Genomic DNA, 57447 nt, shown 5'->3' with positions numbered 1-57447 from the left:
GCCGTGGCACCTCCCGGAGGAGCGGCCTCGGCTGGGATACCGTCTCTGCTCGGGAGGGGTTGCGAACCTCGGGCAGAGGGGGTGGACGCGGTGGCCGGTCCGAAGGCACGCACGAGCCGCGCCGCAGCCCTGCATCGCCGAGCTGCGGCCGTCGCGACCGCCGCCACCGGGATCCTGGACGAGACCCGACCGGCCCCGGCCGACCAGCGCCGCCAGTACGAGGTGGCCGACCGCTTACGTGCCGTCGCGGCACGGCTGGCCCCGGGTTGGTCGGGCGCGACACTGGACTCGCTCACCGTTGATTCTCCGGCGGGTGACGGGCCGCCGCCGTTCGTCCGGGTCGGCACGGCGGCGCCGTTGGACGACGCCCGCTTCCCCGCATTGGTGCCACTCGTCGGCACCGGCCATCTGAGTGTGGACGCTGACGCCCGGGAGCCGCGGGTGGCGGGGTTGCTCCGGGCCGTACTGCTGCGGTTGCTGGGTGCGGCGCCGGCGGGTGCCCTGCTGATTCGCGCGGTGGATGCCACGGGCGCTGCTCTGACCCCGTTCGGTGCGCTCGCTGATGCTGGCCTGCTGCCGCCGCCAGCGGTGGACGTGGCGGGTCTGCGCGCGGTGCTGACCGAGGCGGAGCAGTGGGTCACGCCGGGGGCGAGCGGGCGGCGCCGCCATGACCGCACGCTGTTGCTGGTGGTCGCCGCACTGCCGGAGTCGACCGGCCCGACCGATCTGGCGCGGATCGAGGCGCTGGCCGAGCAGGGGCCGGCCGCAGGGCTGCACCTGGTGGTGGCCGGCTGGCCTCCAGCCGGCCCGTACGCGGCCCGGGCACCACTGCCACACACCACGCCGCTCGCGCTGCGCAACGCGTACGCGCTGCTCGGCGATCCGCCGGGTGCGTCCTTCGCTGGTCCGGGCGCCGATCCGCCGGGCGGTTTGAACTCACCGGTCTTCGTCGAGTCGGACCCGCCGGCCGAGCTGGTCGATGCGGTCTGTCGGCGTCTCGCCGAGCAGGTGGAGGCGGGCTCCCGGTTGGCGTTGGCGGCTCTGCTACCGCAGACGGGTGAGCGGCTGTGGGAGTCGGATTCCGCGGACGGGCTGACCACCACGGTCGGTGATGCCGGGGGCCGGTCGGTGCCGCTGGGTTTCAACGAGCTGACCCCGCACTGGTTGGTCAGTGGCCGGTCCGCGGCGGGCCGTGCGGCGTTCCTGACCACCGCGCTGCTCGGCCTTGCCGCCCGTTATAGCCCTGACGAGCTGGCGCTCTACCTGGTGGATCTCGGGGACGGCGAGTCGTTTGTGGAGTTCCTGCAGACCGAACGCGACCGGTCGTGGATTCCGCAGGTGCGGGCGGCCGCGATGGCCGCCGACCGGGAGTACGTCCGGGACCTGCTTGAGGAGTTGACGGCAGAGGTGCAGCGCCGGACGGAGGCTGGAGCGCGGGCCGGCGGGCAACGCTTCGCGGAGCTGCGCCAGCACCAGCCGCTGCCTCGGATCGTCTGTGTATTGGACAATGTGCCCGTTCTCTTCGCCGAGCGGGACCGGTTGGCCGCTGAGGTGGCCGCCCAGTTGGACGCGCTGGCCCGGGCCGGTCGGGCGTTCGGCGTACACCTGGTGTTGGCTGGCGCGGGCGAGCTGGGGCTGAGTGCCCGCGCGGACGCCGGGCATCGGGATTCGGTGCTCGGGCAGTTCCCGGTGCGGGTGGCGCTGCCGGGCGGCAGCCCGGTGCTGGAGCCGACGAACGACTCGGCCGCGGGCCTGCCGGTGGGCAGCGCGGTGGTGAACACCGCTGGCGGGCTCGGCGGCCCCCGGGGTGCGACCCGAGGTCACGAACGGCTGATCCGTCACCCCGACCCGCAGGACCACCCGGAGGCGGTGGAGGGGCTTCGACACGAGCTGTGGGCGGCCCGGCCGGCCGGGTCGGCGCCGCCGGTGGTCTTCGCCGGGTACGCCCGGCCGCTCCTGGGCAACGATCCGCGATACCGGACGGCATTGGCCGGGCAGGCGCACGGGCCGGCTGCCCTGCTGGGCCGGGCGGTGGACGTGCCCCGCTCGACGGTGGCCGTGCCGCTGGGCCCGGCGGCCGGGCGCAACCTCGCGGTGCTGGGGTCGGGTGCCGCGGCAGGCGGGCTGCTGGCGACGGCGGCCCGGAGTACCGCGGGCCACCATTCCCCGGGCACCGCCCGGTTCCTGGTGGCCGCACCGGACCCGGGTTCCCGACCGCTGGCGGAGGCGTTGACGGTCGAGTTGGCGGCTCGGCACTCGGCCGTGATGGTGGACCTGCCGACGCTGCTCGCGGACACGGCCGATGAGCTGCCCACGTATCTGGTGGTCTTCGGGCTCGACCGGCCGGGCCCTCGGGAGCTGCCGGTGGACCGGCTGCGTGCACTACTGCGGGACGGGCCGCCGGCAGGGAGACACCTGCTGGGCTGGTGGCGCGCGGTGCCGCCGTTCGCCGCGCTGCTGGAGCCGGACGGCGAGGTGGGCAAGCTGGCCGCTGTGGCCGTGCTGGACGTGCCGGCCGCGCAGCTCGCAGCGGTCTTCGGCCGGTCGGTGGAGTGGCGGGCACGCCCCGACCGGGCGGTGCTCTGGGACGGTCCGGACGAGCGGGGCACGGTCCTGGTGCCGTTCGCCGATGAGGCCGGGTGATCCGGTGGTGCGCGCGGGGGGTGTCGAGATGGGTCCGAACGCGACGGTGACCGGGCCGGGGCGGCAGCGGACCGCTGCGGCGGGCGGGGAGGCCGCATCAGCGGCGGTGGAACCCAGCACGGTCTGGGCGGAATACCTCGCCGCGGCCCGTCAGCTGGACGGGGTACGCCGCAGTGCGGCTGCCGCCGCAGGTGAGCAGGCCCGGTCGGCGGAGGCCGCCCGGGAGGAGCTGACGGTGGTCCGTACCGGGCTGGCGAGCCAGCAGGAACGGCTGCGGGAGCTGGGCGTACCGGCGATCTCGCTGGTGCCGTCGCCGCCGGAGCTGACCGAGGCGGCCCGGTCGATGGGGGGCGGCCCGGCGGCCGTGCTGGCGGCGCTGCGGGCCGCGCGGGGTCGGGCGGAGGCGGCGGACGCGGCCCTGGCCGCGCGCCGCCGGTTCCAGCCGGGGTCCTGGCCCGCGCGGGCGCGCAATCTCCTGGTGTACGCGCCGTTGGCGCTTCTGGTGCCGCTGATCCAGGTCGTGGTGTACGCGGCGGCCGGGGCAGGCCCGGCCAGTGTGGTGGCGCTGATCTGCGGGCTGCCGATGCCGGCGGTCGCGTTCGTCGCCGGCTGGGTGGGCATCGGGCGGTTGTTCCGCGTCGGCCCCGACGAGCGGCTGGACCGTACGGTGCGCTTCGGCGCCCTGGTCTGCCTGGTACCGGCGGTGCTGGTGACCGCTGGCCTCCTGCTGGCCCTGCTCGCGGGCTGACCCGCCGCCGGTTGACCCGCCCCGGCTGTTCGGGAGGACGGGCGGGTCCAGGAACGGAACGGCCGGCCGTCTCCGGGAGGGAATCGGCCGGCCGTGGTGCGTCGGGGTGTCAGCGGGGAATGATCAGCGCCATCGCCTCGGCCCGTGACTTGGAGTCCGTTTGCAGGATCCCACGGACGGCCGACGTGATGGTCTGCGCACCGGATTTCTGGATGCCGCGCATCGCCATGCACATGTGCTCGCACTCCAGCACGACGACGACGCCGCGTGGGGCGAGTTTGGTCATCAGCAGGTCGGCGACCTGCGAGGTGAGCCGCTCCTGCACCTGGGGCCGGCGGGCGAAGACCTCGACCAGCCGGGCCAGCTTGGACAGACCGGTGATTCGCCCGTCCGGGCCGGGGATGTAGCCGATGTGTGCGCTGCCGCGGAACGGCAGCAGGTGGTGCTCACAGAGGCTCATCACGTCGATGTCCCGGACGATCACCAGCTCTTCGTGGTTGGCCTCGAAGGTGGTGCTGAGCACCTGAGCCGGGTCGACCCGCAGGCCGGCGAAGAGCTCGGCGTACGCGCGGGCGACCCGGGCCGGGGTCTGCTGGAGCCCGTCGCGGTCCGGGTCCTCGCCGACCGCGATGAGGATCTCCCGGACGGCCTTCTCGATCCGGCCCAGGTCGACCGCGTCCTCGACCGGGCGGCCGGTCAGTCTGCCGCTGATCAGCCGCGCGGCCACGAAGTCCAGCCCGTCGTCGCCGTCGGGCTCGGTCGCGGAGACGGCCAGCTCCCGGTGGGGGGAGCTGGCCGTCGGGTCGTTGCTCAGTGCGTGCCGTCCGAGTTGTTGGACGGTGCCCCGCCGCCGACCGACGCCTGCGCGCCGTCTGCCTGGGCCTGCACCTTGAGCTTGTCCTTCTCCGCAGGGGTGAGCACGGGCGGCTCGGTGGAGGGCTGGCGCTTGCCGAAGCCGTTGTACGGCACCAGCGGCGGGCGCTTGACCACCCGGGAGCAGATCCGCGCCATGTCGGCCGTGGAGAGGGTTTCCTTCTCCATCAGCTCGAGCACGATGTTGTCCAGGACGTCCCGGTATTCCACCAGGATCTCCCAGGCCTCGTCGTGCGCCAGCTCGACCAGTGCCCGCATCTCGCCGTCGATCTCGGCGGCCACCGAGTCCGAGTAGTCCCGCTCGTGGCCCATGTTGCGGCCGAGGAACGGCTCGTCCCCGCTGGTACCGTACTTGATCGCGCCGAGCTTCGAGCTCATGCCGTACTGGGTGATCATCGCGCGGGCCAGTTGGGTGGCCTTCTCGATGTCGTTTCCAGCACCGGTGGTGGGCTCGTGGAAGACCAGCTCCTCGGCGGCCCGACCGCCCAGCGCGTACGCCAGGGTGTCGATCATCTCGGCGCGGGTCTGGGTGTACTTGTCTTCGGTCGGGAGCACCAGGGTGTGGCCCAGCGAGCGACCACGGGACAGGATCGTCACCTTGTGCACCGGCGCGGCGTGTGGCAGCGCCCAGGCGACCAACGCGTGGCCACCCTCGTGGTACGCGGTGATCTTCTTTTCCTGGTCGCTCATCACGCGGGTCCGTCGCTGCGGACCGGCGATCACCCGGTCGATCGACTCTTCGAGCGAGTCGTTGCTGATCGCCCGCTGGTCCTTGCGGGCGGTGAGCAGGGCCGACTCGTTGATCACGTTGGCCAGGTCCGCGCCGCTGAAGCCCGGGGTACGCCGGGCCACGGCGTCGAGGTCGACGTCGGGGGTGAACGGCTTGCCCTTGGCGTGCACCCGCAGGATGGCCTTGCGACCCTCCATGTCGGGGGCGTCCACCGGGATCTGCCGGTCGAACCGGCCCGGGCGCAGCAGCGCCGGGTCGAGGATGTCCGGCCGGTTGGTGGCCGCGATCAGGATGACCCCGCCCTTGGTGTCGAAGCCGTCCATCTCGACGAGCAGCTGGTTGAGCGTCTGCTCGCGCTCGTCGTGGCCGCCGCCCATGCCGGCGCCACGGTGCCGGCCGACGGCGTCGATCTCGTCGACGAAGACGATCGCCGGGGCGTTCGTCTTGGCCTGCTCGAACAGGTCGCGGACCCGGCTGGCGCCGACACCGACGAACATCTCGACGAAGTCGGAGCCGGAGATGGAGTAGAAGGGCACCCCGGCCTCGCCGGCGACCGCGCGGGCCAGCAGCGTCTTACCGGTGCCGGGCGGGCCGAACAGCAGCACGCCCTTCGGGATCTTGGCGCCCAGGGCCTGGTACTTCGCAGGGTTCTGCAGGAAGTCCTTGATCTCGTACAGCTCTTCGACGGCCTCCTCGGCACCCGCGACGTCCGCGAAGGTCGTCTTCGGAGTGTCCTTGGTGATCATCTTCGCCTTGGACTTGCCGAAGTTGAGCACCCGGGAGCCGCCACCCTGCATCTGCGACATGAAGAACAGCAGCAGGAGGACGAGCAGCGCGATCGGCAGCAGGTTGACCAGCAGGCTCACCCAGATGCTGTCCGACGAGACCTTGGCGTCAGCCGGGCCGGTGACCCGGTTGGCCGCCTTGGCGTCCAGCACCTCGTTCCAGACCTGGTCGCCGGCCTGGTACGGGAACTGAGCCTCGATCTTGTCGGTCTCGGTCTTACCGAACTTTGTCTTCTGGGCCAGGTCGAGCTGGAGCGTCTGCTCCTTGTCCTGGAAGACGACCTTATTGATCTTGGCGGTGTGGAGCTGATCGAGCGCAACGGAAGTGTCCACGCGGTGGTAGCTGGGACCAGCGGTGAACAGCTGACTGAGCACAACGGCGCCGAGGATGACCAGGATGATCCAGACCACCGGTCGGCGGAAGAAACGCGTACGTTCCATACTGTTGTCGAGCGCCGGGGCGCCCGCATCCTCCTGATCGACATCCTGACCGTCTGATGGTGTCGCCGCGTGTGCGGCGGCCGGAGCCGCCGTGCGGGCCGGCCTCGACCCCGAGGCACGCAAACTGCCGCGCCGCGGTCATTCGACGGTACACCGTGTACGCGAGGAGTGAGCTTGCGAGCCCCGCACTCGGCGCATCGTCGACATCGACGGCACGCACCGTGGGCAGGCCCACCAGCCCCGCAACGACGTACGGCGGGTCCGGGCAGAAACCGGCGTGGCGGGGAGTCCGGCCCGGCCACCCGAACGCCCGGTCACGCGGTCGAGGAGGGTCGGGCGCGGAGGAACCTCCGGGCCACCTGGGTCCACGGTAACCGCAACAGCTGAGAGCGCGCTGAACGTCGGCTTGATGGATGCCGATGCGAGTCGGTCTCACACCGTCACCGGCCAGCGTCAGGTCCGGGCGTAGACCTCGGGCTTGAGCACCCCGACGTACGGCAGCTCCCGGTAGCGCTCACCGAAGTCCAGGCCGTACCCGACGACGAACTCGGTGGGGATGTCGAAGCCGACGTACTTCACCCCGACCGGCACCTTGACCGCGTCCGGCTTGCGGAACAGCGCGACCACCTCGACGCTCGCCGCCGAACGCGACTCCAGGTAGCGCAGCAACCAGGAGAGAGTGAGCCCGGAGTCGACGATGTCCTCGACGACCACCACGTGCCGACCGGCGATGTCCCGGTCCAGGTCCTTGAGGATGCGGACCACCCCGGAGGAGGTGGTGCCCTGGCCGTAGGAGGAGATGGCCATGAAGTCGAGCTCCGCCGGCGGGCCGTTGCGGCCCAACGCCCGGGCGAAGTCCGCCATGAACATCACCGCGCCCTTGAGTACGCACACCAGCAGCAGTCCGTCGCCCACGTGGGCGTAGTCGGCGGAGACCTGCTTGGCCAGTTCCGCCGTCTTCTCGCGGATCTGCGCCTCTGAGATGATCACGTGGTCGATGTCGGCGTCGTACCAGGAGCCGTCAGCCATGACTCCTAGCCTGCCGTACGTCTGCTTGCCTCCGTCGGCGGGGCCGCACCTTTTGGCGCGGTCCCACCAGGGATTTTCTCCGCAAATTACGCGAACCACATCAGTTGGTGCGTGACCGCCAGCGGCGGCCGCCGTCGCTGGGCTTCCAGTCGGCCGAATCGTGGCTGTCCACGGTGAGGCCGGCCGCCGAGGCGGCGACGAGTAGGACGAGGAACAGGAGGAAGAGCAGGAACTCCATGGCGGCGCTCGCTTTCGCATGGTTGCTGTCGGTTTCGCCGCCGGTGCGCACCGGACTGAACCCAGTCTGCGACCACTCGCGCCGACCGGACAGTGGCAGGAATGCCATTGACCATCGATTTACAGCCACCTGCTGGGTTACCCTCGTCACATGCTGCGGTCCATCGCCGTCCTCGCCCTCGACCAGGTCGCCCCCTTCGAGCTCGGCGTGCTCGCCGAGGTGTTCGGTACCGACCGGACAGCCGACGGTTTCCCCGGCTACGACTTCCAGGTGTGCAGCCCCGACGGCGCTCCCGTGCGTACCTCGTCCGGCTTCCACCTCACCCCGCACGCCGACCTCGGCCCGCTGGAGGACGCCGACCTGGTGGCCGTACCGGCCCACAGCCAGGGCACCACCGTTCCCGTCCCGGTGCTCGACGCGCTGCGCCGGGCCGACGCGCGCGGAGCCCACCTGTTCAGCGTCTGCTCCGGCGCCTTCCTGCTCGGCGAGGCCGGGCTGCTCGACGACCGGGAATGCACCACCCACTGGCGGTACGTGGACGAGCTGCAAAGCCGGCACCCGCGCGCCCGGGTGCGCTGCAACTCGCTCTACGTCCAGGACGGTCGGCTGCTCACCAGCGCAGGCACGGCGGCCGGCATCGACGCCTGCCTGCACCTGATCCGCCAGGAGCACGGCTCGACCACCGCGACCCGGCTGGCCCGGCGGATGGTGGTCCCGCCGCACCGCGACGGCGGCCAGTCACAGTACGTCGAGGCGCCCATCCCGAAGGCACCCGAGGCGCCCACCCTGGAGCCGGTGCTGGAGTGGCTGATGGGTCACCTTGATCGAACGATCACCGTGGAGGAGTTGGCCGCCCGCGCCGACATGGCGCCACGTACGTTCGCCCGCCGGTTCCGCGCCGAGACGGGCACCACCCCGCACGACTGGCTCACCAACCAGCGGGTGCTGCTCGCCCGACGGTTGCTCGAGGAGACCCCGTTGAGCGTGGAAGCCGTCGCCGACCAGGCCGGCTTCAGCGACGCGGCGGCGCTGCGCCACCACTTCAGCCGCCGCGTCGGCGCCACCCCGCACAGTTACCGGACCACCTTCCGGGACCGCGCGCACAGCGGCTGAGACCAACCTGACCGATGCACCCCCGGAGGGATCTGTCAGGTGGGGTCCACCGGGGCCAGGCGGTCGGCGCGGCGGAGCACCCGGACACCGCCGGGCAGGTCGGCCGGACCCTGACCGTGCCACTCGGTGACCAGGGCGTCGAGAGCATTGACGTGCCGGTACGACAGCGCACCCGCCACGGCACCCAGGTCACGCGCCCAGCGGTGCAGCACCCGGCCGCGCACTGCGGGAACCAGGCCGACCAGCGCCGACACGGAGAGCCCTCCGTCGGAGCACCGGGCCGCCGCCAGCGCCGTCTCCGCCAACTCGTCGAGGGCGGCGTTGTCGGCCGCTACCAGCCGAGCGGTACGCGCGAGGTTGTCCACCACGCCCGGCCCGAGAGCCCGCACCAGCGCCGGCAGCACGTCGGCCCGTACCCGGGACCGGGCATACGAGGGGTCGGTGTTGTGCGGGTCCTGCCAGGGGCTCAGCCCGAGCACCGCGCACGCGGCGAGCGTCTGCTCCCGACCGATCTCCAACAGCGGACGCAGCAGCGGCACGCCGTCCAACTCCCGCCGGAGGGGCATTCCGGCCAACCCGCGTGGGCCGGCGCCCCGGGCGAGGGCGAGCAGCACCGTCTCCGCCTGGTCGTCGCGGGTGTGCCCGGTGAGCACCGCGACCGCGTTCTGCTGCCGGGCCACCTCGGTCAACGCCTGGTAGCGGGCCTCCCGGGCGGCCGCCTCCGGCCCGCCTGGACGCCCCGCCACCTCAACCAGGGCCACGGTCGCCGATGCGAACCCAACTTCCCGCGCCCAGGCGGCCACTGCCTCGGCGCGCTCCGCGGAGCCCTCCTGCAAGCCGTGGTCGACGGTGACGAGGCCCGCGGGTCTGCCCAGCCGAGGCGCCACGAACACGGTGGCCGCCGCAAGGGCGAGCGAGTCGGCACCCCCGGAGCACGCGACCAGCACCGGCCCGCCGGACGGCAGCCCGGTCAGGACGCGGCGGACCGCCACCCGGATCGCGGCCACCGGCGGGGCGAGCGCGGCCACCGGCGGGTTGTCAGCCAGCGGCCGGGATGGTGCCGGCCGGGCCGTGCACCCGCGCCACCCAGGCATCCGGGTCGCCCAACTCGGACAGCCGGGGCAGGGTGAGCGGCGAGTTGAAGATCGAGTTGAACCCGTCCATGCCGACCCGCTCCACCACGCCGTGCACGAACTTGCGCCCCTCGGCGTACTGGCGCATCTTGACGTCCACCCCGAGCAGCCGGCGGATCGCCTTCTCCAGCGGGTTGCCCGCCTCCCGGCGTCGGTTGAACGACGCGCGGATCCGCTCCACGCTCGGGATCACCTGCGGGCCGACGCCGTCCATGACGAACTCGGCGTGCCCCTCCAGCAGGGTCATCAACGCGGTGAGCCGGTCCAGAACGGCCCGCTGCGCCGGGGTCTGCACGATGTCCAGCACGCTGGTGCGGCTCTCCTGGTCACGGACCGCCTCGGACAGGGTGGCCACCCCGCGCCGCAGCCGCTCGACCAGATGCTCGCTCCCGCTGGACGAGGCGTCGACGAACGCCTGCACCTCGCTGAGGAAGTAGGCCCGCATCCACGGCACCGCGGTGAACTGGGTCCGGTGGGTGACCTCGTGCAGGCACACCCAGAGCCGGAAGTCCCGTGGGTCGGCGCCGAGCTTGCGCTCCACCTCGACGATGTTCGGTGCGACCAGCAGCAGTTGGCCCGGCTCAGCCGAGAAGACCTCGTACTGGCCGAGGACCCGGCCGGAAAGGTAGGCCAGCACGGTCCCGGCCTGCACCCCGGTCAGCCGAGACCCGATCGCCTCGGTCAACGCGCCCGGCTGCTTGTCGCCGGAGAGCCGGCTCACCAGCGGGGTGATCACCTCGCGGAGCCCGGCGATGTTGGTCGCGGCCCAGTCACGGCGATCGACCACCCGGACCGGTGGATGCGACACCTGCGCCCGCAGGCCCGTGTAGTCGGCCACGTGCCCGGCCGCCTCGTCGGTCAGCCGGCGCAGGTCGCCGACCACGTCAGTGGCCTCGGCGTACGACACCCGGGGGCCCGACTTGCTCAACGCCCCCGCGGTCGCGGCGGCCAGATCCCAGTCCACGAACTGCGCCATGGACCCACCGTACCCGCGCCGCGACACCCCGGCCCGGGCTCGCGCCCCCGATCGACGCCGATGGCAGCTCCGGTGGCGGCCGGAGACTCCGCCCGGCGACGGTCAGCGGCAGCCGCAGCCGGCCAACGCGGCGGTGATCCGGTCCAGCGCGGGTTGGGCTGTTTCCTTCCCGCCGGGCACCTTGTCAGTGAGCACCGCGAAGGTGAGCAGCCGGCCGTCGGCTGTGGTGACCAGGCCCGCGATGGAGTGCACGGCGGTCAGCGTGCCGGTCTTGGCCCGGACGGTGCCGGCCCCGGCGGCGGTGCCGGGGGCGTCGCGGTAGCGCTCGTTCAAAGTCCCGGACCAGCCGCCCACCGGCAGGCCACCGAAGACGCCCGCCAACTCCGGGTGGTCCGGGCTGGCCGCCAGCCGGACGAGGTCGGTCAGCAACGACGGGCTGATCCGGTTACGGCGGGACAGGCCGCTGCCGTCGGAGAGGGTGATCTCGTCGGCGGGCAGGCCCAGCTCGGCCACCTCCGCGTCCATCGCGGCGGCGCCCCCGTCGAATGAGGCCGGCTGGTTGCGGGCCAACGCGACCTGCCGGGCGAGCGCCTCGGCCACCAGGTTGTCGCTCTCGCTGATCATGATGTCGACCATCCGGATCAGCGGCGGAGACTGCACCACGCCCAACTCGGTGCCCGGTGCCGGGGTGCCACCGGCCGCGGCCTGGGCCGGAGCCGTGCCACGCTTCACGGCGTCGGCCGGCACGCCGAGCAGCCGGGCGAACGACTTGCCGGCGGCCAGGTCCGGCTCGGCGAACCGCGCGGCGGACCCGGGGTCGACGCCCGGGTCCCTGCGCGCGCCGTCGGTCATCAACGCGGTCACCGCGCCGCCAGACCCGCCGGTGGGGATGTCGGGGTCCCAGCCCGGGCCGAAGACCGGGCCGGAGTAGACCGTGCCGTCGACGATGACACTGGTCGGGGTGGCGCCGCCGAGCGCGGTGCGCACCTGGGCGGCCAGATCGTCGAGGCGCGCCGCTCCCGGGTAGTAGCCCTTCTTGTCGATCGCGAGGGTGGGGTCGCCGCCACCGACGATCACCACCTCGCCGGTCTTCGCACCGGCCACCGCCCGGGTGGGAATCCGGTAGCCGGGTCCCCGGGCTGCCAGCACCGTCACCGCGGTCGCCAACTTGGTCACCGAGGCGGGCACCGTGCCGTCGTCCGCCCCCTTCGCGAACAGCGTCTGGCCGGAGATCACGTCGGCCACCGAGACGTTCACCCGGTCACCCAGGGCAGCGGCAGCGACCAGCGGATCCAGCGCGGCACGAACCCCATCCGGGGTGGGCACCGGGGCGTTCGCGTCCGGGCCGGCCAGCACGTCCGACGGGTCGGGCTCCGGGGTCACAGCGGCGGCGCTCGGCGCGGACCCGGCGTCGTCGCCCAGCCACCCGGCGACCGGGCCCGGCCGGGTCACGACGACTCCGACGCCGGCGAGCACCAGCAGCAGCACGACGGCCAGCACCACCGGCAGCCGCCGCCGACGGCGCGGTGTGACGGGCGCGGGTGCCGGTGCGGCACCGGCGGGCGCGGGCAGCGCGGAGATCGGCGGACCCAGCGGTGGGACGCCGGCGGGGTCCGGGGCGGCCGGCGCGTGACCGGACGGTGGGCCGCCCGACACCGGACTGACCGGGACTGCGGCGCTGCCGCGCGGCGGGCCACCCGACGCCGGACTCACCGGAACCGCGGCGCTGCCGCGCGGCGGGCCACTCACCGGCCGATCACCGCCGACCACCGGGAAGCGCCCGGTGTTCGGGCTGGACGGGGCCGACCCGGCGAGCGGGCGCCATGGCAGCGGCGCAGGGCGCTCGGGCACCGTCTCCGGCGCCGGGGTCGCTGGCTCGGGAGCCTGTGGGAGGTGGGCCTCCGGCACCGGGACCCGCCCCGTGGCACCGCCGGAGCCGGATCGTCCGGTACCGTGCGCGGAGCCCCCGTCCGGGCGGTAGTGTGAATCTTCCCTCCCCACGACCCCCTCCTCCCCCAGCAAAAATCGGCTTGGGTGACACTACTTCGGTCCGAAGACTATGCGGCGGCCGGAGTCGGTGGGTGGGCATTCGCCTGTCCGGAGGGCCGCCAGTGGTTCCGTTAGCCAGCGTGGGCAGACGAGGGAGCGTGCAGATGGATTTCGACGTGACGGTTGAGATCCCCAAGGGTCACCGGAACAAGTACGAGGTGGACCACGCGACCGGCCGGATCCGGCTGGACCGCACCCTCTTCACGTCCACCCAGTACCCGGCCGACTACGGGTTCATTGAGGGCACCCTGGGCTTGGATGGCGATCCGCTGGACGCTCTCGTGCTGGTGCCCGAGCCGACCTTCCCGGGCTGCCTGATCCGCTGCCGCACCATCGGCATGTTCCGGATGACCGACGAGAAGGGCGGGGACGACAAGGTCCTCTGCGTGCCCTACGAGGACCCTCGCCAGGAGCACCTGCGCGACATCCACCACCTCGGCGAGTTCGACCGGCTGGAGATCCAGCACTTCTTCGAGGTGTACAAGGACCTGGAGCCCGGCAAGTCGGTGGAGGGCGCGACCTGGGTCGGCCGCACCGAGGCCGAGGCCGAGGTCCACGCCTCCTACCAGCGGGCCAGGGACGCCGAGGCGCGTGGCGAAGCCGCGCACTGACGACTGCTGACGTGCCGGGCCCGAGGGTCGCTCACCCGAGCAGCCCCCGGGCCCGGTCGTACAGGTCGAGCACCGCGCAGGCGATCGGCACCACGGCGACCACCAGGGCCGTGTCGGTGAGGTCCGCGACCCTCCCGAGGTACGGCGAGACCGGTCGGCGGGCGTACCCGGTGCCGCCGGCGACGGCCACCAGGGCCAGCGCCGCCCCGCCGAGGACCAGCGCCAACTGCCCGGCGTCGTCGGCCCGGTCGACCAGCACCGCGCCGAGCACCGCGTAGCCGGCCAGCCCGGCGAGCACCGTCGGCACCCGGTGCCGCAGCGCCACGAACAGCCGCGACCGCAGCAGCAGCACGGCCGACGTGACCGCCACGAGCACCCGACCGGCCGTTCCGCCGGCAACCCCGAGTACGACCGCCGCGGCCACCGCCAGCAGGGCGTGCCCGATCAACATCCCGGTGAGCATCTCCTCGGTGCGGGCCACTGCGGCGTGTACGCGGCTTCGGTCCGGCAGGTCCCGGGCTCGCTCCGGCTCTTCCGCAGGGGTCGAGGTCGGCAGGGTGATGGGCGGCAAGGGCAGCTTGCCCAGCCGGATGGCCAGCAGCGGGATCACGCCGACGGCGAAGACCAGTGCGCTGAGCAGCACCGCCGCTGTGCCGGCCGGGGTGAGCAGCAGCCCGCCGAGCGCGGCTCCGGCGCCGATCAGGCCGACCGTGACACCGGCTACGAAGACCCGCAGCCGGCTGGCCACCCCGAGCAGGCCGATCAGCGCCACCAGCAGCAGCGCCACCGAGCCGGCCAGCAGCTCGGCAGCGCCCACCCAGCGGGCCGGCCCGAACGGCCCGATCGGGTCGCCGGAGCCGACCGCGAGGGCACCGGCCGTGAACGCGTACGGCAGCGCGTAGCCGCCGAGGGTCGCCCCGGCGGTGCCGTCGCCGTTGGCACGGGAGGCCACCGTGCCGGCCACGGTGAGCAGCAGCGCGACCACGCCGGCCGCCAGCCAGCCAGCGCGGTGCGTCGGGCCACCGGCGAGCAGAGCGAGCAGCCCGACGGAGAGCGGCACGGCGGCACCGGCCAGGCCGACGGTCCGGGTGGCGGTGGGCGACCAGGCGCCGCCACGGCGGCGGGCACCGTCGGCGATCGCCTCGATCACGTCGTCGTACTCCAACTCGGGCCAGTGCGCGCGGGCCGGCACCAGGTGCAGCACCTCACCGTCGCGGACCCCCTGTGGCAGGAGCGCCTGGGCGGTCGCCAGCAGGGCACCGTCGGTACGGCGCAGAACCCAACCGCCATGCTGCTCGCCGTCGTCGGCCAGCCCCTCGCCTGCGTGCCGGAGCACGTCGGGCAGCAGCTCGGCCAGGGGCACCTGCTCCGGCAGGGCGACGTCCACCCGTCGGTGCGGCGCGCTGATGGTGACGCGGGCCAGCCCGGTAGTCATCGACTGGTCTCCATATCGAGGGGGATCGGAGGCTGCGCGGACGACAGGACTTTACCTACCATGAGCCAGGCTCGGGTTACCCAGCGCTGTCAGGAGGCCGAGTGTCCACCGTCGTCATCAAGCGTCCGCCGCGTCGACCAGCACCGGAGATCCCCGCCGGCGAACTGCCGGTCGAGGCGCCGCCGGAGATCCCCGTGGTGACCGGCGGGCGATGGCAGCAGATGTTCATGCTGCTGCCCATGCTCGGCGGCACGGTGGCGATGGCGATGATGTTCGGCCGGGGCGGCGGCGCCTACTCGTACGTGGTGGGCGGGATGTTCGGGCTCTCGTCGTTGGCGATGCTGGTGACCTCCTGGGGCAGCGCCTCCGGCACCCCGAAGAAGTCCGAGATGATGGCCGCCCGCAGGGAGTACCTGCGCCACCTGGCCACGCTGCGGCGGCGGGTCCGGCGGACCGCCGGACAGCAGCGGGACGGGCTCTACTACCGGCACCCGGACCCGGGCGGACTCTGGTCGACCGTGGACAGCCACCGGGTCTGGGAGCGGCGACCCGCCGATCCGGACTTCGCGGTGGTGCGAGTCGCTGTCGGGCCACAGACCCTGGCCACCCCGCTCGTTCCCCCGGTGACCCGGCCGCTGGAGGAGCTGGAGCCGATGACCGCCGGCGCGCTGCGCCGCTTTCTGGACGCGTACTCCGTGGTGCCGGACCTGCCGGTGGCGCTGTCGCTGCGCAGCTTCGCCCGGGTGCACGTGCGGCCCGCCGGCCGCCCCGGCGGCACTGGCCCGACCACCAGCCGGCCACCCACCGGCGACCCGGCGGCGCAGGCGCTCGTCCGGGCCGTGCTGACCCAACTGGCCGTCTTCCACGCCCCCGACGAGCTGCTCGTCGCGGTCTGCGCAGGGCCGGAACGCCGGACCTGCTGGGAGTGGGTGAAATGGCTCCCGCACGCCCACCATCCCGGCCGCACCGACGCGCTCGGCCCGGTACGGCTGGTCACCAGCTCCGCCGCCGAGCTGGAACGGCTGCTGGCCGACGTGCTGGCCAGCCGGTCCCGGTTCAGCCCGACCGGCCCGGCCACCGACGGTCCGCACGTGGTGGTGGTCCTCGACGGGGGTGACCTGACCGGCGCCAGTGACCTGACCGGTGACGGCGGCATCGACGCGGTCACCGTGCTGGATCTGGACACCCCGCCGCCTCGGCTGCTCGACCGGTACGCCCTGCTGCTGGAGTTGCACGGCCGGCGGCTGCACTCGTGGTCGTCCGATGGCCACGCCGAGGTGGGCAGCGCCGACCAGCTCGACCTCGTCGACGCCGAGGCGATCGCCCGACGGTTGGCGCCGCTACGGCTCGCTGGTACGGCACGCGGGCCGGACGCCCCGCTCCAGGCCGACCTGGGCCTTCCCGAGCTGCTCGGTCTCGGCGACCCGGAGAGCTTCACGGCCGAGCAGGGCTGGCTGCCGCGCTCGGCACGGGACCGGCTGCGGGTCCCCATCGGGGTGGGCGCGGACGGCGGTGCCATCGAGCTGGACCTCAAGGAGTCCGCCCAGGACGGGATGGGCCCGCACGGCCTGCTCATCGGGGCGACCGGTTCCGGCAAGTCCGAGTTGCTCCGCACACTGGTGCTGGGGCTGGCCGCCACGCACAGCTCCGAGCAGCTCAACTTCGTGCTGGTCGACTTCAAGGGCGGTGCCACCTTCGCCTCGTTCGACCGGCTGCCGCACACCGCTGCCGTGATCACCAACCTGGCCGACGCGTTGCCCCTGGTCGACCGGATGGTCGACGCGATCAACGGGGAGCTGGTCCGCCGCCAGGAGCTGCTGCGGCGCGCCGGCAACTTCGCCAGCGTGCGCGACTACGAGCGGGCCCGGGCGGCCGGCAGCCCACTGGCCCCGCTGCCGTCGCTGCTGCTGATCTGCGACGAATTCTCCGAACTGCTCTCCGCCAAGCCCGACTTCATCGACCTGTTCGTGCAGATCGGCCGGCTGGGCCGGTCACTCGGCGTGCACCTGCTGCTCGCCAGCCAGCGGCTGGAGGAGGGACGGCTCCGCGGGCTGGACACCCATCTCTCGTACCGGATCGGGTTGCGTACCTTCTCCGCGCTGGAGTCCCGCACCGTCCTCGGGGTGCCGGACGCGCACGAGCTGCCTCGCTCGCCGGGCCATGGCTACCTGCGCAGCGGCACCGATCCGCTGGCCCGGTTCAAGGCCGCGTACGTCTCGGGTGCCGTCCGCCGTCGGACCACGACGGCCGGCGTCACCGCCGAGGGGGGCGCACGGCTGCTCACCTTCACCACCCACGTCGTGCCGGTGCCCGAGCCGGTCACCCCGGTGGTGCCTGCCGTGGTTGAGGAGGAGGGCAGAGAGACGCTGCTCGACCTGCTGGTGGACCGGCTCGTCGGGCAGGGCCCGCCGGCGCATCAGGTCTGGCTCCCGCCGCTCGGTCAGCCGCCGGCCCTGGACGAACTGCTCGGCCCCGTCGAGGTGGACCCGAAGCGCGGGCTCACCGTGGGCAACCCGGAGCTGCACGGGGCACTCGGAGTGCCGCTGGCCGTTGTGGACAAACCGTTGGAGCAGCGCCGGGACCTGCTCTGGCTGGCGTTGGACGGGGCAGCCGGGCACGTCGCGGTGGTTGGTGCGCCGCAGAGCGGCAAATCCACCGCGCTGCGCACGCTGATCTGCGCGCTGGCGCTCACCCACACCCCGGCCGAGGTGCAGGTCTACTGCCTCGACTTCGGCGGCGGCGGGCTGGCCGCGCTGCGCGACCTCCCGCATGTGGGCGGGGTGACCGGTCGTGCCGACCCGACCGCCGTACGACGCACCGTCGGCGAGATGACCACCCTGCTGGCCGATCGGGAGCGCCGCTTCGCGGAGCTGGGCGTGGAGTCGATGGCCGCGTACCGACAGCGCCGGTCCGCAGCCGGTACGGCCAGCCAGCCGGGCGCCGATCCGTTCGGCGACGTGTTCCTGGTGATCGACGGTTGGAGCACCGTCCGCGGCGAGTACGACGACCTGGAGCCACTGGTCACCGATCTGGCCACCCGGGGCCTGTCGTACGGGCTGCACGTGGTCGCCACCGCGCTGCGCTGGCTGGATTTCCGCCCGGCGATCCGGGACCTGTTCGGCTCCCGGCTGGAGTTGCGCCTCGGCGACCCGTCCGACTCGCTGGTGGCCCGGCGTGCCGCCGCGAACGTGCCCGAGCGCTCCGGCCGAGGGGTGACCGCGGAGGGGCTGCACTTCCTCACCGCGCTGCCCCAGCTCGCCGTCGCCAGCGGGGACACCGCCGACCTGGTCAAGCGGGTCGCCGACGGGTGGGCGGGTGCTCCGGCGCCCCGGGTCCGGCTGCTCCCGCCGGTGCTGCCGTACGCCGATCTGGACCTCGCCGCGACGACCGGGCTGCGGCTGCCGATCGGGATCGCGGAGGCGGACCTGCGTCCGGTGCTGCTCGACTTCGCCACCGAGCCACATTTCGTGGTCTTCGGCGACTCGGAGTGCGGCAAATCGTCGTTCCTGCGCGCGCTGGCCACGTCGATCATCACCCGGTTCACTCCCGAGCAGGCCCGGGTGATCCTGGTCGACTACCGGCGCAGCCTGCTCGGTGCCATTGAGACGCCACACCTGATCGGGTACGGCACCGCTGCCGCGCACACTGCCGACCTGGTCGAGTCGGCCGTCGGTTACCTGGAGCGGCGGGCTCCCGGGCCGGAGGTCACCCCGCAGCAACTGCGTGACCGGTCCTGGTGGTCGGGGCCCGAGCTGTTCGTGCTCGTGGACGACTACGACCTGGTGGCGGCCGGGCCGGCCAACCCGTTGCGTGCGCTGGAGGAGCACCTGCCGCACGCCCGCGACGTCGGGCTGCACCTGGTGCTGGCCCGCCGATCCGGTGGAGCGGGCCGCGCCCAGTACGAGCCGATCGTGCAGCGGCTGCGGGAGCTGTCCACCGCCGGTCTGGTGATGGCGGGCAGCCCGGAGGAGGGCGCACTCGTCGGGCCGGTGCGGCCCGGGCCGCTGCCACCGGGACGCGGCCGGCTGGTCACCCGACGAGAGGGCGTACGCCTCGTTCAGCTCGCACAATTGCCGCCGCCATGACGTGACTCGCCGGTTCTTCCCGTGACGGGTGGGGAAACCGGTAATCTCCGATCGTCATGGTTCCGTCGGGATGAATGGCTGGGGATGTGACTGGGGTGCGGCACAGCGGTCCGTCAGCGGCCCGGCGGGCGACCGGCCGGGCGCTGCTCGGTGTGGCCGCGGCGCTCGCCGTCGTGGCGCCGACCGCGGCTACCGTGCCTGTCGCCGTGCCCACCAATGGGGGACAGCTCGCCGGCGCGCCGATGGCGTTCGCCCCCGGCGACACCGTCGCCCGCACGGATCAGGTTCGCGACGAGCAGTGGCAGCTCGACGAGTTGCAGGCCGAGACGGCCTGGCGCAGCTCGACGGGCCGAGGTGTGACCGTCGCGGTGGTCGACTCCGGAGTGGACGGCACCCATCCCGACCTGGTCGGCCAGGTGCTGCCCGGCCGGGACCTGGTCGGCCCGGACGGCGGTGCGGGCCCGGATCCGGTGGGGCACGGCACCACGGTCGCCGGCCTGATCGCCGGGCGCAAGGACGACAAGCGGGGCGTGGTCGGTCTGGCGCCGGACGCCCGGATCCTGCCGGTCCGGGTGCTCGACGAGGAGAACCGCTACGACGACGCGTTGATCGTCGCCCAGGGGGTCCGCTGGGCGGTCGACAACGGCGCCCGCGTGATCAACCTGTCGTTGGGCGGCAGCGGCGACAGCCCGGCCCTGGCCGCGGCCCTGGACTACGCGTTCGCCCGGGACGTGGTCGTGGTCGCCTGCACCGGCAACCTGGCCACCTCCAGCAGCACCAAGGTCTGGTATCCGGCCCGTGAGCCGGGTGTGATCGCGGTCGCCGGCCTCGAGCGCAGCAGCGACAACCTGTGGTCCGGGTCGATCACCGGCCGGGCGACGGTGCTCACCGCCCCCGCCAGCGGGCTGGTCGGCGCCAAGCCCCCCACCGGGTACTGGCGGGTGCAGGGCACCAGCTTCGCCGCACCACTGGTGGCGGCCACCGCCGCGCTGGTCCGGTCCCGCTATCCGCAGATGCCCGCGGGTGAGGTCGTCAACCGGTTGCTGGCCACCGCCCGCGACCTCGGCCCGACCGGGCGGGACGACCGCTTCGGGTACGGGGTGGTTGACCCGGTCGCCGCGCTGACCGCTCAGGTGCCGCCGGTGACCGTCAACCCGTTGGACGATCAGACGTCGCCGGGCGTGATTGGCTTCGGCCCGGCTCCCGGCTCGGCCGACGACGATGCGGTGTCCGGTGCCGGCAGCGACCCGCTCGGTCTTGCCGCACCCCGACAGCAGAGCCGGTGGACGGCGCGGGCGGCGGGCGGCCAGGACACGTCCGCACCGGAGCAGGTGTGGACCGTTGTCGCGCTCCTCGTCGTCCTGGTCGGCGGCGCCGCCTTCATGGTGCGCCGATTTCGCCAGCGGACCCGTTGACCGCAGCCCACCGGCAGGCCTGACGGGCCACCCGGCCGGGTAGAACCGACCCATGAGTACGCATCGGCCGCCCACTCTCGCCTCTGCCGGCCAGCCGTCCTGGCGGCACCGCCGCCTCGACCCGGACCATTCGCTGGGTCTGCGGCTGACCTTGGCCGCGACGGCGGCGTTCCTGGTGCTGGTGCCTTTCGCGCTGCTCGCGCTGCTGGTGCTCGGCGCCTGGGCACCGCTGCACCGGTTGGACGGGGCTGTCACCGACGCGCTGCACGGGTACGCCCTCGACCACCCGGCCTGGGTCACGGTGATGCGGATCTGGAGCGAGGTGTTCGCGCCGATGCCGCTGCGCGCCGTCGCCCTGCTCGTAGTGATCTGGCTGCTGCGCCGGGGAGCCCGTCGGCTGGCCCTGTGGGCGGCCACCACCATGGTCGTCGGTGGGTTGTTCGGTCCGCTGCTCAAGCTGCTCGTCGGCCGGGACCGGCCGGAGCTGCTGGACCCGGTGGCACGGGCCGCCGGCTACTCGTTCCCCTCCGGGCACGCGCTGAACGCCACCCTGGCCGCCGGGGTGCTGCTGCTGGTGTTCCTGCCGTACGTGGGGCGAGGAGCAGCGCGGGTCGCGCTCTGGGTCGCCGCGGTGCTCCTCACCGTGGTGACAGGGCTGAGCAGGGTGACGCTCGGCGTGCACTTCACCAGCGACGTGCTGGGCGGCTGGCTGCTCGGTGTGGCGGTGGTCGCGGCGACCACCGCGGCGTTCACCAGTTGGCGGGCGCACACCGGCCTCCGGTCGGTCCGTCCGGCCCGCGACGGTGTCGCTCCCGAAGTCGAGCGGCACCCGGGAGCGGCCTGAGGCGTGACGACGAGGTCGGCCGGGTACTGGGCGACGCATGTCCGACACGGTGCTCCAGATCGTCCGGCGGGTGCTGCTGCCGGTGTCCCTCCTGCTCGGCGTCATGGTGCTGCTCGGGGTGCTGGTCACCCGGGTGTTGGCCCGGACCTGGCCGTTCACCGTGGAGGACGCGGTGAACCGGGAGTTCGCCGCCGACCGCACCGGCGGCTGGAACGACGTCTCACTGGTGTTCAGCACGCTGGCCAGCACCCAGATGATCGTCGTTGTCACCGTGCTGGTGGCGCTGGCGCTGCGGCTCTGGCTGAAGCGCTGGCGGGAGCCGCTGTTCCTGTGCGCGGCCGTGACCGCCCAGGCGCTGGTGTTCCTGCTGACCACCCTGGCGATCGACCGACGGCGGCCGGCGGTGGAGCACATGGATGTCTCGCCACCCACGTCGAGCTTCCCGTCCGGGCACACCTCCGCGGCGGTGGCGCTCTACGTAGGCATCGCCGTGCTGATGGCGCTGCGGGTACGGAGCACCGGGGCGAAGGTCGCCTGGTGGACGCTGCTGCTGATGGTGCCGCTGGGGGTGGCGCTGACGCGGATGTATCGGGGAATGCACCACCCGAGCGACGTGGTGGCGTCCTTCCTCAACGGCGGCACCTGCGTCGCGATCATGGCCCGCGCGGTGCTGGACCGAGGGCTGCGGTGGGGGCGGGCGAAGCTGCCGACCGTTGGGCGACCTGCCGTGCCGGCCGGAAGCTGACCCTACGGGGCGCTCAGGTGCACTCGCCGGTGGCGACCTGCCGGTTACGTTCGGCACCGGTCAGCGCCACCGGACGGGCCTCGGCCGCGGTCACCGCGAAGCCGGTGTTCGGGTCATCGGCCGCCGCCGCGAAGATCACACCGAGCACCAGGCCGTTGGCGGAGAGCAGCGGGCCGCCGGAGTTGCCGCTGCGGACCAGCGCCCGGATCGTGTAGATCTCCCGGGTGACGTCACCGGAGGAGTAGATGTCCGGCCCCTTGATCCGGTCGACGTCGCGGATCCGCGCCGACTGCGCGTTGTAGGGGCCGTCGAGCGGGAAGCCGAGCACGATGGCGTCGGAGCCGCTGCCCGCGTTGCCGGCGGCGAACCGCAGGGACGGGCCGGGCAGACCGGGCACGAGCAGCACGGCCAGGTCCCGGTCCGGGTCGTAGACCACCACCTTGCCGTCGTACCGCTCGCCACCCAACTCCACGGCGACCGAGCGGGTGCCGGCGACGACGTGCGCGTTGGTCATCACCCGGTCGTCGGCGTACACGAAGCCGGAACCCTCGATGCGGCGGGAACAACTGGGCGCGGAGCCGAGCACCTTGACGACCGACCGCTGACCGTTGACCACCACCTGGGAGCCGGCCAGCGCCGGGTCGGGCGGGTCGACCTGTCGGGCCCGGGTGGGCGCGAGGTCACCGAAGACGTCCGGGAACCCGTTGGTGTCGACGGTGTCCTCAAGCGCGGTGGAGAGCCGGTGGGCCTGCTCCGGCAGGACCTGGTTGACCACCGTGATCAACGCGCTGTTGCGCACCGAGGCGGCGAGCCAGGGCACCGAGGACGAGCCGAGCGGCACAGCGACCAGCCAGGCGAGCAGGAGAACCGCGAACAGCGAGACGAACGCCCCACCGACGTCGTCGATCCGTTTACCCACGTCGCTGGTGATCGTCTTACGTAGGTGCGAGCCGAGCCAGCCGGCAAGCGCCTGCCCCACCACTGCCAGCCCGAAGATCGCCACCAGCGAGATCAGCACCCGGGTGCCGGCGTCCGCGAACTGCCGCGCGAGCAGCGGCCCGAGCTGGAGGCCCAGCAGCAGACCCAGGAAGAAGCCGGAGAGCGACGTGATGCCGATGACGAAGCCCTGGCGGTATCCGCTGATCGCGAACACGAGCATGAGCAGCAGCAGGACGAGATCCACGACGGACACGGGTCAAGCGTACGGGCAGTGCGCCCGCCAGATGACCATCGCTTGCCGAAGGTGACCGTGCGGTCAGCGCAGGGCGGTCTCGTCGGCCTCGTCGGTGCCGGCGGACGGCGCTGGGGTCGCCCCAGTGGGCGGTAGCTCCACCACCCGGTCACGCGGCCACGGCCGGGCCCAGCCGCCCATCTCCAGCAGGGTGGACAGCACGCCGGCGGTGAAGCCCCAGACCAGCATTCCGCGCGCCGAGAACGCCGGCCCGATCCAGCCGCTGGGGTGCCGGACCCGCATCCGGTTGGCGGGGTCGACCAGCTCGCTGACCGGCAGCCTGGCCACGTGTGCCACCTCGGCCGGCTCCCGGGAGTGCACGGGGTGCGGGTCGTGCCACCAGGCCAGCACAGGTGTGACCACGAAGTCGCTGACCGGGATCCACAGTTTCGGCAGCTCGGCCAGCACGGTCACGCTGGCCGGATCGAGGCCGACCTCCTCGTTGGCCTCGCGCAGGGCGGTGGCGCGGACGTCGGCGTCCTCCGGGTCGGCCGCGCCACCGGGGAAGGCCGGCTGGCCGGCGTGGTTGCGCAGGGTGGCGGCGCGTTGCAGGACCAGCACGTCGGGGCCGACACCGGGCTGCTCGCCGAGCAGCACCAGCACGGCGCTCTCCCGGCCACCCTCCGCCGGGGTGGTGAGCCGGGTGAAGTCCTCGGCGCGGGCGGTGCCCAGCCGGGTCAACAACGGCTCGATCCACTCGGGGGGTCGGTCGGTCACGCCGGCACCGCCAGGCCGAGGTGCTCGCGGACCAGCTCGGCGAGCCGGGCGTCGTCGAGGGCGCCGGTGGCGTCGATGTGCCGGATCCGACCGTTGGCGTCGACGAAGAGGGTCAGTGGGATGGCGTTGCGCTTCAGCTCGCGTTGCAGCGCCTCGCCCTGGTCGACCAGGATCGGAAACCGGACGCCGAAGTCCTCGCCGATGGACTGGGCGCCGCCGCGGCTGTCCCGGCTGTTGACGCCGACCACCTGGAGCTGACCGGTGGCCCGCTCGCTGAGCCGCTGGAAGGCGGGCAGTTCCTTGCGGCACGGCGGGCACCAGGAGGCCCAGATGTTGATCACGGCCGGACCAGCGACGGACCGCAGCGCGACCGGGGCGCCGCCGGTGAAGCAGGACAGGGTCAGCTCCGGCAGCGCCTCACTGCCAGGTGTCGTCGACGTGCCCGAGCCGGGTGTGGCGGGGGCCGCCGTGCCGGTGCCGGGCGACGCGGCGGGCGGCGTGCCCAGCGCGGCACAGTCCCGGAAGGGCGATGGACGCTCGGCGGCGGCCGGCTTCGGCGTGGGGTCGTCGTCGGCCGTGCCTCCGGTGCAGCCGGCGACGACCAGCAGCAGCGGCAGAACAAGGAGGGCGAGGCGGCGGTTCACGGCACCTCCGCGGCGACCGCCTGCGCGGGCACCAGCTCCGGGTCGACTCCGGCCGCCACCGCGAGGTCGCGCGCCCGGGGGCCCTTGAGCAGCTTGGCGGCGGCTGCCGGCTCGGTCGGCCCGGTGCCGTACGAGGGGCAGAGTTTCGCGAGCGTGCACGCACCGCAGGCCGGCTTGCGGGCGTGGCAGACCCGTCGCCCGTGGAAGATGATCCGGTGCGACAGCATGGTCCAGTCGCGCTTGTCGTACAGCGCGCCGACCGCGTGCTCGATCTTGACCGGGTCGGTCTCGGTGGTGAGCTGCCACCTGTGGACCAGCCGCTGGAAGTGCGTGTCGACGGTGATGCCGGGGACGTCGAAGGCGTTGCCCAGGATCACGTTGGCGGTCTTGCGGCCGATGCCGGGCAACGTGACCAGGTCGACGAGCCGGCCGGGGACCTGGCCGTCGTACCGGTCGAGAAGGGCCTGCCCGAGTTTGAGCAGCGAGTCGGTCTTGTTGCGGTAGAAGCCGGTGGGCCGGATCAGCTCCTCCATCTCGCCCCGGTCGGCACCGGCGTACGCGGCGGCGCTCGGGTAGCGGGCGAAGAGCTTCGGCGTGACCTCGTTGACCTTCTTGTCCGTGCATTGCGCGGACAGAATCGTGGCGACGGCCAACTCCAGGGCGTTGGAGTGGTCCAGTTCACAATGCGCGTCGGGGTGCGTCTCGGCCAGCATCCGGCCGATCTTGCGGGCACGGCGTTTGCGCCCGAGGTCGGTCTCGCTGGCACCGGGAGGACTACTGGTCACGACGGTCAGCCTACGTCGCGCCCCGGACGTTCCTGTTCGGGTCAGCCGCCGGCTGGCGGGGAGATCTTGCCCTGCCCGTCGAACCGGGCGCCGCCCTTCGGGAAGTCGCTGCGGCTCAACTCGCCGATCAGGCCCAGGCCCCGGTCGTCCGGGTCCATCGTCGGCTTGCCGGCGTCGTTCATGTACGTCGAGGTGAACGAGCCGCCGGCCCAGGTGCCGTCCGGTTTGAGCGACACCTTCAGCACTCCGCCCCAGCCGAGTCGGCCGTCGTTGTTCAGCGAGTTACCGCCACCGGCGAAGTTGCCCAGGCTGTACGCGATCAACCGGCCCTTGTAGAACTCCATGCCGCGCAGCACGTGCGGCCCGTGCCCGACGATCAGGTCGGCGCCCGCGTCGATCATGGCGTGGGAGAACTTGATGGGGTCGCCCCGGTTTTCACCGAGGAACATCTCGGTGCCCGGCTTGACCCGGGTCTGCGCGACACCCTCGCCGCCCATGTGCACCTGCACGACGACCAGGTCGCCCATGGTGGCCGCCTTGGCAATCACCGTCTTCGCCTTGGCGATGTCGACCAGGCTGTTGGACCACACGTACGACGAGAAGCCGGCAATGGCGACCTTGACGCCCTTGACGTCGACGACGGTGATCTGGTCCGGCGCGCCGGTGTGCTCCAGGTCGTACTTCTCCAGCGCCTTCTGGGTGTTCTCGTAGCCCTTCGGCCCGTAGTCGTAGCCGTGGTTGTTGGCCTGGTTGAGCACGTCGAAGCCGGCGTCGCGCAGGTGTGCGGCGTACTCCGGTGGTGCCCGGAACTGGAAGCAGCGGGTGGAGTTGGCCCCGCACTTGCCGGTGCCGGTGTCCACCGTCAGCGGCTCCTCCAGGTTGCCCATCACCAGGTCGGCCTTGAGCGCCTCGGTGACCGAGGTGAAGAAGCCCTTACCGCCGCCGGCCGGCAACCGGCTCGGCGCGTTGCCCATGATGATGTCGCCGGTGGCGGAGAGCGAGATCGCGCCACCCGCACCGGAGGCCGCGGGCCCGGTGGCCTTCGGGCCGGCCGTGGACACGGGCGCGCCGGTGCCACCACCTCCGGCGCCGGGCTGCCAGACGGGGGCTTCGCCGCCGGAGTCGGCACAGCCGGCGGTGAGCAGGGCGGCCAGCAGCGCGGCGAAGCCGAGGGCGACGCGGCGAGGCGGGCGGGACGCGAGGGGGGCGGCAGCATACATCGCTCGCGACCCTACCGGGCCGCAAACGCGCCGACGACGGCCGATCGGTTGGAAGTTCAGCCGGGCTGCTGCTCGGACCAGGGCACGACCGTCCCGGTTCCCCCGGCAAGCACCGCAGCGTGCACCGCTCGGGCGAGCGGCGCACCCCAGGTCGAGCGCGGCCCGCCGTACACGGCCTCCGGTCCGTCCACCGGGCACAACACGGTGACCGAGTCGGTCGGGGTGCCGGTCCCCGGCAACCCCAGCTCCCGGATCGCCTGGGTCTTCGCCTCGGTGGCGGTGGCCACCGCGTTGACCAGTGCCGAGTCGGCGAGCCGAGCCGGCACGTACACCACGATGTTGACCGTGCCGACGCGCTGGGCTAGGGCGGCCGGAGCCGGCGACGCCGCGAGCACCGGCGTGCCGAGCCCGACCGTCACCCAGGCCCGCACCCCGGTGTCGGTCCGCGCCACCACCTCGGTCACATCGACGCCGGTCAGCAGGCCAACCCCGGGCCCGTCGAGGGCCAGGTCCGCGGCGAGCGCCACCAGGTGCGCAGCGGGGTCGTCCCGGTCGTACGACATGGGTACGGTCGCGTTCAACACCCAGCGCCGGACCCCGATGCCACCGCCCAGCGGGCCACTGCTGACCGCCCGCAGGGGCACGTCCGCACGCCAGACGAGCAGCGGAATATCGCGCCCATCCTCGGCGCGGCTGGTCAGAGTCGGCTCGCTTAGCACGTCGGGCAGGTTACGCCCACCGATCAAGATTCCAGGGGCGACCTCTGATTCATGCTCACGTGCGCCTAGACTTGGCGGCGCGCGAGGGGATCAGCGGACGGCGGACCCGCCGACGGACGGCACGCGTAACCGGAGGTGCGCGATGGACGAGGTACTTGCCCGCAGCGGGATCTTCCAGGGTGTTGACCCGGAAGCTGCCGAGGCGCTCGCCAAGGAGATGGAGACGATCGAGGTCCGCAAGGGCGAGATCGTCTTCAATGAGGGCGAGCCCGGTGACAGCCTCTATATCCTGCTGTCCGGGAAGATCAAGGTTGGTCGCCGCGCAGCGGACGGCCGGCAGAACCTGATCGCGGTGATGGGGCCGTCGGACATGGTCGGTGAGCTGTCGCTCTTCGACCCCGGTCCACGTACGGCGACCGCCACCGCGGTGACTGACACCCGGCTGGTGCGACTGCGCAAGCAGGCGCTGCGGCCCTGGCTGAACAACCGCCCGGAGATCGCCGAGCAGTTGCTCCGGGTGCTCGCCCGGCGGCTGCGCCGGACCAACGACTCGCTCGCCGACCTGATCTTCACGGATGTGCCGGGTCGGGTCGCCAAGAACCTGCTCCAGATGGCCGGCCGGTTCGGCACCCGTGACGGCGGCGTGCTGCGGGTGACCCACGACCTCACCCAGGAGGAGATCGCCCAGCTCGTTGGCGCCTCTCGGGAGACGGTCAACAAGGCGCTGGCCGACTTCGCTTCGCGCGGCTGGCTGCGGCTGGACGGCAAGAGCATCATCATTCTGGACCCGGAGCGCCTCGCCCGTCGCGCCCGCGTCTGAGCAGCACGTCCCGTCCCCGCCTCCCGTCACCGACGGGAGGCGGGGCGTTTTTTGTCTGCCCGGCGCAGAATCGCTGGGCCTGAGGCAGCGCCAGCGGTGAGGGTGGGGCCATGGTGAACAGGGTTGCCGTGCTGTCCGACATCCATGGCGTACTGCCCGCACTGGAGGCCGTGCTGGCCGAGCCGGACGTCGCCACCGCCGATCTGATCGTGCTCACCGGCGACATCGCGGCCGGCCCACAGCCGGTCGAGGTGCTGGACGTGCTCGCCGGCCTCGGCGATCGCGTCTGCTGGGTGGGCGGCAACGCCGACCGCGAACTGGTCGAGGCGCGGGCCGGCCGGCCCGCGTCGATCGAGGTGTCCGACTGGGCGGCCGGGCAGCTCCGTGACGACCAGCTGGCCCGTCTCGCCGCGCTGCCGGCGACGGCGACGTTCGAGATCAACGGGCTCGGCACGACGCTGTTCTGCCACGCCACACCCCGCGACGACGAGGAGGTCGTGCTCGTCGACTCCCGGATGGAGCGCTGGGCGGAGGTGTTCGCCGGCCTCCCGGCCGAGGTTTCGACGGTGGTCTGCGGTCACACCCACATGCCCTTCACCCGGCTGGCCGACCGGCGCCTGGTGGTCAATCCGGGCAGCATCGGCATGCCGTACGGGGGTGTGGGTGCGTGGTGGGCACTGCTCGGGCCGGGCGTTCAGCTGCGCCGTACCGTCTTCGACGTGGACGCGGCCTGCGCCCGGGTGGCGACGGAGTCGGCCTTCTCCGACGCCGCCGCCTGGGCCGACGAGTACCTGCGCTCCCAGCACAGCGACGCCGACGCACTGGCCGCCTTCGGCCCCCGCGACGGCCGCTGACCCCTCCGCCCCGCCGACACCCACAGAGAGACAGCCACGCCCAGGGACAGAAAAAGTCAGTCTTGACTGTTTGTTTCGCAGGCGGCAGGCTGTCCCGCATGCCAGCCGCATCGACCCGTGTCCCGCAGCAGGAACGCAGCCGCGCCACCCAGGCCCGGCTGCTGGAGGCGACCGTCGACTGCCTGATCGAGCACGGCTGGTCCGGCACCACCACCACGGTCGTCGCGGCGCGGGCCGGCGTCTCACGCGGCGCTCAGCTGCACCACTACCCGACGAAGGCCACCCTGGTCACGGCCGCCGTCGCTCATCTCGCCGAGCGACGGGCCGACGAGTTGCGCACCGAAGCCGAGGCGTTGCCGGCCGGGCCACAGCGGCTGGACCGGGTCATCGACCTGCTCGGCGCCGCGTTCACCGGGCCGCTCTTCGTGGCCGCGCTCGAACTCTGGGTCGCCGCCCGCACGGACCGAGAGCTTCGCGACGCACTGATGCCGCTGGAGGCGATGGTCGGCCGGGAGATGCACCGACTCACCGTCGCCCTGCTCGGCGTCGACGAGCGCCGACCCGGCGTCCGCGAAGCGGTGCAGGCCACCCTCGACCTGCTCCGCGGGCTTGGAGTGGCCAACCTGCTCAGCGACGACTCGGCCCGCCGTACCGCCCTGTTGACCACCTGGAAGCGCCAGCTCGCCGCCCTGCTCACGCCCTGACCGCTGGCCGCACCGGCCACCACCGACCGGAGGCACCATGGTCGACCTCACCGACCTGCTCGCGGATCTGGCCGCCGAGTCCGCCCAACTGGATGCCCTGGTGGCACCTCTGTCGGCGGCCGACTGGGCACGACCGACCCCCGCGCCGGGCTGGAGCATCGGGCACCAGATCGCCCACCTCGCCTGGACCGACCACGTGGCGCTGCTGGCAGCCACCGACCCCGCCGCGTTCTTCGCGACGGTGACGGCCGCCCCGGATCCGGCCCGGCTCGTCGACCACGGCGCCGACGAATTCCTCGCCCCGCCGGCGGAGTTGCTCGCCCGCTGGCGGGCCGGCCGGACAGCGCTCGCCGACGCACTGGCCGCCGTCCCGGCCGGCGAGAAGCTGCCCTGGTACGGCACCCAGATGTCAGCCACCTCAATGGCGACCGCCCGGATCATGGAGACCTGGGCACACGGCGAGGATGTTGCCGACACGCTCGGCGTCGTCCGCCCCGCCAGCGACCGGCTCCGGCACGTCGCGCACCTCGGTGTGCGTACCCTCGGGCACGGCTTCGCCGCGCACGGCCGGGTGGCACCGACGACGCCGGTCCGGGTCGAGCTGGTCGGCCCCGGCGGCGACACGTGGAGCTGGGGTCCGGCGGACGCCGCCGACCGGCTCACCGGCCTGGCTCGGGACTTCTGCCTACTCGTCACCCAGCGCCGACACCGCGCGGACCTCGCTCTGGTCGCCACCGGTCCGGTCGCGGACGAGTGGCTCGACGTGGCGCAGGCGTTCGCCGGCCCGCCGGGTGACGGCCGAGAGCCCGCCGGCACGGACGGAGTACGGGCATGATCCGGATCGGAAACGCCTCCGGCTTCTACGGCGACCGGTTCACCGCCTGGCGGGAGATGCTCGACGGCGGCGAGCTGGACGTGCTGACCGGTGACTACCTGGCCGAGTTGACCATGTTGATCCTCGCCCGGGACCGGTTGCGCGACCCCGACCTGGGCTATGCGAAGACGTTCCTGCGGCAACTGGAGACGTGCCTCGGCACCGCCCTCGACCGGGGGGTGCGGATCGTCACCAACGCCGGCGGGTTGAACCCGGCCGGTCTGGCCGCCGCCATCGACGCACTCGCCAACCGTCTGGGCCTGCCGGCCACGGTCGGGTACGTCGAGGGTGACACGATCCAGCGGCCGGACGCGTTGAGCGCGAACGCCTACCTCGGCGCGTTCGGGATCGCCGCCTGCCTCGACGGCGGAGCGGACGTGGTGGTCACCGGCCGGGTCACCGACGCGTCGCTGGTGGTCGGCCCGGCCATCGCCCGGTACGGGTGGGGCCGTGACGACCTCGACGAGTTGGCCGGGGCGACCGTCGCGGGACACCTCGTCGAGTGCGGCGCGCAGGTCACCGGTGGCAACTTCAGCTTCTTCACCGAGCTGCCCGACGGCGGGCACCGGCCCGGTTTCCCGATCGCCGAGGTGCACGCCGATGGGTCAACGGTGCTCACCAAGCATCCGGGCACCGGTGGCGCGGTCACCGTGGAGACGGTCACCGCCCAACTGCTCTATGAGATCGGTGGGCCCGCGTACCTGGGGCCGGACGTGGTCACCAGGCTGGACACCGCAACGGTGCGCTCCGACGGGCCGGACCGGGTCCGGGTCTCCGGCGTCCGGGGCACGCCCCCGCCAGCCACGCTCAAGGTGGGCGTCAACAACCTCGGCGGCTTCCGCAACTCGATGACGTTCGTCCTCTGTGGTCTGGACATCGGGGCGAAGGCGACCCTGGTGCGGGGGCAGGTCGAGGAGGCGGTGGGCAAGGACGGGCTGGAGTTCGTGCTGGCCCGGACCGACCACCCGGATGCCGCCGACACCGAGGCTGCCAGCGCCCTGCTCCATGTCCACCTGCGCGACAGCGACAAGGCGCGGGCCGGGCGGGCGTTCTCGGCAGCTGCGGTGGAGCTGGCGCTGGCCTCGTACCCGGGCTGCACGCTGACCACCCTGCCGGGCGACGCGACTCCGTACGGTGTCTTCACCGCCGACGCGGTGCCACAGGACACGGTGGCGCACGTCGCGGTGCTGCCCAGCGGTGCGCGGGTGCCGATCGCCGCACCGATCCGTACCGTCCCCACTCCCGCCCTGGAGACCGAGACGGCACCGAGCGGCGGGACAGCGGGCGATGGCCCGACCCGGCGCGGGGTGCTCGGTGAGCTGGTCGGCGCGCGCTCCGGAGACAAGGGCGGCGATGCCAACCTCGGCGTCTGGGCGCGTTCCGAGGCCGGGTACGCGTGGCTGCGCGCCTGGTTGACCGTCGAGCGGCTGGCCGAGCTGCTGCCGGAGACCGCGCCACTGTCGGTGCGGCGCTACGAGCTGCCGAACCTGCGTGCGGTCAACTTCGTGATCGAGGGCCTGCTCGGGGCGGGGGTGGCCGCGTCCACCCGGTTCGACCCGCAGGCCAAGGCGCTCGGTGAGCTGCTGCGCGCCCGGATCGTCGACCTGCCGGCCGACGTGTCGGCCGGGCCGGCGGCAGTGGACGGAGAGGCCGCGGCATGAGCATCGTGGACACCCCCGAGCGACGGCAGCTGCGTGAGCTGACCCGGGCCTTCGTGACCCGGGAGGTGCTGCCGCACCTGGACGACTGGGAACGGGCCGGCGAGGTGCCGAGATCCCTGCACGCCACCGCTGCGAAGCTTGGTCTGCTCGGCATCGGCTTCCCCGAGTCGGTCGGTGGCAGCGGCGGCGACCTGCTCGACTCGATCATCGTGACCGAGGAGCTGATCCGTTCCGGCGGCTCGTCCGGTCTGATCGCGGCCCTGTTCACGCACGGCATCGCGCTGCCGCACATGGTCGCGGCGGCCGGCGCACACACCGGCGGCTCGCTGGGCGGCCGGCTCGGCAGCAGCTCCGCGCCCGGCGACGACGGCCTGATCGAGCGGTACGTCCGGCCGACCCTGGCCGGCACGATGATCGGGGCGCTGGCGATCACCGAGCCGGACGGCGGTTCGGACGTGGCCGGCATCCGCACCACCGCCCGCCGCGACGGCGACCACTACGTGGTGAACGGGTCGAAGACCTACATCACCAGCGGGCACCGGGCGGACTTCGTGACCACGGCGGTCTGCACGGACTTCCCCGGTAGCGGCTCCCTCACCCTGCTGGTCATCGACAAGGGCAGCCCCGGGTTCACGGTGGGACGTCGGCTGGAGAAGCTGGGCTGGCACTGCTCGGACACCGCCGAGCTGTCCTTCGTCGACGTGCGGGTGCCGGTGGCCAACCGGATCGGCGCGGAGGACACCGGCTTCCTGGCGATCATGCAGAACTTTGCCGCGGAGCGGCTCTCACTGGCTACCCAGGCGTACGCCACCGCGCAGCGCTGCGTCGAGCTGGCCATGCGCTGGTGCCGGGACCGGGAGACCTTCGGCCGTCCGCTGGCCAGCCGGCAGGTGGTTCGGCACCGGCTGGCCGAGATGCACACCCGCGCCGAGGCGGCCCGGGCGTACGTGCACGAGGTCGCGGGTCGGGTCGCGGCCGGTGAGCCGGTGGTGACCGAGGTGGCGATGGCCAAGAACGTCGCGGTGGCCGCCTGCGACCAGGTGGTCGACCAGGCGCTGCAGTTGCACGGCGGGTTCGGTTACCTGCGCGACGCCGAGGTGGAGCGGCACTACCGCGACGCCCGGATCCTCGGCATCGGCGGCGGCACCACCGAGATCATGAACGAGATCATCGCGAAGGGCATGGGCCTGTGAGCACACTGGAGAGCGCGATCGACCCGTCGTCGCCGGCCTGCGTGGCCAACCGGGAGGCGCTGTTGGAGCGCCTCGCCGAGCTGGACGAGGCCCTGGACTCCGCTCGCGCGGGCGGCGGCGAGAAGTACGTGGCCCGGCACCACAAGCGGGGCAAGCTGCTGGCGCGGGAGCGGATCGAGCTGCTGGTGGACGCCGACAGCCCGTTCCTGGAGCTGTCATCGGTGGCGGCGTACGGCACCGACTTCCCGGTCGGGGCCAGCGTGGTCACCGGCATCGGGGTGGTCGAGGGCGTGGAGTGCCTGATCATCGCCAACGACCCGACGGTACGCGGTGGCGCGGTCAACCCGTGGTCCCTCGCCAAGACCCGACGGGCCGGCGAGATCGCCCTGGCCAACCGGCTGCCGATGCTCAACCTGGTCGAGTCGGCCGGGGCGGACCTGCCCACCCAGGCAGAGATCTTCATCCCGGGTGGCCGGGTGTTCCGCGACCTGACCCGGCTCTCCGCGGCGAAGATCCCCACGGTCAGCGTGGTCTTCGGCAACGCCACGGCCGGTGGCGCGTACGTGCCGGGGATGTCCGACCACGTGATCATGATTCGGGACCGGTCGCAGGTCTACCTGGCCGGGCCGCCGCTCGTGAAGATGGCGACCGGCGAGGTCACCGACGACGAGTCGCTGGGCGGCGCGGCGATGCACGCCGCCACGTCCGGGCTCGCGGACTACCTGGCCGAGGACGAGCGGGACGCCATCCGGCTGGCCCGGCAGTGCGTACGCCGGTTGAACTGGCGCAAGCAGGGCCCGTCGCCGCGTACGGCCGTGCCACAGCCACCGAAGTACGACCCGGAGGAGCTGCTCGGCATCGTCAGCGCGGACCTCAAGGTGCCGTTCGACCCGCGCGAGGTGCTGGCCCGCATCCTGGACGGCAGCGACTTCGACGAGTTCAAGCCGGCGTACGGGGACGCGCTGGTCACCGGCTGGGGCGAGCTGCACGGGTATCCGGTCGGCGTGCTGGCCAATGCCCGTGGGGTGCTGTTCAGCGAGGAGGCGCAGAAGGCGGCCCAGTTCATCCAGCTTGCCAACGCCGCGGACACCCCACTGATCTTCCTGCAGAACACCACCGGCTACATGGTCGGCACCGAGTACGAGCAGCGCGGCATCATCAAGCACGGCGCACTGATGGTCAATGCGGTGTCCAACTCGAAGGTGCCGCACCTGACGGTGAACCTGGGTGCCTCGTACGGCGCCGGCAACTACGGCATGTGTGGTCGGGCGTACGAGCCGAGGTTCCTGTTCACCTGGCCGAACGCGAAGTCTGCGGTGATGGGCCCGGCGCAGCTCGCCGGAGTGCTCTCCATCGTGGCCCGGCAGGCCGCCGCCGCCCGGGGGCGCGACTACGACGAGGAATCCGACGCGGCGATGCGGATGATGGTCGAGCAGCAGATCGAGTCGCAGTCGGGTGCGCTCTTCCTGTCCGGCCGGCTCTACGACGACGGGGTGATCGACCCTCGGGACACGCGTACCGTCCTCGGGCTCTGCCTCTCGGCGATCCACAACGGACCGGTGAAGGGCGCCGACGGTTTCGGCGTCTTCCGGATGTAAGCCCGTGAGCGCGAGGAACGCAGCGAACCGCATCCCCCGCAGTGGCGAACGAGAGGCAGGCTCAGCCAACATGATCAACCGATTGCTCGTCGCCAACCGGGGGGAGATCGCCCGCCGGGTCTTCGCGACCTGCCGGGCGCTCGGCGTGGAGACGGTCGCCGTGCACTCGGACGCCGACGCCGCCGCGCCGTTCGTCGCCGAGGCCGACCAGGCGGTCCGGCTGCCGGGTGACACGCCAGCCGAGACGTACCTGCGGGTCGAACTGATCCTGGACGCGGCCCGGCGCAGCGGCGCGGACGCCGTCCACCCGGGTTACGGGTTCCTCGCCGAGAACGCGGAGTTCGCCGCGGCGGTGACCGACGCCGGGCTGACCTGGGTCGGCCCACCGGCCAAGGTGATCGCCGCGATGGGCGACAAGCTGGCGGCGAAGGCGCTGCTCGCCGAGGCGGGTGTGCCGATGCTGCCGAGCTGGACCGACACCGACGAGATCACCGACTTCCCGGTGCTGGTGAAGGCGTCCGCTGGCGGCGGTGGGCGCGGGATGCGGATCGTCCAGGACTCGGCCGGGTTGGCCGAGGCCGTGGCCTCCGCACGCCGCGAGGCGGCTGCGGCGTTCGGTGACGGCACGGTCTTCATCGAGCGGTACGTCGAGCGCGGCCGGCACGTCGAGGTGCAGATCTTCGGCGACACCCACGGCCGGGTGGTGGCCCTCGGTGACCGGGAATGCTCGATCCAGCGCCGGCACCAGAAGATCGTCGAGGAGGCGCCCGCGGTCGTCCCGGAGCGGGTGCGGACGGCGTTGCACGAGGCGGCGGTGGCCGCCGGTCGCGCCGTCGACTACGTGGGCGCGGGCACGGTGGAGTTCCTGCTCGCCCCGGGTGGGGAGTTCTTCTTCCTGGAGATGAACACCCGGCTCCAGGTGGAGCACCCGGTCACCGAGCTGTGCACCGGGCTGGACCTGGTGGGGCTGCAACTGCTCGTCGCGGAGGGCGAGCCGCTCCCGGCGACCCTGCCGGCCAGCACCGGGCATGCGATCGAGGTACGCCTCTGCGCCGAGGACGCCGCGGCGGGTTGGCGACCGGCCACCGGCACCCTGCACCGGTTCGCGGTCCCTCAGCTGGCCACCGAGTTCGGCGGGCTGGCCGGGCCGGGCCTACGGCTCGACTCGGGCGTGGTGGCCGGCTCGGAGGTCGGAGTGCACTACGACTCGATGCTGGCGAAGCTGATCGCCTGGGGTCGCACCCGCGCGGAGGCGACCCGGCTGCTGTCCACCGCGCTGGCCCGGGCCGAGCTGCACGGGGTGACCACCAACCGTGACCTGCTGGTCCGGGTCCTGCGCAGTCCCGAGTTCGGTGCCGTGGAGATCGACACCGGTTTCCTGGACCGGCACGCGGAGGTCTTCGCCCCGCTGCTCCCCGCCGACCGGCTCCCCTTGGCCGCACTCGTGGCCGCGCTCGCCTCGGCCGCCGGTCGACGCGCCGAGGCTCGGGTGCTGGCCGGGTTGCCGTCGGGCTGGCGCAACGTGCCGGCCGTCCCGCAGGTCACTCGCTTCGCCGGCCCGGAGGGCGAGATCGAGGTTCGCTACCGGCTGGATCGCACGGGCGGGCTCGCCGAGTGGTCCACCGAGCCCAGTGCGACCGACTCCGGTGCGACCGACCCCGGTGCCACCGAACCCAGTGCGACCGACCCCGCCGTGGCGCTCGTCGAGGCCACCCCGGACCGGGTGGTGCTCGACGTCGACGGGGTGCGGCACGCGTACCGCGTACACCGGGTGGGGTCGACGCTCTTCGTGGACGGCCCGGACGGGGCGGCGAGCCTGGCCGAACTGCCGCGTCTCCCGCGGCCCACCGCGGAGGTGGCCGCCGGGTCGCTGCTCGCGCCGCTGCCCGGCGCGGTGACCCGGGTGCACGTCGAGGTCGGCCAGCGGGTCTCGGCCGGCGACCTGCTGCTCACGCTGGAAGCGATGAAGCTGGAACATCCCGTGCTCGCCCCGACCGACGGCGTCGTCGCCGAGCTGCCAGTGCCGGCCGGTGGTCAGGTACGCACCGGTGCCGTGCTGGCCGTCATCGACAACTGAAGAGGAGAACCCCCGATGACCTTCGATCTCACCCCTGAGCAGGACCAACTGCGCGACGCCGTGCGGGCGCTGGGCCGCCGCTACGGCCATGGCTACTTCGTCGAGAAGGCGAAGTCCGGCGAACACACCACCGAGCTGTGGGCCGAGGCCGGCCGGCTCGGCTACCTGGGGGTCAACATCCCCACCGAGTACGGCGGCGGCGGTGGCGGTATCACCGAGCTGGCCATCGTCTGCGAGGAACTGGCGGCGGCCGGCTGCCCCTTGCTGTTGCTCGTGGTCTCCCCCGCCATCGCGGCCACCATCGTCAGCCGGCACGGCACCGAGGAGCAGCGCAAGCGGCACCTGCCCGGCCTCGCCGACGGGTCCCAGAAGATCGTCTTCGCGATCACCGAGCCGGATGCCGGCTCCAACTTCCACCGGCTCGGCACGGTGGCTCGCCGGGACGGCGAGGGCTGGCTGCTGAACGGCCGCAAGTGCTACATCTCCGGGGTCGACGAGGCCGACCACGTGCTGGTGGTGGCCAGGACCGAGGATGCGTCGACCGGAAAACTGAAGCCGGCGCTGTTCCTCGTGCCGACCGACGCGGCCGGGCTGACCCGGTCCAAGCTGGACATGGAGATCCTGTCCCCGGAGAACCAGTTCCTGCTCTTCCTGGACGACGTGCGCCTGCCCGCCGACGCGTTGGTCGGTGAGTCGCTGGACACCGGGCTGCCAGCGCTCTTCGCCGGGCTCAACCCGGAGCGGATCACCGTGGCCGCGATGGGGGCCGGCACCGGCCGGTACGCCATCGAGCGGGCCAGCGACTACACCGCCACCCGCAAGGTCTGGGGTGGCCGGACCATCGGCTCCCACCAGGGCGTGTCGCACCCACTGGCACACGCGGCGGTGCAGGTGGAGTTGGCCCGCCTCATGATCCAGAAGGCCGCCACCCTGTACGACGCCGGCCGCGACCTGGAGGCCGGGGTCGCCGGCAACATGGCCAAGTACGCCTCCGGGGAGGCCGCCGCGCTCGCCGTCGACACCGCCGTCCAGGTGCTCGGCGGAGCCGGAATGACCACCGAGTACGGGGTGGCGACCCTGCTCGGCGCGGTCCGGGCCGGCCGGATCGCCCCGGTCAGCCGGGAAATGATCCTCAACTTCGTGGCCCAGCACGTCCTCGGTCAGGACAAGTCGTACTGAGCGACAGTCAGGCTGGGGTGCGACAGGCGGCATCGATGCGGTGGACCGGGCGGACTCGGCGACCCATCCCCTCCAGCAGCGAATCCTCGATGTGGAAGTCGTGGATGCGCAACCGGTGCCGGGGCAGCTCCTCCTCGCTCGGGCAGAGCACCTGCGCGCGGACCAGGTCGACCGGGACGTACCGCACGCCGCCCCGTTCCTGCAGGATCGCCATGTTGACGTCGTCGGTGGTAACCACGTGCCCGCGTACGTCCTCGGTGGGTCCGTTCTCCGGGCCCACCGTGGTGACGGTCAGCGGCAGCACCGGCGTGCTGATCACGGGCACTGCGGCCCAGACCAGCGTGACCAGCACCGCCACCTCGGTCACCGACGCCAGCGGCCGGATCACCACGCCCGGCAGCGGCCCCGCGATGAACAGGGCCAGCAGCGGCGGCACCACGAGCAGCACCAGCACCAGCCGCTCACCTCCCTGCGCCACCGCGTCGCGCAGCGTGGGCAGCACCAGCCAGCCGTACCCGGCGAGCAGCGCCACGATCACCAGCAGTCGTGGCACCGCCCGGTCGTGCAGCCGCCCGGGGCGGAGCTGGAACGCGGCCACGAACGCCGGCAACAGCAGCGGAAGGTAGAGCAGCGGCCAGGTGATCAGGGCGAGCAGGAAGCTGGCCAGCACCACCCAGGCGGGGGTGATGTCGGCCCATCGGGCGAAGAGCGGACGACGGCGGGTGCCCGGCGGCAAACGGTCCGCGCTGACGGCCAGCACCGCGCCGAGCGCGAAGACGGCGACCATGCCGGTCGAGAGCAGCCGGGCCGCCGTGGTCAGGAAACCGGCGAGCAGATTGACCGGCCCGACGTTCGCCACCAGCAGCAGCGTGGTCTGGAGTTCGCCGCCCGCCTCCACCCCGAGGCGGAGCACCGAGAAGATCGCCGGTACGCCCACCACGGCGGTCCAGAACGACTGGCTGGCGCGGGCGCGGCGCTCTGCCGGGTCCCATCGGACCCGGCCGGGCTCGACGTCGGCGACGACCGGCTCGGCGGGTTCGGCGACCGGCACTCCGGCCGGCCAGCCGAGGCCAGCCGGCGCACCAGCGGTCGAACCGTCGGCGGCTGGCGAGGGTGCGGCCGTACCGTCGATTGTTGGCGGGACGGCGGCGTCGCCCGGCACGGACGTGCGGGGTGGCGGAACCGGGCCGTCGCCGCCGGTGGCGGTCGGCGCCGTGCTCACTTCGCGGGCGCCTTGTCGTCGAAGTCGACCAGCTTCGGCACCTCCAACGGCTGCGGCTGGCGCTTCTCGGCCATCAGCCAGGGGCCCAGGGTCCGGTTGTACGCGGTCTGCCAGGGGGTCGCCTGCCCGTCCCGCCCCTGCTGGTAGCTCTTCTGCAGGAAGAACGCGACCAGGTCGCGCAGTGCCGGGTCACCGATCGGCACGCCGATGCCCAGCAACTCGCTGGTGCCGAACGGCATGTCGACGATCTCGAACTCCTTCGGGTGACGGGCCAGGAAGCCCGCGAGGATCGTCTCGTCGGAGCTGACCGCGTCGTAGCGACCCGCCCGGATGCCAGCGACGCAATCGCCAACGGTCTTCACGACCAACGCCCTGACCTGGTGACTTTCCAGCTCGGCCTCGCTGGTGGAGCCACCGCTGGTGCAGATCTTGTAGTCCGGGTTCCGGAGGTCCTCAATGGTGCCGATCTTGCCCCTCAGCCGCGTCGGCACCATCACCTCCTGGGTGGTGACGAAGTACGGCCCGGCGAAGCTCACCACCTCCTTGCGCTTCTCGGTCATGGAGAAGCTGGACACCACGAGGTCCACCGTGCCGCCCTGCAGCGCCGGGATCCGCTCCTCGGTGGCCACCGGAACGAACTCCAGCCGCTGGTCCCCCTCGTAGCCGAGGGAGGTGGCGACGTATCGGGCGATCTCGACGTCGAAACCGATGTGCTGGCCGTTTCGCAACTCACCCATGAGCGGCTCGTTCGTGGCGACACCGATCCGCAGCTTCGACTGGCCGTAGATATGTGTCTCGCGCATCTTCTCCTGCACCGACGGCAGGTCCGGCTCCTTGCGACTGTCGCAACCGGCGGCGGCGGCCAGCGCGAGGCTGAGGGCGACCGCCAAGGTCGTCGCTACCGAGCGGAGCCTGGACTGCGAACTGCCTGAGTTCATGGGCGACCTCGCTGCCGGAAGAGCCTGCGGGACACCGAGAGTAGCGGCTTCCGTCCAATCCGTGTGTGGACGTGGCCAACCGTTCGGGCGGGTCGCGAGGATCGACACCGATCGGCACTGCCGTCGGTTCTGCGGTTGACAGCCGGCCCCGTCACGACATGCTGGACGGGTGAGTCAATTGTCCAGACCCGATGCGCGGACGGTGGCGGTGGTCGCGGCGCTGGGAGCCCTTGCGCTGCTGGTCACAATGGCCGTCTGGCGCCGCCAGGATCTCCTCGGCGTGGTCCTCGCGCTACTGTGCGTGCTGCTGACCATGGTGGCCGGCGTCGCCGTCTCCGCCGCCCGTCAGGGCGACGAGCCAGAGCAAGCGGACCGTTCGGGGACCGTCAGGCCGCCCGAGCTGATGCCGTACGGGATCGACGCGGACACCCTGGAAGCCCTGGACAGCCGGGACGCGTTGCGTGCGGTGCGTGATCGGCGGCGCGGGTCGAACGGGCTCAGCGGCCGGTGAGGGTGGGCGCGATGAGCGCGTCCACGCCCCGCCCGGCCAGGCACCGGTAGGTCCGGTCGATGCTGCCGTCGACCGGCGGTAGCACCTCCAGGTGCCAGCCGGTCGGCTCGCCGATCCCGGTGGTCAACCGGAACGTCGTGGCGCTGCACACCTGCCGCACCGCCTGAGCGGCGATCACCTCGTCGTAGGTGGCGCCGACCAGCGACACCGGCAGGATGCCCTCGGCGTACGTCTCCCAGGTATGTCGGCCAGCGCAGGACAGTCGGGCCGCCTCGGCGCGGCTGCCGCGGATCCGCACCGGGCCGAAGCACTCCAGCTCGGGCAGGCACCGGGCACCCTCGGGCAGGGCGGTGGGCGCACCGGTGCCGGTTGCGCAGCCGGGCAGCAGCCCGGTCGCCGGTGCGGCGACCTGGGTGACCGTCGGGTTCGGGGCGGGCGGCGGTGCCCGGTCGGCGACCCAGGCACCGGCGGTGGCGGAGGCGGCGAGCGCGAGCACCCCGGCACCGCCGAGGAACCAGCGCCGCCAGCGCCGGCCACCGGGGGCAGTCTGCTGGGTGTCCTCGATGGGTGGGCGGGCCACCGGCTGGCTGGGCGCGTACGGGCCGGAGAGGGTGGCGCCACCGCTGACCGGCGCGCCGCTGACCGGCGCCGACGGCGCGCCGAGGGGCAGGCTGGAGAACAGGTCGTGCAGTTCCAGGGCGGAGGGGCGCTCGGCCGGGTCGTTGGTCATACCGGCGCGCAGTACGTCGATCAGCTCGTCCGGCACGCCGGGCAGGGCGGGGAGCGGCTGGTTGAACATCTCCAGCACGGTGACCAGGCTGGGGTTGCGCTCGGACTGCCAGCGGGGAGGCCGACCGTGCATCACCGCGTAGAGGGTGGCGCAGAGCGCGTACACGTCGACGGCTGGGGACGGCGGGCTGTGGCTGAACATCTCCGGCGGTGCGTACGCCGGGGTGAGCACCTCCAGGGTGACCGAGGCGTCGCGGTGCTCGGCGAGCACGGCCAGCCCAAAGTCGGCGAGCACCGCCGAGTTGAAGGGCGAGTAGAGGATGTTGGCCGGCTTCACGTCCCGGTGCAGTACCCCGGCCGCGTGCGAGTGGGCCAGCGCGTCAGCGATCTTGATGCCGAGGTCACGAGCCTCGACCGGGCCCAGCGGCGAGGTGCGCATCCGTTCGGCGTACGAACCGTCGCAGAGCTCCATGATCAGGTAGGGGTGCTGGTCGACGGTGACTCCGACGTCGAAGAGGTCCACCACGTGCGGGTGCGACGACATCCGGCCGGCCGCCCGCGCCTCGCGCAGGAAACGGGCCTGATCGCGTTCGCTGTCCAGCGTCCGGTTCTCCACCTTGACGGCGACCTCGCGGCCCACCGAGATCTGGGTGGCCTGGTAGACGGTCGCGTATCCGCCCCGGGCAAATACCCGTAAATCGGTCAGACCGGGCACAATCGGCACCGGCAGGCGGCCGGTCGGGGTGTCGGTCACCGCTCGAAAATACCCAACCCGGCCGGTGGCTCAGCGCACCGCGTCCGCCGGAGCGGCACCAGCCGGACCGGTACCCTCCTCAGCGACCGCGGCCGCCTCGGCGGCATCGAACGTTGCGACTCCACCGGCCGGCACGCCCCTGCGGGCGTCTAGGCGCAGGCCGATGGCGGTGGCCAGGGCACCCAGCCCTTCCCAGGCCGCCACCCCGAAGAACCGGTCCGGAGCGATGTCGGACAGCACGGCGATGGTGAACACGGTGAACGTGACCAGCCGGAAGACCACAGTGAACCGGTAGAAAACCCGCCACTCGGTGACCGTAGCGAGCAGGTAGTAGACGCCCATGTTGAACGCCGCCATCGAGGACGCCAGCAGGAACGTGCCGGTGTGATCACCAACGGCACGCGTCGCCGGCACCTCCAACCCGAGCATGCGCAGCTGCGCCTCCGGCCAGAGCAGCCCGACCGCGCCCATCACCAGCGCCAACACGCCGAAGACCGCGATGGTCCAGCCCGCGATGGAACGCGGCAGCTTCATGAAGGGCCTCCCCAGGCACGGCGACGGTTACCACTGTGGACCGGCACACGGTGGTGACACGCTAGCTCCTCACCCCGACCACCACATCCCCGAAACCGGCAGAAACCTGCCGACCGCCGCGGCTAGGCGAGGGCGGCGAGGCGGGCGCGCAGGGCGTCAGCGGCGGCGCGTTCGCTGCGCTGCTCGGTCGCGTACGCCAGGCGGACCGCCTCCTCCGCGCAGGACAGGGCCTCCGTCGGGCGACCGCAGGCGGCCAGCGCCTCAGCCAGCACGCTGGCCGCGATCACCTGGCTGCGCACGTCCTCGGCCGGTGCGGTGACCGCACGCCGGGCCCAGTCCAACGCCTGATCCCGCTGACCGTGGGCGAGCAGCGCCGCCGCGTACTGGGCCATCGTCTGGCGGCGGGAGAAGAGCAGCGAGGGTGCGTTCGCGGCGGCCGTGGCCACCGGGGCGAGCAGCCCGACCGCGGTCGCCGAGTCACCAGCGGCCAGTCGGGCCGTAGCCAGCAGCACCCGGGGTGCCACCTGCGCCGGGGCCTGCGGGTTGTGCGGCTCCACGGCCGTCAGCACCGCGCGGGCGACCTGCTCGGCCGTCTCGCAGTCGCCCATGTCCAACGCGACGAAGCCGCGCAGCGTGCCGGCCATCCCGGTGAGCAGTGGGTGAGAGGTGCGCTCGGCGTACGCCAGGGCGTCGGTGAGCAGGTCCGCCGCGTGCTCCGGCTCGCCCAGCCCGCGTGCCACCACCGCCCGGACCACCAGCGCGAACCCGCGCCCCCAGTCGTCGGAGGCGGCGGCGAACTCCCGGTACGCCCTCCGGGCCTCCCGGTCCGCCTCGGCCAGGTCACCCAGCTCGGCGGTCGCGAACGCCGCCACCGCGCGCAGCGTGCCCACCGCCCACGCCTCACCGACCCGCTCGCCGAAGGGCAGGAACACCTGCGCCATTCGACACGCCTCGCGCAGTCGGCCAGCGAGCAGCCGGGCGAACGCCGTCGTGCCGCGCAACCAGGCCCGCCCGTACGGGTCCTTCAGCTCGGCGAAGAGCCGGGCGGCCCGGCCGAGCACCGCGTCGGTGCCGGCGAAGTCACCCCGGGTGGTGGTCACCCAGGCCAGGTTCTGCAGGGACCAGGCCTGCCCGCGCCGGTCCTGCGCGCCGAGGCTGACCTGGTACGCGGCAGCCAACCGACTGCTCGCCTGACTCAGCCGCCCGGCCACGAAGTCGGCCATGCCGAGCCGGCGCATCGCCGTGGCGCGCTGTGTGGACAGCCCGCCCGCCGTGGCCACCTGCAACGCCTCCTGCCAGGCGGTCACCGCGCGGCCCTGATCGCCGAGGGTCTCCTGGGCCTGCCCCGCCAGCAGCAGGGCGCTGACCCGGGTGGCCTCGTCCCCCGCGTTCGCGGAGATCTTCTCGGCGTACGCCAGGGCGTCGGTGACCCGGCCGACCTGGAGCAGCGCCCGCGCGTGCACCACCCGATCGGCCGCCGGCACCCCGTCGCGAGCCAGTTCGGTGGCCCGCTCGGCGTACTCGACGGCCAGCGCCGGCTCACCGGCGGACAGCGACCGGCGGGCAGCCCGGCCGAGCGCGGCGACGCCGAGCGGGACCACCGTCCGGGCCGGCGCGTCCGGGCGCAGCTTCACCGCGTCGGCGAGCGTGGCGGCCCGCTCGACGTGCGTCGCCACGAAGTCGTCCCGGGCCTCGTCGGTAAACCCACCCGGCGATCCGGGCGCGGCCTCGTCCGTCGGCGCCGCCCAGCGGGCCAATGCGGCGTGCCGCTCGGCCAGCTCCGCCTTGCTCACCCCGGCGTACGCGGCTTCCCGCATCAGTGGGGTCGCGAACGAGTAGCCGGTACGGGAGCGGTGCAGCATTCGGCGTTGCAGCAGTTCCTCGACAGCCCGGTCGAGCTCCACGGCGATCACCGCGGACGGTCGGCCATCGCGGCCGGAGCGCTGCTCGCGCATCGCCTCCAGGGCACCGGTCGGCACCGCGTCACCGATCACCGCGGCGTCGCGCAGCACCGAACGGGCGTCCGGCGGCAGCGCGTCGATGCGGGCGGCGAGCACGGCGGCGAGGTCCCGGGAGAGCAGCCGGCTGCCCAGCGAACCGGGCACCAACCGCCAGCCGGCCGCCGCGCTCTGGTCCCGCTCGCCGGATCCGGGCCGCTCCGCTGCGGCGTGGACCCCGCGCGCTGATTCCGTGGCGCGGACACCGCGCGCTGATTCGGTGAGCGCTCCGCGCTCGATGAGCAGGGTGACCAACTCGGCCAGGTAGAACGGGTTGCCCTGTGCGGTGGCGAGCAGCCGGTCCGTGTCGGCCTGCGGCAGCTTGCCGCCGCCGAGGTAGGTGGTGAGCAGCCGCGCCGCGTCCGCACCGCGCAGCGGCGGTAGGGAGTGCACCTCGGCGTCCGCGACCCGGGTCAGCGCGCCGGCGGTACGGACCAGCTCGGGGCGGCCGAGCAACAGCACCAGCACCGGGCCGGTGAGCCTGGACAGGGCCAGCCCGAGGGCACTGATCGTCTCGGCGGTGGCGTCGTGCAGGTCGTCCACCACGATCACCAGCGGCGCCTCCGAGGCGAGCCCGCTGAGCAGGTCGGCGACCGCGTTCGGCACCGCCTCGGCGTCAGCGGCCGGGGTGCCCGACCCGCCCCACTCGCCGGTGTCGGTGCCGCCGTGCGCCGGGAGTTCGGCGTAGCCGAGCAGGGCGAGCAACTGCTCGGTGGCGATCGGCGCGGTCTCACCGCCGGAACGGGCGAGCCGCTGCCCGAGGCGTCGCAGCCTCTCCTCCACCGCCGGTCGGGTCAGTGCCGTGGCGGCGTCACTGGGCAGGCCGACGGCGGCACGCACCAGGTCGGCAAGGGGCGCGAGCCGACGCCGCTCACCGAACGCGGCACAGCGCACCGAGAGCACCCGGGCACCCGTGTGCGCCGCGTACCGGCCGGCCCCCACGTCGTACCCGGCGGCGAGGCGCTCGACCTCGGCGGCGAACCGGGACTTGCCGATGCCCGCCTCGGCGGTCATCAGCAGCACCCTCGGGTCACCCTGGTCGATCACCTCGGCGAGCCGGCCGGCGACCCGGCCGATCTCCGTCTCCCGGCCCACGTACGGCGCCTCGTCGCCGAGCCCCGAACGGGTGCCCGGCGCGTCCAGCAGACCCAGCAGCTCGTACGCCTCGACCGGCTCACGCTTGCCCTTGAGCCGCAGCGGGCGCAGCGTCCGCCAGGAGGACACGTGCCGGGTGGCGGCGGTGGTGCGCCCGCCGGCGTAGACCGCGCCGACCGCGGCGGCGTCGGCCAGCCGGGCGGCCGTGTTCACCGTGTCGCCGATGACCGTGTACTCGATGGCGGCCTGGATACCCGCGATGACGTCGCCGGTGTTCAGCCCGACCCGCAGCCCGAGCGGCGCGCCGCCGCCGCGCTCGTCGTCGAGCACCCGGCGGACGGCCCGCTGCATGGACAGGGCGGCCCGGACCGCGCGTTCGGCGTCGTCCTCGTGCGCCACCGGGGCGCCGAAGACCGCCATGATCCCGTCGCCGGTCAGCTTGTCGACGTGCCCGCCGAAGGTCTTCACCGCGCCGGCGAGGGCGGCGAGCACCCGGTCGGTGACCGCGCCGACGCGTTCCGGGTCGAGATCCTCCGACCAGGAGGTGAACTCGGAGAGGTCACCGAAGAGCACGGTGACCACCCGGCGCTCGGCCGCCGGCAACGTCGCGGCGGCCGGCAACGCGGCACCGCAGTTGTGGCAGAACCGCGCGCCGGGAACGGCGACGGTTCCACACACGGGGCAGGTCACATGTGCTCCAACCCACTGACCCCGGGCACTGATTCCCCGGTGTCGACACCCAGGTACTCCAGTTGGGCACGGACCGACCATTCGGCTGCCCACCAGAGCGAGCGGTCCACGTCCGCGTAGACCGCAGCCACCACGTCGGCGGGCGTATGGGCGCCGGAGGCGACCGCCGCGCGGACCTGGTCGAGCCGGGCCCGGCGGTGGGCGAGGTAGAAGTTGGCGGCGGCGCCGCAGTCGGCCAACGCCGGGCCGTGCCCGGGCAGCGCCCGGATCCCCGGGTACGCGGACAGCAGCTCCAGGCTGCTCAGATAGTCACCGAGGTGCCCGTCGGGGTGGGCGACCACGGTGGTGCCCCGGCCGAGGATGGTGTCACCGGTGAGGACCACCCGCTCGTCGCCGTGCTCGACCAGGAAGCAGATCGAGTCGGCGGTGTGCCCTGGCGTGTCCAGCAGGCGGATCTCCAGGCCGAAGCCGCCGAAGTGCGCACCCGGTGCGGTCAGCGGCTCGGCACCGATGCTGTGCGCCGGGTCCACGGCGCGTACCGGAACGCCGCCGAGAAGCTCGCTCAACCGTGCGGAGCCCTCGGTGTGGTCGGGGTGTCCGTGGGTGATCAGGATCAGCCCGACGGGGCCATGCTCGGCGATCCGGGTCAGGTGCCCCTCGTCCGCCGGCCCCGGGTCGACCACGACGCCGTACTCGGCTGCCGGGGCGCGCAGCACCCAGGTGTTGGTGCCGTCGAGGGTCATCGGCCCCGGGTTCGGCGCACGCAGCAGTGTCACCCAGGTCGGCAGCTCGTCGGCGAGCGCCGCCGCCGGCGCCGTCACGTGCCCGCTCATGGCTGCGATCGTACGACCCCGCCCGCCACACCCCGCGATCTTGCACTTGCGGGCCCTGATTCATCCCCATTCAGGGCTTTCATCCCAGCCGGAAATGCAAGATCGCGGGGCGATGGCGACGCGTCAGGCGACCTCGACGATCAGTTCGATCTCCACCGGCGCGTCGAGGGGCAACTCGGCCACCCCTACGGCGCTGCGGGCGTGCCGGCCGGCTTCGCCGAAGACGGTGCCCAGGAGGTCGGAGGCACCGTTGATCACCGCGGGCTGACCGGTGAAGCCGGGCGCGGACGCCACGAAACCGGTCACCTTGACCACCTTGACCACGTTCTCCAGGCCGACCAGCGAGTCGACCGCGGCCAGCGCGTTGAGCGCACACCGCTGGGCCAGGTCCTTCGCCTGCTCGGCGGAGATCCCGGCGCCGACCTTGCCGGTCGCGAGCAGCTTGCCCTCAGCGATCGGCAACTGGCCGGAGACGTACACGTGCTGCCCGGACTGCACGGCCGGGACGTAGCTGGCCACCGGCGGCACGACCTCGGGCAGCTCGAGCCCCAGCTCGGCGAGCTTCGCGTGCGGACCGTTACTCACGCCTTGGGTCGCTTCAGGTAGGCGACCAGTTGATCAGGGTTCGGCCCGGGGACCACGGCGACGAGCTCCCACCCGTCCTCGCCCCAGTTGTCGAGGATCTGCTTGGTCGCGTGGACCAGCAGCGGGACCGTGGAGTATTCCCACTTCTGCATCGCTGAAGGGCTCCCTCTCGGTGCGGAATTGTTCGAGGGACAGCCTACGGTCCGCTGGCCGGACGAGACGCGGGACGCTGCTCCGGCGCGGCCGGCAGCTCTCCGCAGGCCCCTTCGTGCTCGTACCCCTGGGGGCAGCGGGACCGATCGGGCAGCAGCAGGTCGCAGAAGACCCGGTGCCGGTTGTTCTGGTCGTCAGCGTTGGACACGGTGGTCTCGCCGGCATCCAGCTCGGGCAGGAAGCTCAGGGACACCGCCACCCGGCCGGCCAGCACGGTCGCCGCCGTCAGGTTCGGCACCCGGATCGGCAGGTGGATGACGAAGCCCGGCTCGTCGTCGTCGCGAGCCCGCTCGGCGGGACGGTTCGGCGCCCGAACCCCCTCCGTCGGCTCCGGCATCCGGCGGTACGACCGTTCGTTGACTGGCTTGCTGCCGACCTGCCCGCCGGCCTCGACCATGGACCCGGGCCGACGCGGCCGGTCGTTGGTCGGGAACGGGGTGCGAGGGATGTTGTCCGCGTCGCGCATGCACTGCCTCCGGTCGTACCTCTCGGATCACGCTTCCGGTCCGGACCCATTCGTCCGTTCCGGCCCCCGCACCGGGACGAACGTAGGTCCGTGGCCGCAGTCCCGCCAATAGGACGCGCACATACGGTCATGTCCAGTCACATATGCGACACATTGCAAGGAGGAGGATCACCGTCGCGTCGAACGCGAGAGCCCTCCAGCCAGATCGACGGACCGCGCGGGCACGGCAGGGGCGACACCGATCCGGTCATCGACCGCTACCCTTCCGGTCGGACGGTCGCGCAGCGCCCGGCCGCCCGCTCGATCACGCTCGACGCCAGGGGTGGCGGCGGGCGCCGCACCCCCGGGGGAAAGACGATGACCCAACCGCCCAGCGGCGACCAGGCCGGCCCACCCGCCCTCCCGCCGGCCCACCCGGATCCCACGGGCCAGCCCGGCGCTCTGGCCATCCCCGGCCAGCCGGCCCCCAGGCCGTCCAGGCCGCTCGCGCTCCCCGCACCACCCGCCCCGGCGGCACTCCCCGCCCACCCGACCGTCCCCACGTCGACCTTCCCCGGGCAGTTCGGCGGTGCCGGCCAGCCGGATGGACCGGGCGGCTCCCCGTCAGCCGCGGCACCGACGCAGCCGGGCACCCAGGACCCCTCCGCGATCCCGCCGCCCCCGGCGGGTTACCCGCCCTACCAGGGCACCGTCGAGCCGAAGAAGAAGCGCGGGTTGCTGATCGCGGCGATCGCACTGGTCGTGATCATGGTGCTCTGCGTGGGCGGCGGCGCGGTGGCGTTCCTGACCCTGCGCAACGTTGAGGACGGCGAGGGCGCCAAGGAGCCTGCGGTCGCCGTCGACGAGTTCCTCACCGCGGTCTACAAGGATCGCGACGCGGCCAAGGCGACCAGCCGCGTCTGCGCCGCCTCCCGCGACGACGAGAAGATCGCCGCGAAGGTGGCCGAGGTGGAGAAGTACGCCTCCGAGTACCAGAGCCCGCGCTTCCGGTGGACCACCCCGAAGGTGGACAACCAGACCGGAGACCGGGCCACCGTCTCCACCCGGGTCACCATGACCACCTCCGACGAGCGGGTGGCCGACCAGGACCTGCGCTTCACAGTGGTGCAGAAGACAGGTTGGTGGGTCTGCGAGGTCGCGTGACCGCCAACCCTGGATAGGCTCGACGGGTGCGTGCAGCTGAGCGGCCGTCCGACCCGGCCGGTACCGGATGGTCGGCCCGTCTCCACGTCGTGACCGGAAAGGGCGGCACCGGCAAGACCAGCGTGGCGGCGGCGCTGGCGCTGGCGCTGGCCGCCGGGGGCCGGCGCACCCTGCTGCTGGAGGTCGAGGGGCGCCAAGGCATCGCCCAGCTCTTCGGCATCGATCCGCTGCCGTACGAGGAGCGACACCTCGCCGACGCCCCGGACGGCGGCGAGGTGCGCGCGCTGGCGGTGGACGCCGAGGAAGCGCTGCTCGAGTACCTCGACATGTTCTACAAGCTGGGTGCGGCGGGCCGGGCGTTGCGCAAGCTCGGCGCCATCGACTTCGCCACCACGATCGCCCCCGGCCTGCGCGACGTGCTGCTCACCGGCAAGGCGAAGGAGGCCACGACCCGCACCTCGGGGCAGCGGCGCGTCTACGACGCGGTGGTGCTGGACGCCCCGCCGACCGGGCGGATCGGTCGGTTCCTCAACGTCACGGCCGAGACGGCCCGGCTGGCCAAGGTGGGCCCGATCAAGACCCAGAGCGAGGGGGTCGCCGCATTGTTGCGCTCCCCGATCACCGCGGTGCACGTGGTCACGCTGCTGGAGGAGATGCCCGTGCAGGAGACGGTGGACGCGATCGCCGACCTGACCTCGCTCGGCTTCGGCATCGGAAAGGTGATCGTCAACGGCACTCGACCCCCGCTGCCCGCCGGCCGGGCGGTCACCGCGGCCGAGCTGAAGCGCGGGCTGGTCGCCGCCGGGCTGCCGGCCGATCGGGACATTGTGGCCGGGTTGCACGACGAGGCGCGTGACCAGCTCATCCGGCGCGAGCTGGAGGATTCGCTCCGGGCCGACCTGGTGGAGCTGGGGCTGCCGATGGTCGAGCTGCCCTTGTTGCCCGACGGGGTCGACCGGGCGGGGCTCGCGACACTGGCTCAGGCCCTCGTCCGGGCCGATTGACTCACACCTGAGCTCTGCGCGGGCGCTGGACCCACCCGGCCCGATACGCTCGATTGGTGCCTTCCGAAGACGCGGCGCCGCAGCTGGACGTCGACCAGATCCTCGCCGACCCGGGCGTGCGGATCGTCGTGTGCTGCGGTGCCGGCGGGGTCGGCAAGACGACCACAGCCGCGGCGCTGGCGCTGCGGGCCGCCGAGCAGCACGGTCGGCGCACGGTGGTGCTCACCATCGACCCGGCCCGCCGGCTGGCCCAGTCGCTCGGCCTGACCGAGCTGGACAACACTCCACGCCAGGTCAAGGGGATCGACGTCGAGGCCAGCGGCGGCGAGCTGCACGCCATGATGCTGGACATGAAGCGCACCTTCGACGACGTGGTGCTTCAGCACACCGACCCGACGAAGGCTGCGGAGATCTTCGCGAACCCGTTCTACCAGGCGATGAGCTCGACCTTCGCCGGCACGCAGGAATACATGGCGATGGAGAAGCTGGGCCAGCTGCACGCCCGTGGCGAATGGGACCTGATCGTGGTGGACACACCACCGTCCCGCTCGGCCCTGGATTTTCTGGACGCGCCGGCCCGGCTCTCCCGTTTCCTCGACGGCCGGATGCTGCGGCTGCTGCTTGCCCCGGCGCGCAGTGGTGGGCGGAGCATGTTCAGCCTGGTCACGGCCTCGTTCGGGATGTTCTCGAAGGTGGTGCAGAAGGTGCTCGGCGCACAACTGCTCACCGATCTGTCCGGCTTCGTGGCCGCACTGGATTCGATGTTCGGCGGTTTCCGGCAGCGGGCCGAGCAGACGTACCGCATCCTTCAGGCGCGGGAGACGGCCTTCCTGCTGGTGGCGGCACCGGAGCCGGACGCGGTCCGGGAGGCCGCCTACTTCGCGGGCCGTCTGCGGGACGAGCGGATGCCGCTGGCCGGTCTGGTGCTCAACCGGGTGCACCGAGCCGTGGTGCCGCAGCTGGATGCCGAGCGGAGCCGGGTCGCCGCCGAGCGGCTGACCGAGCTGGGTGGGCATGAGGCCACCGCCGACGTGCTGCGGGCGCATGCGGCGCTGGCCCGTCAGGCGGTACGCGAGCAGCAGGTCGCCGCGCGGTTCACCGAGGCGTTCCCGGCGGTGCCGGCGGTGTCGGTAACGGCGCAGCCCGCCGACGTGCACGACGTCGACGGGCTACGGACGATCGGTGCGGCGATCAGCCGGTCGTGACCGGCGTCAGTTGGCCGCACTGACGAGGATCTTGTCCTTGCCGGCCTTGTCCTTGCTGTTCTTCTTCATCGCGGCCTCGAACATCTTGCGCCAGCTCGTCACCTGCGGGTGACGACGCAGCAGTGCCCGCCGTTCGCGTTCGGTCATGCCGCCCCACACACCGAACTCGATCCGGTTGTCCAGCGCGTCGGCCAGGCACTCGTACCGAACTGGGCAGCTCCGGCAGATTCGCTTCGCCACGTTCTGTTCGGCGCCCTGTACGAACAACGCGTCCGGGTCCCCGTTCTGACATGCCGCCAGCGTCGGCCAGTCAGTGATCATGCCCATGTGTACACGTCCCCCCTTGCAGTACCTACCGACCTCGTCGATGCACGCCAGCCGGCAATTCCCCCCGATCGCCCGGCCCGCCTTCCCCAAGGCGGCGCGGACGACATGTGGCGCTGTCGCCGCCCCCATCATGCTCTGTAGTCGACTGATTACGCAACGTTGTCGGCTAAATCCATCATTCCGGACACTCCCGGCTTCCCGGGCCTTCGCCCGCCGGTTACCCCGCCGAGGTCAGCGATAACGCTGCGCCGCCTCCTTGAATCGGAGGAGACTCACGCCAGGTCACACGCAACCAAGCACGGGGGGTCGTGCGTTTAGCACAACGAGGGCAGCGCACGCAGGAAATGGGGAAAGAACGCCCCAGCGCCCCTCGTTCCCTACTCGCGTACCCTGCTGAGGTGACCTGGATGCGGAAACGTGACCACAATGTGCTGACCAACGCCGCATCGCTACTCGTATGTGGCCTGCTGGCCGGCGTGGTGGTCGCTGCGGCGGCCTTCCCCGCAGTGGCGATGTCCGGCTTGGCCGCCAAGGCCGGTGCCCAGACATTCGGCGCCCTGCCCACGGAGCTGACGGTGGCCCGCGCGCCGCAGATCAGCTACCTGCTGGCTTCGGACGGCAAGACACCGCTCGCGACCATGTACGACGAGAACCGGCGCGACGTGAAGCTCGCCGACATCTCGCCGTTCATGCAGAAGGCCATCATCGCGGCCGAGGACCATGACTTCTACAAGCACAACGGCGTCGACATCAACGGTGTCGCCCGCGCGTTCGTCAACAACCAGAGCGAGGGCTCCGGCCGGCAGGGTGCCTCGACGCTGACCATGCAGTACGTCCGGCTGGCCATCGCCTACTCGGCCACCCACCCGGCCGACGTGGTCGCGGCGACCGAGGACACCAGCGCCCGCAAGCTCCGCGAAATGCGGCTGGCTCTCCAGGTCGACAAGGAATTCTCCAAGGACGAGATCCTCACCCGCTACCTCAACCTCGCCTCGTTCGGCAACGGCGCGTACGGCATCTTCGCCGCCAGCCAGGTCTACTTCGGTAAGCCGCCGAGCAAGCTCAAGATCGAGGAAGCGGCGCTGCTGGCCGGCATGGTCAAGGCACCGACGACGAACGACCCGACCACCAAGGCCGGATACCCGCTCGCCCTGGACCGGCGCGACTACGTCATCCAGAACATGGTCGACATCAAGGCCATCACCCAGCAGGAGGCCGACGCCGCCAAGGCGACCAAGCTGGCAGTGAAGGACAAGCGCACCCCGAACGGCTGCGTCGCCGCCAACGTCAACAGTTGGGGCTTCTTCTGCGACTACTTCTACCGCTGGTGGATGGATCAGGAGACGTTCGGTTCGACCACGTACGACCGGGAGCGGCGACTGAAGAGCGGCGGCTACACCGTCGTGACCTCGATCGACGTCCAGGCGCAGAAGGGCGCGGACGCGGCGGTCCGCAGGGCCAAGAAAGAGACCAGCAAGGAAGCCGCCATGGTCGCGGTGGTTGAGCCGGGCACCGGCCGGGTCCGGGCCCTCGCGGTCAACCGGCAGTTCAAGCTGGACGACCCGAAGAACCCGAAGAACAAGATCTCCAGCGATCCCGCGAAGAGCAAGAAGGGCATCCGGGGCAACTACCCGGCGACGGTCAACCCGCTACTCACCGGCGGCAACGGCATCACCGGATACCAGGCCGGCTCGACCTTCAAGATGTTCACCATCGTGGCCGCGCTGGAGAAGGGCATTCCCCTCAGCTACACCATCAACGCGCCAAAGCAGTTCAAGTCGGAATACATCATCCAGCCGGGCCCGGCAGCCTGTCCGGGGACCAACTTCTACTGCCCCACGAACTCGACGGACAGCATGGCCGGCGTGCACAACATGTGGAGCGCGTTCGGCAGGTCGGTCAACACCTTCTTCGTGCCACTGGAACAGCAGGTCGGTGCGGAGAACGTGGTCAAGGCCGCCAAGAGGCTGGGCATCAACTTCCGGTCCCAGGAGGATCTGGACCTGGAGAAGGGTGCGCACCAGTGGGGTGCGTTCACCCTGGGTGTCTCGCAGACCACCCCGCTGGATCTGGCCAACGCCTACGCGACACTGGCCGCCGACGGCACCTACTGCGAGCCGATCCCGGTGCAGGAGATCCGCGACCCGGAGGGCAAAAAGCTCGACATCGCCAACCCGCGCTGCGAGAAGCGGTTCAGCACCGAGGTGGCCCGCGCCGCGGTGGACGCGGCCCGTTGCCCGGTCGGTGATCGGTCGTCCTCATCCCGGTGCACCGGAGCCACCGCCGGCAACGTGCGTGGCGCCGTCGGTGCGCCGGTGGCCGGCAAGTCCGGCACCACCGACTCAGAGAAGACCGCCGCCCTGGTCGCGATGACCAAGCAGTACGCGGTCGCCGGCATCATGGCCGACCCGGACTGGCCGCAGACCAACGTCAAGATGAAGCACGGGGAGAAGGACGGCATCAACCCGCCGGTGTGGGAGACGCTGCGGGACGCGATGAAGGGCAAACCGCGGATCGGTTTCGAGCCGCCGGGCCAGAAGATCTCCGAGGGTGACCAGCGCAGCATCCCCGACGTGAAGTGTGTGTCGGTGGATCAGGCGAAGTCCCGGCTCAAGGGCGCCGGCTTCGAACCGGTCGTCTCCGAGGCGAGGGTGCCGTCGTCCTGCAAGGCCGGCGACGCGGCCGGCACCAGCCCGGACGGACGCACGATAAAGGGTGGCCTCGTCACCATCCAGGTCAGCAGCGGTGGCGGTAGCACGCCGGACAACAAGCCGGGCACGCCGGGTCAGCCCGGCAACCCGCCCGGCCGACCCGGCGGCGGCGGTCGCCCGGGCGGCTGAGCAGACGAGTAGGACACAACGGGCGGGCACCCTCTCCGGGTGCCCGCCCGTTCGTCTGTACGGACTATTGGCTGGCTGCGGCTACCGCCCCTGATCCGGGCCGGTGATCGCGACACCGCCGATCGGGGGCGCGCCGGTCGGTCAGAGGCCGAGCTGCCGGCGTACCTCGGCTGCCACCCGACCACCCTCGGCCTGGCCCGCCACCGCGGCCTGGGCCGCCTTCATGGCCGGGCCCATCTGGGCCTTTCCGGTGAAGCCGCCCGCGGCGAGCGCCCCCGACACCAGCTCGGTCAGCTCGGCCTCCGAGAGCTGCTTGGGCAGGTAGCGGTCCAACACCTCGCCCTCGGCGGTCTCCTTGGCGGCCTGCGCGGCGCGGCCGGCGTCGCCGAACGCGGTGGCCGCCTCCCGGCGCTTCTTGGCTTCCTTGGTCAGCACCGCGAGCACCTCGTCATCGGTGAGCTCGCGCTTGGCCTTGCCAGCGACCTCGGCGGTGCCGACGGCGGCCAGGGCCATCCGCAGCGTGGAGGTGGTCAGCTCGTCGCGCGCCTTGAGCGCGGAACGCATGTCGGCAGTGAGGCGGTCCTTCAGCGTGCTCATGGACGGTCAAACTACCCTGAACGCCATGCGAAAGCGCACACTATTCCGGCTCGCCGCCGGAACCGCCACGGTCGGCGCGGCCACCCTCGCGTACGCGTCGCTCATCGAGCGCAACATGTTCACCCTGCGGCGGTACGACGTACCGATGCTGCCGGCCGACGCGGAGCCGCTGCGCGTGCTGCACCTGTCGGACCTGCACATGATGCCGGACCAGGCGCGCAAGCAGCGCTGGGTGGCGTCACTGGCCGCTCTCGACCCCGATCTGGTGGTGGTGACCGGCGACAACATGGCGCACCCGGACGCGGTGCCGGGAGTGCTGCGGGCCCTGCAACCGCTGCTGGACTACCCGGGCGCGTTCGTGTTCGGCTCCAACGACTACACCGGGCCGGTGTTGAAGAACCCGTTCACCTACTTCCTGCCCGACCGGGAATACACCGAGGGTGTCGAGCTGCCCTACGAGGAGCTGCGCCAGGTGTTCACCGGCGCTGGCTGGACGGACCTCAACAACGCCCGGACCACGCTGAAGGCCGGCGGCCGGCAGCTCGACCTGGTCGGCGTGGACGACCCCCACATCGACCGGGACGACTACCCCGCCGTGTCTGGCGCTGTCTCATCCTCGTCCGACCTGTCCATCGCGCTGGCGCACTCCCCCGAGCCACGGGTGCTCGACCAGATGGCCGCGGACGGCTTCGGGCTGCTGCTGGCCGGGCACACCCACGGCGGTCAGGTCTGCGTGCCGGGCTTCGGGGCGCTGGTGACCAACTGCGGTCTGCCCCGCTCGATGGCGCGCGGTCTGCACCGCTGGCCGGGCTCGGACTCCTGGCTGCACGTCTCCGCCGGGCTGGGCACCCACCCGACCGCTCCGGTCCGCTTCGCCTGCCCCCCGGAGGCCAGCATCCTCACCCTCATCCCCCGCTGACCCCGCGCCGGGCGCCGCGCTTGGCGCTCCGCTTCAAGATCCGCACAACTTCCTGGAAATAGGGGTCTCAGCGCGCCGTGAGGCCACTACATCCTTGAAGTTGGGCGGATCTTGGCTGCTCCGGGCTGGGCCCGGCCGGCGGGGGTACCGAGTTTGACCATCGGGGCGGGTGGGCTACTATTTGTCGGCACGCCTCGGGGTGTGGCGCAGCTTGGTAGCGCGCTTCGTTCGGGACGAAGAGGTCGTCGGTTCGAATCCGGCCACCCCGACCAGGTCAGAGGGCACATCAGATCCATGGATGTGCCCTCTAGTGCGTCCTAGGTGACCAACTGGGTGACGACGCCTCAGCGGTCAGCGTGAAAATGCGATTCATGGCCGCCGCACATTGACGCGACGCCGGTCGACGCTGATGGCGGTGGACCGGCTCGGTCACGATGGTTCGGGAGTGCCCGCACAGGTCGGCGGCCTGTGTCCGCGTGCCAGAGCAGCCGCCAATACGGGAGCCGCAGTGCTTGAGCCTGCCGTTACGTCAGTCCTTATGGTCGGCCGCATGGACAACATCACACCCGAGGTCACGCGTGACATCTACGGAATGCCGACGTTCGCGACGTTGACGGTTGCGGATATTGACCGCACCGTCGACTGGTACGTCAACGGGCTTGACTTCATCTCGCTG

The 57447-nt window shown here is 72.4% G+C and carries 48 protein-coding genes, 1 tRNA gene and 1 pseudogene (1 of these 50 running past the window's edge); 25 read left to right on the top strand and 25 right to left on the bottom strand.

The features are described 5' to 3' along the window. The first annotated feature begins 81 nt into the window (after window positions 1-81). Window positions 82-2643 (top strand): FtsK/SpoIIIE domain-containing protein, encoded by a 2562-nt coding sequence (locus ABZT18_RS23740; protein WP_354994591.1) that lies wholly within the window; start codon window positions 82-84, stop codon window positions 2641-2643. A 28-nt stretch (window positions 2644-2671) separates the two neighbouring features. Next, window positions 2672-3391 (top strand): hypothetical protein, encoded by a 720-nt coding sequence (locus tag ABZT18_RS23735; protein ID WP_354994592.1) that lies wholly within the window; start codon window positions 2672-2674, stop codon window positions 3389-3391. A 109-nt stretch (window positions 3392-3500) separates the two neighbouring features. On the opposite strand, the gene folE is transcribed toward ABZT18_RS23735, so the two are convergent. From folE to ABZT18_RS23715, 4 genes are all read right to left on the bottom strand, one after another. Further along, window positions 3501-4166: a GTP cyclohydrolase I FolE gene (gene folE, locus ABZT18_RS23730; RefSeq protein WP_354994697.1), complete on the bottom strand. Its 666-nt coding sequence runs from the start codon at window positions 4164-4166 to the stop codon at window positions 3501-3503. A 35-nt stretch (window positions 4167-4201) separates the two neighbouring features. Beyond that, the gene (gene ftsH / locus ABZT18_RS23725) at window positions 4202-6220 is read right to left on the bottom strand and encodes an ATP-dependent zinc metalloprotease FtsH (RefSeq protein ID WP_354994593.1); all 2019 of its coding nucleotides are present in this window, start codon (window positions 6218-6220) and stop codon (window positions 4202-4204) included. 453 nt (window positions 6221-6673) lie between these two features. Further along, window positions 6674-7249 (bottom strand): hypoxanthine phosphoribosyltransferase, encoded by a 576-nt coding sequence (hpt, locus tag ABZT18_RS23720; protein WP_354994594.1) that lies wholly within the window; start codon window positions 7247-7249, stop codon window positions 6674-6676. Window positions 7250-7349: 100 nt separating this feature from the next. Beyond that, entirely contained in the window at window positions 7350-7487 is a 138-nt protein-coding gene (locus tag ABZT18_RS23715) for a hypothetical protein (RefSeq protein ID WP_354969093.1), read from the bottom strand. A 150-nt stretch (window positions 7488-7637) separates the two neighbouring features. Between ABZT18_RS23715 and ABZT18_RS23710 the strand changes: the two genes are divergently transcribed. Beyond that, a complete protein-coding gene (locus ABZT18_RS23710) occupies window positions 7638-8600 on the top strand; it encodes a helix-turn-helix domain-containing protein (RefSeq protein WP_354994595.1) in 963 nt (320 codons plus the stop codon). Between the two features lie 35 nt (window positions 8601-8635). Here the strand turns inward: ABZT18_RS23710 and tilS are convergent, their stop codons facing one another. The 3 genes from tilS to dacB all read right to left on the bottom strand — a co-directional run bounded on the left by tilS (window position 8636) and on the right by dacB (window position 12281). Next, complete coding sequence (tilS, locus tag ABZT18_RS23705; protein WP_354994596.1) at window positions 8636-9628, bottom strand: tRNA lysidine(34) synthetase TilS; 993 nt, start codon at window positions 9626-9628, stop codon at window positions 8636-8638. 10 nt (window positions 9629-9638) lie between these two features. Further along, window positions 9639-10709 carry a zinc-dependent metalloprotease gene (locus ABZT18_RS23700; protein ID WP_354994597.1) on the bottom strand — a complete coding sequence of 357 codons (1071 nt, stop codon included), beginning with the start codon at window positions 10707-10709 and terminating at the stop codon, window positions 9639-9641. Between the two features lie 102 nt (window positions 10710-10811). After that, window positions 10812-12281: a D-alanyl-D-alanine carboxypeptidase/D-alanyl-D-alanine-endopeptidase gene (dacB, locus tag ABZT18_RS23695; protein ID WP_354994698.1), complete on the bottom strand. Its 1470-nt coding sequence runs from the start codon at window positions 12279-12281 to the stop codon at window positions 10812-10814. 581 nt (window positions 12282-12862) lie between these two features. On the opposite strand from dacB, the gene ABZT18_RS23690 reads away from it, so the two are divergent. Continuing rightward, on the top strand, window positions 12863-13369 hold the full coding sequence (locus tag ABZT18_RS23690; RefSeq protein ID WP_354994598.1) for an inorganic diphosphatase: 507 nt from the start codon (window positions 12863-12865) through the stop codon (window positions 13367-13369). Window positions 13370-13400: 31 nt separating this feature from the next. Here ABZT18_RS23690 and eccD read toward each other — a convergent pair whose 3' ends face one another. Beyond that, window positions 13401-14804, bottom strand: coding sequence for a type VII secretion integral membrane protein EccD (gene eccD / locus ABZT18_RS23685; RefSeq protein ID WP_354994599.1), 1404 nt, complete (start codon window positions 14802-14804; stop codon window positions 13401-13403). Window positions 14805-14905: 101 nt separating this feature from the next. On the opposite strand from eccD, the gene eccCa reads away from it, so the two are divergent. From eccCa to ABZT18_RS23665, 4 genes are all read left to right on the top strand, one after another. Continuing rightward, entirely contained in the window at window positions 14906-18889 is a 3984-nt protein-coding gene (gene eccCa / locus ABZT18_RS23680) for a type VII secretion protein EccCa (protein WP_354994600.1), read from the top strand. A 74-nt stretch (window positions 18890-18963) separates the two neighbouring features. Further along, window positions 18964-20304: a type VII secretion-associated serine protease mycosin gene (mycP, locus tag ABZT18_RS23675; protein WP_354994601.1), complete on the top strand. Its 1341-nt coding sequence runs from the start codon at window positions 18964-18966 to the stop codon at window positions 20302-20304. 52 nt (window positions 20305-20356) lie between these two features. Continuing rightward, the gene (locus ABZT18_RS23670) at window positions 20357-21148 is read left to right on the top strand and encodes a phosphatase PAP2 family protein (protein ID WP_354994602.1); all 792 of its coding nucleotides are present in this window, start codon (window positions 20357-20359) and stop codon (window positions 21146-21148) included. 37 nt (window positions 21149-21185) lie between these two features. Then, window positions 21186-21893, top strand: coding sequence for a phosphatase PAP2 family protein (locus tag ABZT18_RS23665; RefSeq protein WP_354994603.1), 708 nt, complete (start codon window positions 21186-21188; stop codon window positions 21891-21893). A 13-nt stretch (window positions 21894-21906) separates the two neighbouring features. On the opposite strand, the gene ABZT18_RS23660 is transcribed toward ABZT18_RS23665, so the two are convergent. The 6 genes from ABZT18_RS23660 to ABZT18_RS23635 form a co-directional block, all read right to left on the bottom strand. After that, window positions 21907-23085, bottom strand: coding sequence for a MarP family serine protease (locus ABZT18_RS23660; protein WP_354994604.1), 1179 nt, complete (start codon window positions 23083-23085; stop codon window positions 21907-21909). A 63-nt stretch (window positions 23086-23148) separates the two neighbouring features. Continuing rightward, window positions 23149-23841: a CoA pyrophosphatase gene (locus ABZT18_RS23655; protein WP_354994605.1), complete on the bottom strand. Its 693-nt coding sequence runs from the start codon at window positions 23839-23841 to the stop codon at window positions 23149-23151. Continuing rightward, on the bottom strand, window positions 23838-24485 hold the full coding sequence (locus tag ABZT18_RS23650) for a TlpA disulfide reductase family protein (RefSeq protein ID WP_354994606.1): 648 nt from the start codon (window positions 24483-24485) through the stop codon (window positions 23838-23840). Before ABZT18_RS23650 ends, ABZT18_RS23655 begins: the two co-directional genes overlap by 4 nt. Continuing rightward, window positions 24482-25270, bottom strand: a complete 789-nt coding sequence (gene nth / locus ABZT18_RS23645) for an endonuclease III (protein WP_354994607.1) — start codon at window positions 25268-25270, stop codon at window positions 24482-24484. Before nth ends, ABZT18_RS23650 begins: the two co-directional genes overlap by 4 nt. Window positions 25271-25311: 41 nt before the next feature. Beyond that, on the bottom strand, window positions 25312-26490 hold the full coding sequence (locus ABZT18_RS23640; RefSeq protein WP_354994608.1) for a CapA family protein: 1179 nt from the start codon (window positions 26488-26490) through the stop codon (window positions 25312-25314). Between the two features lie 56 nt (window positions 26491-26546). Beyond that, entirely contained in the window at window positions 26547-27209 is a 663-nt protein-coding gene (locus tag ABZT18_RS23635; RefSeq protein ID WP_354994609.1) for an adenosylcobinamide amidohydrolase, read from the bottom strand. 142 nt (window positions 27210-27351) lie between these two features. On the opposite strand from ABZT18_RS23635, the gene ABZT18_RS23630 reads away from it, so the two are divergent. From ABZT18_RS23630 to ABZT18_RS23590, 9 genes are all read left to right on the top strand, one after another. Beyond that, the gene (locus ABZT18_RS23630) at window positions 27352-28029 is read left to right on the top strand and encodes a Crp/Fnr family transcriptional regulator (protein ID WP_007466162.1); all 678 of its coding nucleotides are present in this window, start codon (window positions 27352-27354) and stop codon (window positions 28027-28029) included. 110 nt (window positions 28030-28139) lie between these two features. Then, window positions 28140-28883 (top strand): metallophosphoesterase family protein, encoded by a 744-nt coding sequence (locus ABZT18_RS23625; protein ID WP_354994610.1) that lies wholly within the window; start codon window positions 28140-28142, stop codon window positions 28881-28883. A gap of 98 nt (window positions 28884-28981) precedes the next feature. After that, window positions 28982-29587, top strand: coding sequence for a TetR/AcrR family transcriptional regulator (locus ABZT18_RS23620; protein ID WP_354994611.1), 606 nt, complete (start codon window positions 28982-28984; stop codon window positions 29585-29587). Window positions 29588-29624: 37 nt separating this feature from the next. Then, window positions 29625-30422: a TIGR03084 family metal-binding protein gene (locus ABZT18_RS23615; protein WP_354994612.1), complete on the top strand. Its 798-nt coding sequence runs from the start codon at window positions 29625-29627 to the stop codon at window positions 30420-30422. After that, window positions 30419-32122 (top strand): acyclic terpene utilization AtuA family protein, encoded by a 1704-nt coding sequence (locus tag ABZT18_RS23610; RefSeq protein ID WP_354994613.1) that lies wholly within the window; start codon window positions 30419-30421, stop codon window positions 32120-32122. The genes ABZT18_RS23615 and ABZT18_RS23610 overlap by 4 nt, the downstream gene beginning before the upstream one ends. Then, window positions 32119-33315, top strand: coding sequence for an acyl-CoA dehydrogenase family protein (locus ABZT18_RS23605; protein ID WP_354994614.1), 1197 nt, complete (start codon window positions 32119-32121; stop codon window positions 33313-33315). Before ABZT18_RS23610 ends, ABZT18_RS23605 begins: the two co-directional genes overlap by 4 nt. Next, window positions 33312-34913 (top strand): carboxyl transferase domain-containing protein, encoded by a 1602-nt coding sequence (locus ABZT18_RS23600; RefSeq protein ID WP_354994615.1) that lies wholly within the window; start codon window positions 33312-33314, stop codon window positions 34911-34913. Before ABZT18_RS23605 ends, ABZT18_RS23600 begins: the two co-directional genes overlap by 4 nt. A 70-nt stretch (window positions 34914-34983) precedes the next feature. Then, entirely contained in the window at window positions 34984-36990 is a 2007-nt protein-coding gene (locus ABZT18_RS23595; protein ID WP_354994616.1) for a biotin carboxylase N-terminal domain-containing protein, read from the top strand. Between the two features lie 15 nt (window positions 36991-37005). Then, window positions 37006-38169 (top strand): acyl-CoA dehydrogenase, encoded by a 1164-nt coding sequence (locus ABZT18_RS23590; protein ID WP_354994617.1) that lies wholly within the window; start codon window positions 37006-37008, stop codon window positions 38167-38169. 7 nt (window positions 38170-38176) lie between these two features. Here ABZT18_RS23590 and ABZT18_RS23585 read toward each other — a convergent pair whose 3' ends face one another. Both ABZT18_RS23585 and ABZT18_RS23580 read right to left on the bottom strand, forming a co-directional pair. Next, window positions 38177-39391, bottom strand: coding sequence for a hypothetical protein (locus tag ABZT18_RS23585; protein ID WP_354994618.1), 1215 nt, complete (start codon window positions 39389-39391; stop codon window positions 38177-38179). Further along, entirely contained in the window at window positions 39388-40329 is a 942-nt protein-coding gene (locus ABZT18_RS23580) for a transporter substrate-binding domain-containing protein (protein WP_354994619.1), read from the bottom strand. Before ABZT18_RS23580 ends, ABZT18_RS23585 begins: the two co-directional genes overlap by 4 nt. A gap of 169 nt (window positions 40330-40498) precedes the next feature. Between ABZT18_RS23580 and ABZT18_RS23575 the strand changes: the two genes are divergently transcribed. Further along, window positions 40499-40840: a hypothetical protein gene (locus ABZT18_RS23575; protein ID WP_354994620.1), complete on the top strand. Its 342-nt coding sequence runs from the start codon at window positions 40499-40501 to the stop codon at window positions 40838-40840. Here the strand turns inward: ABZT18_RS23575 and ABZT18_RS23570 are convergent. The 7 genes from ABZT18_RS23570 to ABZT18_RS23540 form a co-directional block, all read right to left on the bottom strand. Continuing rightward, entirely contained in the window at window positions 40827-42323 is a 1497-nt protein-coding gene (locus tag ABZT18_RS23570; RefSeq protein WP_354994621.1) for a serine/threonine-protein kinase, read from the bottom strand. The genes ABZT18_RS23575 and ABZT18_RS23570 overlap by 14 nt on opposite strands. Window positions 42324-42353: 30 nt before the next feature. Continuing rightward, the gene (locus tag ABZT18_RS23565) at window positions 42354-42857 is read right to left on the bottom strand and encodes a hypothetical protein (protein WP_354994622.1); all 504 of its coding nucleotides are present in this window, start codon (window positions 42855-42857) and stop codon (window positions 42354-42356) included. Window positions 42858-42979: 122 nt separating this feature from the next. Further along, on the bottom strand, window positions 42980-46639 hold the full coding sequence (locus ABZT18_RS23560; RefSeq protein ID WP_354994623.1) for an adenylate/guanylate cyclase domain-containing protein: 3660 nt from the start codon (window positions 46637-46639) through the stop codon (window positions 42980-42982). Next, window positions 46636-47472, bottom strand: a complete 837-nt coding sequence (locus tag ABZT18_RS23555) for an MBL fold metallo-hydrolase (RefSeq protein WP_354994624.1) — start codon at window positions 47470-47472, stop codon at window positions 46636-46638. Before ABZT18_RS23555 ends, ABZT18_RS23560 begins: the two co-directional genes overlap by 4 nt. Before the next feature lie 123 nt (window positions 47473-47595). Then, window positions 47596-48057 carry a RidA family protein gene (locus tag ABZT18_RS23550; RefSeq protein WP_354994625.1) on the bottom strand — a complete coding sequence of 154 codons (462 nt, stop codon included), beginning with the start codon at window positions 48055-48057 and terminating at the stop codon, window positions 47596-47598. After that, window positions 48054-48209, bottom strand: coding sequence for a DUF4177 domain-containing protein (locus ABZT18_RS23545; protein WP_007466198.1), 156 nt, complete (start codon window positions 48207-48209; stop codon window positions 48054-48056). Before ABZT18_RS23545 ends, ABZT18_RS23550 begins: the two co-directional genes overlap by 4 nt. A gap of 44 nt (window positions 48210-48253) precedes the next feature. Next, the gene (locus ABZT18_RS23540) at window positions 48254-48736 is read right to left on the bottom strand and encodes a hypothetical protein (RefSeq protein ID WP_354994626.1); all 483 of its coding nucleotides are present in this window, start codon (window positions 48734-48736) and stop codon (window positions 48254-48256) included. A 612-nt stretch (window positions 48737-49348) separates the two neighbouring features. On the opposite strand from ABZT18_RS23540, the pseudogene ABZT18_RS23535 reads away from it, so the two are divergent. The 3 genes and pseudogenes from ABZT18_RS23535 to ABZT18_RS23525 all read left to right on the top strand — a co-directional run. Next, window positions 49349-49879, top strand: a pseudogene (locus ABZT18_RS23535) (hypothetical protein); the annotation flags it as partial. 26 nt (window positions 49880-49905) lie between these two features. Next, window positions 49906-50883 carry an ArsA-related P-loop ATPase gene (locus ABZT18_RS23530; protein ID WP_354994627.1) on the top strand — a complete coding sequence of 326 codons (978 nt, stop codon included), beginning with the start codon at window positions 49906-49908 and terminating at the stop codon, window positions 50881-50883. A 56-nt stretch (window positions 50884-50939) separates the two neighbouring features. Further along, window positions 50940-52088 carry an ArsA-related P-loop ATPase gene (locus ABZT18_RS23525; RefSeq protein WP_354994628.1) on the top strand — a complete coding sequence of 383 codons (1149 nt, stop codon included), beginning with the start codon at window positions 50940-50942 and terminating at the stop codon, window positions 52086-52088. A gap of 6 nt (window positions 52089-52094) precedes the next feature. Here the strand turns inward: ABZT18_RS23525 and ABZT18_RS23520 are convergent, their stop codons facing one another. Continuing rightward, window positions 52095-52415, bottom strand: a complete 321-nt coding sequence (locus ABZT18_RS23520; protein WP_354994629.1) for a WhiB family transcriptional regulator — start codon at window positions 52413-52415, stop codon at window positions 52095-52097. A 407-nt stretch (window positions 52416-52822) separates the two neighbouring features. Between ABZT18_RS23520 and ABZT18_RS23515 the strand changes: the two genes are divergently transcribed. Then, the gene (locus tag ABZT18_RS23515) at window positions 52823-55255 is read left to right on the top strand and encodes a transglycosylase domain-containing protein (protein WP_354994630.1); all 2433 of its coding nucleotides are present in this window, start codon (window positions 52823-52825) and stop codon (window positions 55253-55255) included. Window positions 55256-55396: 141 nt separating this feature from the next. On the opposite strand, the gene ABZT18_RS23510 is transcribed toward ABZT18_RS23515, so the two are convergent. After that, the gene (locus ABZT18_RS23510) at window positions 55397-55852 is read right to left on the bottom strand and encodes a GatB/YqeY domain-containing protein (RefSeq protein ID WP_354994631.1); all 456 of its coding nucleotides are present in this window, start codon (window positions 55850-55852) and stop codon (window positions 55397-55399) included. Between the two features lie 25 nt (window positions 55853-55877). Here ABZT18_RS23510 and ABZT18_RS23505 point away from each other — a divergent pair, with 25 nt between their 5' ends. The 3 genes from ABZT18_RS23505 to ABZT18_RS23495 form a co-directional block, all read left to right on the top strand. After that, the gene (locus ABZT18_RS23505) at window positions 55878-56771 is read left to right on the top strand and encodes a metallophosphoesterase (protein ID WP_354994632.1); all 894 of its coding nucleotides are present in this window, start codon (window positions 55878-55880) and stop codon (window positions 56769-56771) included. A 195-nt stretch (window positions 56772-56966) separates the two neighbouring features. Further along, window positions 56967-57043 (top strand) — tRNA-Pro (locus ABZT18_RS23500). Between the two features lie 236 nt (window positions 57044-57279). Next, window positions 57280-57447 carry the start of a VOC family protein gene (locus tag ABZT18_RS23495; RefSeq protein WP_354994633.1) on the top strand. The gene runs 345 nt beyond the window's last position, so only the first 168 of its 513 coding nucleotides appear in the window; its start codon is at window positions 57280-57282; its stop codon lies off the right edge, out of view.

Origin of the sequence: Micromonospora sp. NPDC005291 (assembly GCF_040607415.1) — a bacterium.
Taxonomy (GTDB): Bacteria; Actinomycetota; Actinomycetes; order Mycobacteriales; family Micromonosporaceae; genus Micromonospora.
Note: the sequence above shows the minus strand (reverse complement) of the source record. Positions and strands in the feature narration are given on the sequence as shown.

What these genes read in the sequence shown, in the direction of transcription:
- ABZT18_RS23735 (WP_354994592.1), top strand. Translation starts at nt 2,672, where the DNA reads ATGGGTCCGAACGCGACGGTGACCGGGCCGGGGCGGCAGCGGACCGCT.
- ftsH (WP_354994593.1), bottom strand. Translation starts at nt 6,220, where the DNA reads ATGGAACGTACGCGTTTCTTCCGCCGACCGGTGGTCTGGATCATCCTG.
- hpt (WP_354994594.1), bottom strand. Translation starts at nt 7,249, where the DNA reads ATGGCTGACGGCTCCTGGTACGACGCCGACATCGACCACGTGATCATC.
- ABZT18_RS23715 (WP_354969093.1), bottom strand. Translation starts at nt 7,487, where the DNA reads ATGGAGTTCCTGCTCTTCCTCCTGTTCCTCGTCCTACTCGTCGCCGCC.
- ABZT18_RS23710 (WP_354994595.1), top strand. Translation starts at nt 7,638, where the DNA reads ATGCTGCGGTCCATCGCCGTCCTCGCCCTCGACCAGGTCGCCCCCTTC.
- ABZT18_RS23700 (WP_354994597.1), bottom strand. Translation starts at nt 10,709, where the DNA reads ATGGCGCAGTTCGTGGACTGGGATCTGGCCGCCGCGACCGCGGGGGCG.
- ABZT18_RS23690 (WP_354994598.1), top strand. Translation starts at nt 12,863, where the DNA reads ATGGATTTCGACGTGACGGTTGAGATCCCCAAGGGTCACCGGAACAAG.
- eccD (WP_354994599.1), bottom strand. Translation starts at nt 14,804, where the DNA reads ATGACTACCGGGCTGGCCCGCGTCACCATCAGCGCGCCGCACCGACGG.
- mycP (WP_354994601.1), top strand. Translation starts at nt 18,964, where the DNA reads ATGGCTGGGGATGTGACTGGGGTGCGGCACAGCGGTCCGTCAGCGGCC.
- ABZT18_RS23670 (WP_354994602.1), top strand. Translation starts at nt 20,357, where the DNA reads ATGAGTACGCATCGGCCGCCCACTCTCGCCTCTGCCGGCCAGCCGTCC.
- ABZT18_RS23665 (WP_354994603.1), top strand. Translation starts at nt 21,186, where the DNA reads ATGTCCGACACGGTGCTCCAGATCGTCCGGCGGGTGCTGCTGCCGGTG.
- ABZT18_RS23640 (WP_354994608.1), bottom strand. Translation starts at nt 26,490, where the DNA reads ATGTATGCTGCCGCCCCCCTCGCGTCCCGCCCGCCTCGCCGCGTCGCC.
- ABZT18_RS23630 (WP_007466162.1), top strand. Translation starts at nt 27,352, where the DNA reads ATGGACGAGGTACTTGCCCGCAGCGGGATCTTCCAGGGTGTTGACCCG.
- ABZT18_RS23625 (WP_354994610.1), top strand. Translation starts at nt 28,140, where the DNA reads ATGGTGAACAGGGTTGCCGTGCTGTCCGACATCCATGGCGTACTGCCC.
- ABZT18_RS23620 (WP_354994611.1), top strand. Translation starts at nt 28,982, where the DNA reads ATGCCAGCCGCATCGACCCGTGTCCCGCAGCAGGAACGCAGCCGCGCC.
- ABZT18_RS23615 (WP_354994612.1), top strand. Translation starts at nt 29,625, where the DNA reads ATGGTCGACCTCACCGACCTGCTCGCGGATCTGGCCGCCGAGTCCGCC.
- ABZT18_RS23610 (WP_354994613.1), top strand. Translation starts at nt 30,419, where the DNA reads ATGATCCGGATCGGAAACGCCTCCGGCTTCTACGGCGACCGGTTCACC.
- ABZT18_RS23605 (WP_354994614.1), top strand. Translation starts at nt 32,119, where the DNA reads ATGAGCATCGTGGACACCCCCGAGCGACGGCAGCTGCGTGAGCTGACC.
- ABZT18_RS23595 (WP_354994616.1), top strand. Translation starts at nt 34,984, where the DNA reads ATGATCAACCGATTGCTCGTCGCCAACCGGGGGGAGATCGCCCGCCGG.
- ABZT18_RS23590 (WP_354994617.1), top strand. Translation starts at nt 37,006, where the DNA reads ATGACCTTCGATCTCACCCCTGAGCAGGACCAACTGCGCGACGCCGTG.
- ABZT18_RS23580 (WP_354994619.1), bottom strand. Translation starts at nt 40,329, where the DNA reads ATGAACTCAGGCAGTTCGCAGTCCAGGCTCCGCTCGGTAGCGACGACC.
- ABZT18_RS23565 (WP_354994622.1), bottom strand. Translation starts at nt 42,857, where the DNA reads ATGAAGCTGCCGCGTTCCATCGCGGGCTGGACCATCGCGGTCTTCGGC.
- ABZT18_RS23555 (WP_354994624.1), bottom strand. Translation starts at nt 47,472, where the DNA reads ATGAGCGGGCACGTGACGGCGCCGGCGGCGGCGCTCGCCGACGAGCTG.
- ABZT18_RS23545 (WP_007466198.1), bottom strand. Translation starts at nt 48,209, where the DNA reads ATGCAGAAGTGGGAATACTCCACGGTCCCGCTGCTGGTCCACGCGACC.
- ABZT18_RS23540 (WP_354994626.1), bottom strand. Translation starts at nt 48,736, where the DNA reads ATGCGCGACGCGGACAACATCCCTCGCACCCCGTTCCCGACCAACGAC.
- ABZT18_RS23520 (WP_354994629.1), bottom strand. Translation starts at nt 52,415, where the DNA reads ATGGGCATGATCACTGACTGGCCGACGCTGGCGGCATGTCAGAACGGG.
- ABZT18_RS23515 (WP_354994630.1), top strand. Translation starts at nt 52,823, where the DNA reads ATGCGGAAACGTGACCACAATGTGCTGACCAACGCCGCATCGCTACTC.
- ABZT18_RS23510 (WP_354994631.1), bottom strand. Translation starts at nt 55,852, where the DNA reads ATGAGCACGCTGAAGGACCGCCTCACTGCCGACATGCGTTCCGCGCTC.
- ABZT18_RS23505 (WP_354994632.1), top strand. Translation starts at nt 55,878, where the DNA reads ATGCGAAAGCGCACACTATTCCGGCTCGCCGCCGGAACCGCCACGGTC.